At 70.7% G+C, this 57,671-nt stretch carries 41 protein-coding genes, 1 tRNA gene and 2 pseudogenes (1 of these 44 running past the window's edge); 17 read left to right on the top strand and 27 right to left on the bottom strand.

The window, feature by feature from the left end; translation table 11 throughout:
- Positions 1-312, top strand: the 3' portion of a protein-coding gene (locus tag ACIQCZ_RS36205) for a hypothetical protein (protein WP_402289257.1). Its footprint begins 168 nt before the window's first position; the window shows 312 of its 480 coding nt (coding positions 169-480); the start codon falls outside the window, past its left edge; its stop codon occupies positions 310-312.
- A 19-nt stretch (positions 313-331) separates the two neighbouring features.
- On the opposite strand, the gene ACIQCZ_RS36200 is transcribed toward ACIQCZ_RS36205, so the two are convergent.
- Both ACIQCZ_RS36200 and ACIQCZ_RS36195 read right to left on the bottom strand, forming a co-directional pair.
- Positions 332-2,482: an FUSC family protein gene (locus tag ACIQCZ_RS36200; RefSeq protein WP_402289255.1), complete on the bottom strand. Its 2,151-nt coding sequence runs from the start codon at positions 2,480-2,482 to the stop codon at positions 332-334.
- Positions 2,483-2,606: 124 nt separating this feature from the next.
- Positions 2,607-3,812, bottom strand: coding sequence for a DUF2786 domain-containing protein (locus ACIQCZ_RS36195; protein WP_402289252.1), 1,206 nt, complete (start codon positions 3,810-3,812; stop codon positions 2,607-2,609).
- 423 nt (positions 3,813-4,235) lie between these two features.
- On the opposite strand from ACIQCZ_RS36195, the gene ACIQCZ_RS36190 reads away from it, so the two are divergent.
- The 4 genes from ACIQCZ_RS36190 (at position 4,236) to ACIQCZ_RS36175 (ending at position 10,174) form a co-directional block, all read left to right on the top strand.
- The gene (locus ACIQCZ_RS36190; protein WP_402289249.1) at positions 4,236-5,237 is read left to right on the top strand and encodes a DUF1259 domain-containing protein; all 1,002 of its coding nucleotides are present in this window, start codon (positions 4,236-4,238) and stop codon (positions 5,235-5,237) included.
- 268 nt (positions 5,238-5,505) lie between these two features.
- Positions 5,506-6,711: a cytochrome P450 gene (locus ACIQCZ_RS36185; RefSeq protein WP_402289246.1), complete on the top strand. Its 1,206-nt coding sequence runs from the start codon at positions 5,506-5,508 to the stop codon at positions 6,709-6,711.
- Positions 6,712-7,156: 445 nt separating this feature from the next.
- Entirely contained in the window at positions 7,157-8,212 is a 1,056-nt protein-coding gene (locus tag ACIQCZ_RS36180; RefSeq protein ID WP_376562009.1) for a type III polyketide synthase, read from the top strand.
- 267 nt (positions 8,213-8,479) lie between these two features.
- Positions 8,480-10,174 (top strand): bifunctional 3'-5' exonuclease/DNA polymerase, encoded by a 1,695-nt coding sequence (locus tag ACIQCZ_RS36175; RefSeq protein ID WP_402289242.1) that lies wholly within the window; start codon positions 8,480-8,482, stop codon positions 10,172-10,174.
- A gap of 12 nt (positions 10,175-10,186) precedes the next feature.
- On the opposite strand, the gene ACIQCZ_RS36170 is transcribed toward ACIQCZ_RS36175, so the two are convergent.
- The 3 genes from ACIQCZ_RS36170 to ACIQCZ_RS36160 form a co-directional block, all read right to left on the bottom strand.
- Entirely contained in the window at positions 10,187-10,432 is a 246-nt protein-coding gene (locus ACIQCZ_RS36170) for a hypothetical protein (RefSeq protein ID WP_402289240.1), read from the bottom strand.
- 346 nt (positions 10,433-10,778) lie between these two features.
- Positions 10,779-11,621, bottom strand: a complete 843-nt coding sequence (locus tag ACIQCZ_RS36165) for a carbohydrate-binding protein (protein ID WP_402289237.1) — start codon at positions 11,619-11,621, stop codon at positions 10,779-10,781.
- Between the two features lie 221 nt (positions 11,622-11,842).
- Complete coding sequence (locus ACIQCZ_RS36160; RefSeq protein ID WP_402289234.1) at positions 11,843-13,222, bottom strand: alpha-lytic protease prodomain-containing protein; 1,380 nt, start codon at positions 13,220-13,222, stop codon at positions 11,843-11,845.
- Positions 13,223-13,587: 365 nt separating this feature from the next.
- On the opposite strand from ACIQCZ_RS36160, the gene ACIQCZ_RS36155 reads away from it, so the two are divergent.
- Together ACIQCZ_RS36155 and ACIQCZ_RS36150 are read left to right on the top strand one after the other, a co-directional pair.
- Complete coding sequence (locus tag ACIQCZ_RS36155; protein ID WP_402289232.1) at positions 13,588-14,679, top strand: DUF2804 domain-containing protein; 1,092 nt, start codon at positions 13,588-13,590, stop codon at positions 14,677-14,679.
- 38 nt (positions 14,680-14,717) lie between these two features.
- Positions 14,718-15,398 carry a phosphotransferase gene (locus ACIQCZ_RS36150; RefSeq protein ID WP_402289229.1) on the top strand — a complete coding sequence of 227 codons (681 nt, stop codon included), beginning with the start codon at positions 14,718-14,720 and terminating at the stop codon, positions 15,396-15,398.
- A gap of 144 nt (positions 15,399-15,542) precedes the next feature.
- On the opposite strand, the gene ACIQCZ_RS36145 is transcribed toward ACIQCZ_RS36150, so the two are convergent.
- A complete protein-coding gene (locus tag ACIQCZ_RS36145) occupies positions 15,543-16,151 on the bottom strand; it encodes a TetR/AcrR family transcriptional regulator (protein ID WP_402289227.1) in 609 nt (202 codons plus the stop codon).
- Positions 16,152-16,232: 81 nt separating this feature from the next.
- Between ACIQCZ_RS36145 and ACIQCZ_RS36140 the strand changes: the two genes are divergently transcribed.
- Positions 16,233-16,646, top strand: coding sequence for a DUF4345 domain-containing protein (locus tag ACIQCZ_RS36140; protein WP_402289224.1), 414 nt, complete (start codon positions 16,233-16,235; stop codon positions 16,644-16,646).
- Positions 16,647-17,010: 364 nt separating this feature from the next.
- On the opposite strand, the gene ACIQCZ_RS36135 is transcribed toward ACIQCZ_RS36140, so the two are convergent.
- The 11 genes from ACIQCZ_RS36135 to ACIQCZ_RS36085 form a co-directional block, all read right to left on the bottom strand.
- Positions 17,011-17,084 (bottom strand) — tRNA-Thr (locus tag ACIQCZ_RS36135).
- Between the two features lie 151 nt (positions 17,085-17,235).
- Positions 17,236-18,768, bottom strand: a complete 1,533-nt coding sequence (locus ACIQCZ_RS36130) for an alpha/beta hydrolase (RefSeq protein ID WP_402289221.1) — start codon at positions 18,766-18,768, stop codon at positions 17,236-17,238.
- Positions 18,769-18,893: 125 nt separating this feature from the next.
- Positions 18,894-20,099 (bottom strand): DNA polymerase III subunit delta', encoded by a 1,206-nt coding sequence (locus ACIQCZ_RS36125; protein ID WP_402289218.1) that lies wholly within the window; start codon positions 20,097-20,099, stop codon positions 18,894-18,896.
- A 381-nt stretch (positions 20,100-20,480) separates the two neighbouring features.
- Positions 20,481-23,702 (bottom strand): dTMP kinase, encoded by a 3,222-nt coding sequence (gene tmk / locus ACIQCZ_RS36120; protein WP_402289215.1) that lies wholly within the window; start codon positions 23,700-23,702, stop codon positions 20,481-20,483.
- Positions 23,703-23,967: 265 nt separating this feature from the next.
- Positions 23,968-26,841 (bottom strand): type I DNA topoisomerase, encoded by a 2,874-nt coding sequence (topA, locus tag ACIQCZ_RS36115; RefSeq protein WP_402289212.1) that lies wholly within the window; start codon positions 26,839-26,841, stop codon positions 23,968-23,970.
- A gap of 330 nt (positions 26,842-27,171) precedes the next feature.
- A complete protein-coding gene (locus tag ACIQCZ_RS36110) occupies positions 27,172-27,369 on the bottom strand; it encodes a hypothetical protein (protein ID WP_351076972.1) in 198 nt (65 codons plus the stop codon).
- Positions 27,370-27,930: 561 nt separating this feature from the next.
- Complete coding sequence (locus ACIQCZ_RS36105) at positions 27,931-29,448, bottom strand: methyltransferase (RefSeq protein ID WP_402289208.1); 1,518 nt, start codon at positions 29,446-29,448, stop codon at positions 27,931-27,933.
- A 110-nt stretch (positions 29,449-29,558) separates the two neighbouring features.
- A complete protein-coding gene (locus ACIQCZ_RS36100) occupies positions 29,559-30,182 on the bottom strand; it encodes a small secreted protein (RefSeq protein WP_402289205.1) in 624 nt (207 codons plus the stop codon).
- 397 nt (positions 30,183-30,579) lie between these two features.
- Complete coding sequence (locus ACIQCZ_RS36095; protein ID WP_402289202.1) at positions 30,580-33,060, bottom strand: sodium-translocating pyrophosphatase; 2,481 nt, start codon at positions 33,058-33,060, stop codon at positions 30,580-30,582.
- A gap of 301 nt (positions 33,061-33,361) precedes the next feature.
- Positions 33,362-33,844, bottom strand: coding sequence for an ATP-binding protein (locus tag ACIQCZ_RS36090; RefSeq protein ID WP_402289199.1), 483 nt, complete (start codon positions 33,842-33,844; stop codon positions 33,362-33,364).
- A gap of 598 nt (positions 33,845-34,442) precedes the next feature.
- Positions 34,443-34,796 carry an STAS domain-containing protein gene (locus ACIQCZ_RS36085; protein WP_003967428.1) on the bottom strand — a complete coding sequence of 118 codons (354 nt, stop codon included), beginning with the start codon at positions 34,794-34,796 and terminating at the stop codon, positions 34,443-34,445.
- A 78-nt stretch (positions 34,797-34,874) separates the two neighbouring features.
- On the opposite strand from ACIQCZ_RS36085, the gene ACIQCZ_RS36080 reads away from it, so the two are divergent.
- Positions 34,875-37,466, top strand: a complete 2,592-nt coding sequence (locus tag ACIQCZ_RS36080) for a DEAD/DEAH box helicase (protein ID WP_402289195.1) — start codon at positions 34,875-34,877, stop codon at positions 37,464-37,466.
- Here the strand turns inward: ACIQCZ_RS36080 and ACIQCZ_RS36075 are convergent.
- The 7 genes from ACIQCZ_RS36075 to ssd all read right to left on the bottom strand — a co-directional run bounded on the left by ACIQCZ_RS36075 (position 37,357) and on the right by ssd (position 42,421).
- The gene (locus tag ACIQCZ_RS36075) at positions 37,357-37,728 is read right to left on the bottom strand and encodes an Rv3654c family TadE-like protein (protein WP_402289192.1); all 372 of its coding nucleotides are present in this window, start codon (positions 37,726-37,728) and stop codon (positions 37,357-37,359) included. The two genes, ACIQCZ_RS36080 and ACIQCZ_RS36075, sit on opposite strands and share 110 nt — an antisense overlap.
- Positions 37,729-37,886: 158 nt before the next feature.
- Positions 37,887-38,300, bottom strand: a complete 414-nt coding sequence (locus ACIQCZ_RS36070; protein ID WP_402289189.1) for a TadE family type IV pilus minor pilin — start codon at positions 38,298-38,300, stop codon at positions 37,887-37,889.
- Positions 38,287-38,487: a DUF4244 domain-containing protein gene (locus ACIQCZ_RS36065; protein ID WP_402289186.1), complete on the bottom strand. Its 201-nt coding sequence runs from the start codon at positions 38,485-38,487 to the stop codon at positions 38,287-38,289. The genes ACIQCZ_RS36070 and ACIQCZ_RS36065 overlap by 14 nt, the downstream gene beginning before the upstream one ends.
- 58 nt (positions 38,488-38,545) lie before the next feature.
- The gene (locus ACIQCZ_RS36060) at positions 38,546-39,340 is read right to left on the bottom strand and encodes a type II secretion system F family protein (RefSeq protein ID WP_402289183.1); all 795 of its coding nucleotides are present in this window, start codon (positions 39,338-39,340) and stop codon (positions 38,546-38,548) included.
- Entirely contained in the window at positions 39,337-40,218 is an 882-nt protein-coding gene (locus ACIQCZ_RS36055) for a type II secretion system F family protein (RefSeq protein ID WP_402289180.1), read from the bottom strand. The genes ACIQCZ_RS36060 and ACIQCZ_RS36055 overlap by 4 nt, the downstream gene beginning before the upstream one ends.
- Positions 40,215-41,363 (bottom strand): TadA family conjugal transfer-associated ATPase, encoded by a 1,149-nt coding sequence (locus ACIQCZ_RS36050; protein ID WP_402289177.1) that lies wholly within the window; start codon positions 41,361-41,363, stop codon positions 40,215-40,217. The genes ACIQCZ_RS36055 and ACIQCZ_RS36050 overlap by 4 nt, the downstream gene beginning before the upstream one ends.
- On the bottom strand, positions 41,360-42,421 hold the full coding sequence (gene ssd / locus ACIQCZ_RS36045) for a septum site-determining protein Ssd (RefSeq protein WP_402289326.1): 1,062 nt from the start codon (positions 42,419-42,421) through the stop codon (positions 41,360-41,362). Before ssd ends, ACIQCZ_RS36050 begins: the two co-directional genes overlap by 4 nt.
- A 566-nt stretch (positions 42,422-42,987) precedes the next feature.
- Here ssd and ACIQCZ_RS36040 point away from each other — a divergent pair.
- Complete coding sequence (locus tag ACIQCZ_RS36040) at positions 42,988-43,827, top strand: HAD family hydrolase (RefSeq protein ID WP_402289174.1); 840 nt, start codon at positions 42,988-42,990, stop codon at positions 43,825-43,827.
- A 579-nt stretch (positions 43,828-44,406) separates the two neighbouring features.
- Here the strand turns inward: ACIQCZ_RS36040 and ACIQCZ_RS36035 are convergent.
- Positions 44,407-45,231: an oxidoreductase gene (locus ACIQCZ_RS36035; RefSeq protein ID WP_402289171.1), complete on the bottom strand. Its 825-nt coding sequence runs from the start codon at positions 45,229-45,231 to the stop codon at positions 44,407-44,409.
- Positions 45,232-45,333: 102 nt separating this feature from the next.
- Here ACIQCZ_RS36035 and ACIQCZ_RS36030 point away from each other — a divergent pair, with 102 nt between their 5' ends.
- A complete protein-coding gene (locus ACIQCZ_RS36030) occupies positions 45,334-46,329 on the top strand; it encodes an ATP-binding protein (protein WP_402289168.1) in 996 nt (331 codons plus the stop codon).
- Between the two features lie 388 nt (positions 46,330-46,717).
- Here the strand turns inward: ACIQCZ_RS36030 and ACIQCZ_RS36025 are convergent.
- Positions 46,718-47,842 (bottom strand): annotated as a pseudogene (locus ACIQCZ_RS36025) (hypothetical protein); the annotation flags it as partial.
- A gap of 373 nt (positions 47,843-48,215) precedes the next feature.
- Here ACIQCZ_RS36025 and ACIQCZ_RS36020 point away from each other — a divergent pair.
- From ACIQCZ_RS36020 to ACIQCZ_RS35995, 6 genes and pseudogenes are all read left to right on the top strand, one after another.
- A pseudogene (locus tag ACIQCZ_RS36020) lies at positions 48,216-50,942 on the top strand (bifunctional SulP family inorganic anion transporter/carbonic anhydrase); the annotation flags it as partial.
- 416 nt (positions 50,943-51,358) lie between these two features.
- Positions 51,359-53,356 carry an acetate--CoA ligase gene (gene acs / locus ACIQCZ_RS36015; RefSeq protein WP_402289166.1) on the top strand — a complete coding sequence of 666 codons (1,998 nt, stop codon included), beginning with the start codon at positions 51,359-51,361 and terminating at the stop codon, positions 53,354-53,356.
- A 243-nt stretch (positions 53,357-53,599) separates the two neighbouring features.
- The gene (nhaA, locus tag ACIQCZ_RS36010; RefSeq protein ID WP_402289163.1) at positions 53,600-55,006 is read left to right on the top strand and encodes a Na+/H+ antiporter NhaA; all 1,407 of its coding nucleotides are present in this window, start codon (positions 53,600-53,602) and stop codon (positions 55,004-55,006) included.
- 47 nt (positions 55,007-55,053) lie between these two features.
- The gene (locus tag ACIQCZ_RS36005; protein WP_402289160.1) at positions 55,054-55,587 is read left to right on the top strand and encodes a phage holin family protein; all 534 of its coding nucleotides are present in this window, start codon (positions 55,054-55,056) and stop codon (positions 55,585-55,587) included.
- Positions 55,584-56,705 (top strand): alpha/beta fold hydrolase, encoded by a 1,122-nt coding sequence (locus ACIQCZ_RS36000; protein WP_402289158.1) that lies wholly within the window; start codon positions 55,584-55,586, stop codon positions 56,703-56,705. Before ACIQCZ_RS36005 ends, ACIQCZ_RS36000 begins: the two co-directional genes overlap by 4 nt.
- 106 nt (positions 56,706-56,811) lie before the next feature.
- Positions 56,812-57,015 (top strand): hypothetical protein, encoded by a 204-nt coding sequence (locus ACIQCZ_RS35995; protein WP_402289155.1) that lies wholly within the window; start codon positions 56,812-56,814, stop codon positions 57,013-57,015.
- 116 nt (positions 57,016-57,131) lie between these two features.
- Here the strand turns inward: ACIQCZ_RS35995 and ACIQCZ_RS35990 are convergent, their stop codons facing one another.
- Entirely contained in the window at positions 57,132-57,455 is a 324-nt protein-coding gene (locus ACIQCZ_RS35990; protein WP_402289152.1) for a M55 family metallopeptidase, read from the bottom strand.
- Positions 57,456-57,671: the final 216 nt, after the last annotated feature.

Genomic DNA, 57,671 nt, shown 5'->3' with positions numbered 1-57,671 from the left:
GCCGACGCGGCTTCGCTGGAAGGCGGTTGGGCCGGAAAGACCGACGGCAAGGCGGTGATCCTGTCCGTCGCGTCCGGGAAGGCCGTGCTCGTCACCGAGCAGCAGGCCTGCACGGGCACCGTGAAGGAGGCGGGCAAGGTGACGCTTGCCCTGAAGTGCGCCGACGGCGACACCGCCCGCACCACGGGATCGGTCGTGTCCAACGACGGCAGCACCATCAAGGTGTCCTGGGACGGCGGGACGGAGGACACCCTGGCCAGGACCGAACCGGGAGCGATCCCTTCGGGCCTGCCGGCCCTGCCGGCCCCCTGACGGCCGACCGCGCCGCGCGTCAGTCGGCCCGGTCCCCGGGCCGGGCCGGCTTCGACGTCCCGTCCAGCCCCCGGGAGAACTCCTCCAGGGCTTCGAGGAGGAGGCCGGCCCCGTTCCGTACGAACGGATCCGTCCCGCCTTCGCCCGTCCGCTGCCGCGCGTCCCACGCGTCCAGCGCCTCGCGCACCTCCGCCCAGTCCGGTACGCGCCGCTCCCGCACCTCCTTCGCCCCTCGTTCGGTGGCCCGGCGCAGCGCCTCGGCCAGACGTGCGGCGGCCGGTACGGGGGTGGCGCCGCCGCACGGGAGGTGGGCCTCCAGCAGCATCGCGACCCGGCCGAGCTGGGCGAGGGCGTGCTGGGCGTCGTCGGCGGCGGCACGGGACAGGCCGCGGTTGCGCACCGGTTCGTGCTGGGCGGTGGCCAGCGCCTCCTGCCAGGCCACACGTGCCTCGCGGGTGTCGAGGAGCGCGGAACGGACGTCGTCGTGACCGCGCTCGGCCGGCTCGGCGTACTGGTCGACGACCGCGGCGGCGTACCACCCGTCCGCCTTCAGCCAGTCGCCGAGCCTGCCCCGGAGCCTCGGGGTCTCCCAGGCGGGGTAGACGGCGTACGAGATCATCGCCAGCAGGCCGCCGACGAGGGTGAGGACGACCCGTTCGTGAACGGTCTGCGACCAGTCCTCGCCCGCCATGCCGAGCAGGAACACGACATACGCGGAGACGCACGCCTGGCCGACGACGTATCCGGTGCGCATCAGCAGATACATCAGCAGGGCGCAGAGCACGGCGAACGCCGCGGACAGCGTCACACCGGGGTGGGCGGTCCGGACGATCGCGGTGGCGAGCGAGACCCCGACGATCGTCCCGCCGAAGCGGGCCACGGCACGCCCGTACGTCTGGGTGAACTCCGGCCGCATCGCCATGACGGCCGCCATCGGCGCCCAGTAGCCGTGACCGAACGGCAGCAGGACGCCGATGAGGTAGCCCACGGCGACGACGACGGCGACCCGGACGGCGTGCCGCAGGATCGGTGAACCGGGGCGCAGTTCGGCCCGCATCGCCCGCACGACGACCGGGACCAGCCGCAGCAGGGTGGGGCGGCGGCGGTGCGGGGCGCCGGGCGCCTCCTCCTCCTCGGCGGCCCTGATGGCCTCGGCTGCCTCCTCCGCGTCCTCCTCCTTCGTCCCCGCCCCCTCGGCCGTCTCGATGACGTCGGAGAGCAGCGCGCCGAGCCGGTCGGCGGCGCGGCGGGGCGGGCCGGCGAGGAGGGAGCCGGTGTCGGGCGTCTTCAGTGCCGCGACGGCGGCCGGGGAGAGCTTCACCGGGTCGCCGTGGCGGATCGCGCGTGCCGCCGAGTCGAGCACGGATCCGGCGGCGGCGAGGAGTTCGCGGACCCGGTCCCGCTCCGGCCCCTCGGCCGGCACGCCCATCGCCGGGTCCGCGAGCGAGGCGAGCACCGGCCTGATCCGCTCGGCGGCACCCCGGGGACCACGCAGTTCGGGCGGTCGGCGGCGGGCCTGCCAGGGCGTGACGGCTGCCGCGCTGCGGGCCTTCATCAGCGGTACCGGGTCGAAGGTACAGAGCGGGTCGTGGCGCAGCCGCCGCGCGTAGTCGGCCTCGGCGGCCAGGGCGTCGGCCAGGGCGTCGCGCTGGGCACCCCATCTCCGCACCGGGAACAGGACGATCAGCGCGGCCTGCACCACACCGCCGAACAGGATCACCGCGGCGTGCACCGCCGAGTTCGCGACGGAGCTGGGCAGGGTGACCGTCACCAGCATGATCGCCACGTTCGACGACGCGATGATGCCGCCCGTCGGCCCCGCCGCCCAGGCCAGGCCCGCCAGGAACGTCCAGAGCACCAGCAGGGCCAGGAACAGCAGTGTGTGGGAGCCCGCGAGATAGCCGAGGAACGTCGATACGGCGAGGCTCGCCCCGGAGACCAGGGCGAGGACGGGCCGGGGACGCCAGCTGCGCTGGAAGGTGGCGATGGCCGCCTGGAACGCACCGAACGCGGAGCTCGCGGCGACGACCGGCCCGAAGAACGCGAGGCCGACCCCGATGACGAGGGCGAGACCGACCGCACCGCGGATCGCGATGAGCGGTTCGAGACGCCGCCGCTCGATCGTCAGCCCCGAGCGGGCCGTCTCCTTCAGCGCCCGGAGCCAGCTCATGCCCAGAGCCTAGCCGGAACATCCGATAAGCCCGAATTGCTACATAATCAACGAAAGATCCGCCAAAGGGCCTTCTGACGGCACTGCCGGAACGGCCCCGGGGCGAAGGCGGCGCCCGAGACGCCTACCGGCTCCCGCGCCCGCCTTCGATCCCCGGCCCGCTCCCGCCCGTCCTCGCCCGGTCCGCGGCGGCCGTGCCGTCGGTCCATCCGTCCAGGTCCGTGGCGCCCCGCACGCGCGTGGTCGTGGTCTCGGGGAACATCCGCTCGGCGGTGTCCGTGACCGCCATGTCACGGGCGGCGAGGACCGGGAGCAGGTGGGGGGTCGCGGACCCCGCAGCTCCGGATCGGGCCCCGGTCCCGGCCGCCTCGGCCTCGGCATCCGCGGTGACACGGGCGGCGTCGGCGGCGAGCCGGCTGCCCAGGCGCTGGGCGTACGCCATCAGGAAGGACTGCCGAAACGTCTTGGTCCGCTTGCGTCCGCCGGCCCGCCGGCCCGCCTCGGCCTTCGTCATCGCCACCGTGCCCTGGACCAGCAGAGAGGTGTACAGCAGTTCCACGGCGTCCAGATCCGGATCGAAGCCGACCACCGTGGAGAAACCGAGATCGCCGTTCCACACCGCGCGGCAGCGGTTCGCGGAGGCGACCGCGTCGAGCAGGATCGCCTTCGCCGTCTCGTACGGGGCATCGACCCCGATCCGGCACGCCCCGGGCGCCTCCTTGCTGTGGGTACGGGCGGCGAGCAGGGCCTCGTCGATGGAGTGCCGGGCCATCAGTTCCTGCGCCTTGGTGGTGAGGGCCTCCGCCTCCTCGGGGAAACCGGTCGCCTCCGCCTTGGCGAGCAGGGCACGGATCCGGGTCAGCATCCGGGGTTCGTCGTGCGCGGGCGGCAGACGGAGTCCGTGCGGAAGGGCACCGGGCGGCGGACCGACCGGTTCGATGGCGGGGAGCCGGAGCAGCACCCGGTACAGGCCCAGAAGGGCGGAGGCGTAGGAGAACCTGTCGGGCCGGTTCCGGGCCGGCGCGGCGGGCAGCCCGTCGAGCTGGGACCGCCAGCGGGGCGGCAGCCGCTCGTACCGTCCGGTCTCCGAGCCGATCAGCCCGGCGACGAGTCCGACGGCGGTCTCGTCGAGTTCGCGGCGGACGATGCGTACGACGTCGGCGGGGAGCCAGCCGCGCTCCCAGGCCCGGCGGACGAGCTCCTCACCGCGCCGGTGCAGTTCGGCGTCGGTCGCGGGGTGGGCGGCCAGGAGGGAGGCGCCGCTGTCGAGACCGGCATCGCCGTCCGAATAGAGGGCCGCCGCGAATGCCTGGTCGATCACCGGTTCCATGAGGTCAGGGTAGGCAGGGCGGTACGGCGCGGTAGGCCTGGCCCCGTCGCCGCGGACGGGCGTGGGCTGCCGTGATCGTGGAGCCCGTCGGGCGTCGGCCGCGACCACGGCGGCGCGGGCCGTCCACAGCGGAGGCCGGGCACGGACCCGTCCGTCCACACCCTGTGGATATCGAACTTCCGAACGACCACCGCGGTGCACCCGACCCGGCGGAGCGCCCCTCGACTCCCGCGAGCCGGGCCACCGGATTCGAGGTACGGGTGAGGGACCGGGCCGGGTGGGCGAAAGGCCCGGTCCGGTCGCGCCGGGTCGAACCGGGCGGCGTGATTGGTCCATCCAGCCCGACCCGCTGGCGATGTATCCGCTTTCATCCTTTTGTCCAGAATTCGCATGCTTTCATCTCGTCATGGAGGCGATCAAGTGATGACCGGAGACCGACAGCAGGACACGCACGCACGGGCGATCCCGTCGCGGCGGCGCGTACTGGCCGCCGCCGCGCTCGCACCGGTACTGACCGCGGCCGGGCCCGCCACCGCTCGCGCACTGCCCGCGGACATGTCCGGGACGGGGCACACCGGGCGGGTCGAGCCGGTGCGCACCGACCTGGCGGACTGGGCGGGCGTGGCACGGGCCCTGGGCCGCAGCGGCAACATGCTGCGCGGAACGACGTACCACACGGGCTTCCCCCGGCGGGACCTCCACGTGGTCTCCAAGGGCGTCCTCGTCACACCGGGGCTCGCACTGGGCACGCACGTGGCCTTCGTCCGTTACGCGGACGGCTCCACGATGCTGATGGGCGACGTGGTGGTCACCGAGAAGGAACTGCAGCGGGTGACCGACGCCTGGCAGGCGCACGGAATCGAGCAGACCGCGCTCCACAAGCACCTGCTCGCCCAGATCCCCGACCTCTGGTGGACCCATGTCCACGCCCATGGCCACGACGCGGTGGCCCTGGCCCGCGGTCTGCGCGCCGGATTCGACCGCACCGGCACCCCGCCCGCCGTGCCGCCCGGCCCCGTGACCACGGTCGACCTGGACGTCGCGGGGATGGAGGCGGCGCTCGGCAACAAGGGTTCCGTCGAGGACGGGCTCTACAAGATCCTCTTCGTCCGCCGCGAGACCATCGCGCACGGCCATCTGATCCTGCCGCCCGGTCTGGGGTCGAGCAGTGCGTTCAACTTCCAGCCGCTGGGTGGCGGGCGTGCCGCGCTCAGCGGCGACTGCGCCATGCTCGCCGACGAGGTTCCGCACGTCCTGAAGGCCCTGCGCCGCGGCGGGATCGAACTCGTCGAGCTGCACAACCACCACCTGGCGGAGGCCCCCCGCCTGTTCTTCACCCACTTCTGGGCCGTGGGTGACGGCGTCGAGCTGGCACGGGCGCTACGCCCCGCGGTGGACGCCACCGACGTCGTACCGTCCGGCTGAGAACGGCCCCGCACACCGGACGCGCCGGCCCTCCCCGGCCACCGGCCCCCACCCGCCGCTGCCGTGCCCGTCGGCCCCTGCCCGCCACCGGCCGGCCGGTGCCGCGGACCGATTCCGCCGGTCCAGCGACCCCGGCCGCCGAATCCGCTCGTCATATGGACCAATCGGCCCGGAGCGGCGCGTGCCCGTGCGGGCGACCGGGCACCCATGTCCCGTCCAGCCCGCCCATTTCCCGAACCACCCGTCAGATCCCCCTCTGGAGCTCCGTATGGAACCAGTCGCCGGCGCACGGTACTGCCCGTTCGACTACGCCGAGGCCCTCGAATTCGACCCGGTGCTCAGGCACTTGATGACCGAAGAACCCGTCTCCCGCATCCGGCTGCCGCACGGTGACGGCGAGGCGTGGCTCGTCACCGGCTACGACGACGTGCGCACCGTGACCACCGACCGGCGCTTCAGCCGGAGCGCCATCATCGGCCGGAACTTTCCGCGCATGACCCCTGAGCCGATCGTCCAGGACGAGGCCATCAACGTGATGGACCCGCCGGGCAGCAGCCGGCTGCGCAGCCTGATCTCCAAGGGGTTCGCGCCCCGTCACATGGAGCGCATGAAGGTGCGTACCCAGCATGTCGTGGACGAACTGCTGGACCGCATGGAGGAGCACGGTTCCCCCGCCGACCTCTTCGAGCACCTGGCGGCCCCGCTGCCCCTGACCACCATCTGCGAGGTCCTCGACATTCCCGAGAGCGACCGCGCACAACTGCGCGCCCACGCCCGGACCATGATGGACACCACCGTCGAGAACAAGGACGCCGCGGTACGCGCCAAGGCCGATCTCCGCGCCTACTTCCAGAAGTTGACGGCCGAGCGGCGCGCGAACCCGGGCGACGACCTGATCAGCGCGCTGGCCACGGCGCGCGACGGGGACGAGATCCTCAACGACCAGGAGCTGACCGTCATGGCCATGGTCCTGCTCATCACCGGCCAGGACACCACCACGTACGAGATCGGCAACATCGCCTACACGCTGCTCACCAGGCCGGACGAGCTCGCCATGCTGCGCGAGCGCCCCGACATGCTCCCGCAGGCCATGGAGGAGCTGCTGCGCTTCATCCCGTTCCGCAAGGGCGTCGGCATCCCCCGGGTCGCCCTGGAGGACGTGGAGCTGAGCGGGGTGCTGATCCGGGAGGGGGACATCGTGCACGTCTCCTATCTGACGGCCAACCGCGACCCCCGGAAGTTCGACCGGCCCGACGAGCTGGATCTGAAGCGCGAGAATCCGTCCCACATGACGTTCGGCTGGGGCGGCCACCACTGTCTCGGCGCCCCGCTCGCCGCCACGGAGCTCCAGGCCGCCATCGGAACGCTGCTGAAGCGCTTCCCCGCTCTGAAGCTGGCGACGCCGGCCGAGGAGGTGCGCTGGAACAGGACCTCCATCTGGCGCTACCCCCTCGAACTGCCCGTCACCTGGTGACAGGAGCGGCACGGCAGCGCACCGGACCTCCGCGCAGGGACGGCGACTGTCCTCGATGACGCGTCGCGGCAGGGCGCCCGGCCACCCGGTACGGTCCCGGGCCGCCGGGCGCCCTGCCGCGCTTCGGTGCCCTGCCCGCACCGGCTCGACATGCGGCCCCGATCGGCCTGCCGTAACGTGATTCCGACGGCCACCCAGCCGTGGCGGATCAACGTCTGATCAATGACCGATCAAACGTCCGTCCACGAACGGCTAGAACTCAGTCTTCGACGGTCGGCCCGTCCGCGCCCGTTCCAGGGGTACCGAACCCGGCGCAGGAATCCACCGAAGCCCTGTCCCGCGCCGCGTGTACGGGGCCGTGGTGGCCGTTCCCGCGTCGCGGGCGGACACCCCCGCGACCGTCCCGGGCCCGGCGGCGTGGACCAAGTCCGCTAGGAGGAGTTCCATGGCGGTTCTCTGCAAGCCGGCCATCGCGGTTCCCGAGTACGTCATCACCAACGAGGAAACCCTTGAGCTGGCACGACGGTTGCACGGCGACCATCCGCAGATCGACCTGGTGCTTCGGCTCATCGAACACACCGGGGTGCAGAAACGGCACCTGATCCAGCCCATCGAGAAGGTGCTGCAGCACCCGGGCTTCGACGCCCGCAGCATCACGTACGAGGAGCACACCAAGGCCCGCGTGCCGGAAGTGGTGCGCCGGGCGCTCGACCAGGCCGAACTGGAGCCGCAGCAGATCGACTTGATCGTGTACGTCTCCTGCACCGGCTTCATGATGCCGCCGCCGACATCGTGGCTCATCGGAGAGATGGGCTTCCGGCCCCAGACGCGCCAGCTGCCGATCGCCCAACTCGGCTGCGCCGCGGGCGGTGCGGCCGTCAACCGGGCCCACGACTTCTGCAGGGCCTACCCGGACGCCAATGTGCTGGTCGTCGCCTGCGAGTTCTGCTCCCTGTGCTACCAGCCCACCGACCTGGGTGTCGGATCCCTGCTGTCCAACGGCCTGTTCGGCGACGGCATAGCCGCCGTCGTCCTGCGAGGCCACGGAGGCACCGGGGTCCGTCTGGAACGCAACGGCTCGTTCATCATTCCGGACACCGAGGACTGGATCTCCTACGCGGTCCGTTCCACCGGGTTCCACTTCCAGCTCGACAAGCGCGTTCCCGGAACCATGGAGCCCCTCGCTCCGGCCCTGAACGCCGTGGCGGAGGAACACCAGTGGAACGCCGGCAAGCTGGACTTCTACATCATCCACGCGGGCGGCCCACGCATCCTGGATGACCTGAGCCGCTTCCTCGACGTACCGCCCGAAGCGTTCCGCTTCAGCCGGGCCACACTCACCGAGTACGGCAACATAGCCAGCGCGGTGGTGCTCGACGCCCTCGGCCGGATGTTCGACGAGGCTTCGGCCCTCGACGGCCACCGCGGACTGATGGCCGGCTTCGGCCCCGGCATCACCGCCGAGATCTCCCTGGGAACCTGGACGACGGGCTCCGACTAGTGCTGTGGCCGGAAAGGTTTGCCACGGCCCGCCCGGCATGAGAGGACCCGGGGATCCCGGGACGGGCTCCGGGGACGGACCCCGGTTCCGGGGAGCGGCGGGGCAGGACCGGCCGGGGCGGAACCGCGCACAACGGTCCGCACCGCGCCGCACGATGTCCCGCCCCGCGCGCACCCCCGCCCCGTTCCCGGCCTCCCGCCGCCCGCGCCACCCCGGCCCGCCCCGGGCCACCGCCCCCTGTCAGTGCCGGGTGCCAGACTCGACCGCATGACCGAACGATGGGCTCTGGCCGCCACGGAGACCGGCGGCGCCCTGCTCGCCCCGCTGGACTCCACCGGCCTGCCCACCGCGCCGGTCCTGGCCGAGGCGGACCTCGTGGAGGCCGTCCGCTCCCGCCCGGAGGTCACACGCTGGGTCTGGCGGTCCACTGCCGAGATCTACCCACGCCTGCTCGCGGCGGGCGTCCCCGTGGCCCGCTGTTACGACATCGAGGTCGCCGAATCCCTGCTCCTCGCCCATGAGGGCCGTCTCGGCGAACCCCGCTCCGCAGCCGCCGCCCACGCCCGTCTGCACGGCGCCCCCGTGCCCCCCGATCCGCCGCCGCGCTCCGCCGAGCCCGGTTCGCAGTCCTCCCTCTTCGAGCCGCGGTCCGGCACCGGCCTGCCGTTCGACGACCTGCTCCAGGTCTATGCCGACCAGCTCCGCCGCCATGACGCCACGACGCACCCGGGCCGGATGCGCCTGCTGACGGCCGCCGAATCGGCCGGCATGCTGGTCGCCGCCGAGATGAACCGTTCCGGCCTCCCCTGGCGCGCCGATGTCCACCGGGACGTGCTCCAGGAACTGCTCGGCGAGCGCTACGCGGGCGGCGGCGAGCCCCGCAGGCTGGCCGAGCTGGCGGACGAGGTGTCGGACGCCTTCGGCAGACGGGTCCGCCCCGACCTCCCCGCCGACGTGGTGAAGGCCTTCGCACAGGCCGGCATCAAGGTGAAGTCCACCCGGCGCTGGGAGCTGGAAGAGCTGGACCATCCCGCGGTGGAGCCCCTCATCCGGTACAAGAAGCTGTACCGGATCTGGACGGCGCACGGCTGGAGCTGGCTCCAGGACTGGGTGCGCGACGGGCGTTTCCGCCCCGAGTACCAGCCGGGCGGCTCGGTCAGCGGGCGCTGGACGACCAACGGCGGAGGGGCGCTGCAGATCCCCAAGGTGATACGGCAGGCGGTCGTCGCCGACGAGGGCTGGCGCCTGGTCGTGGCGGACGCCGACCAGATGGAACCCAGGGTCCTGGCCGCGATCTCCCGCGACCGCGGTCTGATGGAGGTGGCGGGCCATGACGGCGATCTCTACACGGCGCTGTCGGACCGGGCCTTCCACGGCGACCGGGACCACGCCAAGCTCGCCCTGCTGGGCGCGATCTACGGCCAGACCTCGGGCGACGGCCTGAAGAATCTGGCCGCCCTGCGCCGAAGATTCCCGCTGGCCGTGGCCTATGTCGACGACGCCGCGAAAGCGGGCGAGGAGGGGCGCCTCGTACGGACGTATCTGGGCCGGACGAGTCCCCCCGCGGCCGGGAGCGGTGACGACGACGAGGCCGGCATTCCTCAGGAGAGCGTCGAACAGCCCTCCGGCGAAGGCGGGTTCACGCCGGGACACGCATCGTCCCATGCCCGCGCACGGGGCCGCTTCACCCGTAACTTCGTGGTGCAGGGCAGCGCGGCGGACTGGGCGCTGCTGCTCCTCGCCGCCCTGCGCCACTCGCTCCGCTCCGCCGGGCTCCGGGCCGAGCTGGTCTTCTTCCAGCACGACGAGGTGATCGTGCACTGTCCGCAGGAGGAGGCCGAGGCGGTCGTGGAGGCGATCCGGTCGGCCGGTGACACCGCCGGGCGCACCGTCTTCGGCGACACGCCGGTGCGCTTTCCGTTCACCACGGCGGTGGTGGAGCGCTATTCGGACGCGAAGTAGCCCGCCCCCCGCTCACGCGCCGGAATCGGGTGTGCCGGACTCCCCGTGCCCCCGCTGTTCACCCGTACCCGGCCGCACATCGGGTCCCGGCGCGGGCCGGGCGCCCGGAGCGGTCTGTTCGCCGAAACCGGCCAGCCCGTGGTCGTAGTGCGCGGGACGCAGATGCTGATGCCGATGCCGGGCATTGAGCCGATGGATGACGAACGCCGCGATCGCGATCATCGCGAGGACGACCACCACGGTGACCAGGGTGTTCATGCGATACCGGCCCCCTTCGATGCGCAGGCCGACGAAAGCGGCTCATCGGGAGCCGTACACATCCAGGCTACTCCGCGCCCGGACGGGCGCTCGTCGGCCGGACGGCGCAGCCACGCCCGCATCTGCACCCGTGTCCCGCTGTTCCGGGTCCGCGCCCATGTCCCGCTGGTCCGGGTCCGCGCCCAGGTCCTCCTGGTCCGGGTCCGCGCCCGTGTCCTCCCACGGAAGCGGAAGGGTCCGGGCCGGATGAGGAGTTCCGGCCCGGACCGGGCGCGGCGTGCGCCCCGCGAGGGAAGCCCCGGGTCACACCCGCGCAGCGGTGGTGCGCCTTCGCCGTGCTGCGTGTCTACCCGCGTTCCCACAGCGCGGGGACGTTCGGCGGTTCCCAGCCGGTCATGGCCGAGTGCGCCTGCAGACAGCGGTACGCGACCCCGCCGTACGTGACGCGGTCTCCCGCGTTGTAGAGCGTTCCGGCCGCCCAGGTGGAGCCGGGCGGGTCGGTCGGCGGATCGGTGGGCGGATCGGTCGGATCGGTCGGGCCCTGGGCGACGTCGAGGACGAAGTCGAAGGTCCCTTCCTTGGCGGAGCCGACGGCCCGGACGTTCATCAGGAGTGCCGGGTCGAAGATGGTGTCCGTGTTGTTGCGCGGCTCGTCGGGGAAGTACAGCTGGGTGGTCAGGATCCCCGAACCGGGAGCCTGGGCCTTCACATGGATGTGCCGCGTCCGGCCCGGGTACAGCCCCGGCACGATCGTGGTCAGCGTGAAAGCCCCCGACCGATCGGTGAACTGGTGGCCGCGGAAGGCGTATCCGCTCATGTCGTACGCGCCGTTGGTGTCGGCCTGCCAGAAGTCGAGGAGCACTCCGGGGATGGGCTTGCAGGCCCGCCCGAAGACGTATCCACTGACGGTCAGCCGGACACCGGGCGTGCTGCCGGTCACCAGGCTCGTACGGAGCGGGGAGTTGGGTTTGAAGTAGGGACCCTCGATCTGCTCGTGGGTCGGTCCGTCACCGTCGTCGCAGTTCGGGGTGGGGGCCAGGGGCCGGCCCCCGGTACCGGCATCGCGGGCCAGTGCGACGCCACCCCCGGCGAGCAGCGGGACGGTACCGACGACGAGGGCGGCCTTGAGGAGGGTCTTGCGGCTGATCCGGCGGTCGTCGCCGGAGCCTTCGGTCACTTCTGGGGTCATGGCTGATTCCTCGGTGTGGGGGAAGGGCACGTGCATGACACGGAGCGGAGCGGGGTGCGCGCCGCCCGGCCGGGAGGCCGGAGCGTGAACCGGGCGGGCGCGGTATTCGGCGGCGGCCTCGCCCGGGGCCGCCGGGGCCGGGCCTTCCGTTCGGATCGGGCCGGATCGGTGCCACCGCTTTGCCGGGGCGTGCGAGCGCGTCGCGATCCGGACGACAGGTCCTACAGCTGCTGCCAGAGCGCCGGCACGTTCGGCGGCGTCCAGCCGGGCTGCGCCAGGTGCGCCTGCAGGCAGCGGTAACTGCCGGAGCCGTAGGTCACGACGTCGCCCGCCGCGTACGTGGTCCCCGCCGCCCAGCTGCCGCCCGGGGTCGGCGGGTCCGTCGGATCGGTGGGCGGATCGGTCGGGGTGCCACTGGTGACCAGGGTGAGTCCGTACGCCTGGAGCGCCGGGTTCACCGGCTGGAAGTACGTCGTGCCGCCCTGGGAGCAGTTGCCGGAGCCACCGGACGTGACGCCCTGTGCCTGGCTGCCGGAGATGAACGAGCCGCCGGAGTCGCCGGGTTCGGCGCACACATTGGTGCGGGTGACTCCGGAGACGGTGCCCTCCTGGTAGGTGACGCTGGTGTTGCGCTGCTGCACCGTTCCGCAGTGCCAGCCGGTCGTCGAGCCCGAGCGGCAGACCGACGAACCCTCCAGCGCCTCAGTGGATCCGGTGACCGTCACATCGCCGTTGCCGTACCCGTTGACCAGGGCGCGCGGCGTCCAGTTGGTGTTGGTGGCGACCCAGGAGTAGTCGCGGCCGGGGAAGGTGGAGCCCTGGAAGGAGCCCTGGGCCTGCTGGTTGTAGCCGCTGGTGCTGACCCCGGGTGTGCCGCAGTGACCGGCGCTGACAAAACCGGACCGGCCGCTGCCACGCTTCACGGGAAAGCCGATGGAACAGCGCCCGGAGCCGTTCATGTAGTAGGCGTCACCACCCCGCAGATCCGTGAAGGTACGGGGCCGCTCGGCCGACCGGCTCACCGTCACCACCCCGTGCGGCACATCCGCCGCGGCGAGGAAGGCATCGGCGGCCGAGGCGCGGGCGGCCTCCACGACCACGCGGTTGGTGGCCACGTCGACGTACCAGGCGGGTATGCCCTCCGGGGCCCGGCGCAGCGCGACCCGGTCCAACGCGGCCTTCGTGGCGTCGAGTTCGGCCAGACTGTGCTCGACGACGACGGGCCGGGCACCGGCCCGGCGGATCCGGGCGGTGTCCGCGGCGTCGGTGGTGGCGACGGTCAGTGCGGCGTCGTCACCGCTCACCCGGGCCCCGGCGAAGTCCGCGCCGAGGGAGTGCCGCAGCCCGGCGGCGACGGCCGCGGCCCGGGACTCGTTGCCGATCCTGTCGCGCGCCTCGGAGGCGGTCAGCCCGAGATCGCGCCGCATGGCCTTCAGCAGACCGGGCGAGAGCTGTTCGGCGCCCGCGACGGTGGGGGTGGGGAGGTGGGAAGCGGGATCGGCGGACGCGCTGCCGGTCAGGCCGGCCAGCGCGAGTACACCGACGGCCACGGTGGCGGTACACGCGGCCAGGGCACGTCTGCGGAGGATGGTTCTCTCCACGGAACTCTCCTTGACTTCGGGGGAATTGCCGCCAACGTAGCCGCGTACACGTCATCCTCAGGAGATCCCGTTCTCCCCCTCACTTCGCGTTATGGGGCCCCTTGACCGGCGACACCGACGGCTGTTCCGCCGGGGTGACGGGGCAGCCCTCAGAGCCTGTCGGATGACCTCCGACCGGGCGGCCACGCCCTGGCACGTGCGCCTCCCGCGTCGTCGTCGGTCGCCGACGCTCCTTCCCCGAGCTCTCAGCCGTGTTCGAGCAGAGGAGACCCCATCCGACTCCCTCCCCCGCCTCAAAACCGCACGCACCGGACCGCGTCCGCCCTCCGATCCGAGGTCACCCGACAGGCCCTTAGGCTCCGCGCATGGCCACGCATGAACACGAGATCACCGAGCCCGTCGACCTGTGCCTGCCGGACGGCCGGCTGAACCCCGCGGCCCGCGGCTGGTCCAGACAGCCGCTGCACCGTGCGAATCTTCGGGGTTGGGGGCGGACCAAGCGCTGGGAGTACTGGTGCGTGACCACCCCGACCCATCTCGTCGCCCTGACGGTGAGCAACCTCGACTTCCTGGCCCTGAACACGGTGTACGTACTGGAATTCGGGCCGGAAGGGCGCGAGTTCGAGCGCACCTCGATCGTTCCCGGCGGCCGCGGCGTCCATCTCCCGGAGGTGATCGCGGGCACGGTCGGCTCACCCTCCGTGGTGGTCGGTCCGCAGCGCCCCACCGGCGGCAAGGTCAGGATCGAGATCCATGGGGAGGACGGGGGCACCCGGCTGCGGGCCCGGTGCCTGACGCCGCGCCCACCGCAGGGCGCCAGGGGCAGGCGGGGAGGCGAAGAGGCCGTGGAGACCGTGGAGATCGATCTCTTCGCCGCTCTGCCCGTCGGCCACGAGACGTTGTCCGTCGTCGTGCCGTGGAGCGGACGCCGCTTCCAGTACACGTCGAAGCACACAGCCCGCCCCGCCTCCGGTACGGTCCGGATCGGCGACAGGGTCCTGGAGTTCGGCGAGGACGCCTGGGCCGTTCTCGACCACGGACGGGGGCGCTGGCCGCGTTCGGTCGACTGGAACTGGGGAGCCGCCTCGGGGCGCACGGGCGGCCACACGGTGGGTCTGCAGTTCGGCGGCCGCTGGACCCGGGGCACCGGCGCGACCGAGAACGCGCTCTGCGTGGACGGCCGACTCACCAAGATCGGCGAGGAGTTGGAGTGGCGCTGGTCGTCCACCGACTTCATGGCCCCGTGGACCATCACATCCGCGAGCGAACGGCCTGCGGTGGACCTGACGTTCACCCCTTTCCACAACCGCTCCACCCGCACCGACGCCGGCCCGATCGCCAACCGCACCGACCAATGCTTCGGCCACTACACCGGCCTCGTCCGGGACGACGAGGGCCGCGAGATCGCCGTGGATCAGCTCCTCGGCTGGGCCGAGGACGTCCATATGCGCTGGTGACCTCCCCTCACCGCCGCCGGTGCCCATAGGTTCGCCCCATGCGAATAGGTGAGCTTCTGGGTACCGGACGGTCCGCGGACGTGTATGCGCTCGACGAGAAGTGGGTCCTGCGCCGTTACCGCGACGGAACGGACGCCACCCATGAGTGGACGGTCATGTCCTACCTCAGCGCCCACGGCTACCCGGTGCCCCGGCTCGGCCCCCGCGACGCCGAAACGGCTCCCTGCGACCTGATGCTGCAGCGGCTGGCCGGCCCGACGATGCTGCGGTCCCTGCTGTCCGGGGACCTCTCCGCGGCCGAGGCCGGCGCCATGCTGGCCGCTCTCCTCGCCGAACTGCACACCGTCCCGGCCCGGCTCTCCCCGCACCCCGGGGACCGGATCCTCCATCTCGACCTGCACCCGGACAACGTGATGCTGACGCCCCGGGGCCCGGTGGTGATCGACTGGAGCAACACCAAGGAGGGCGCACCGGCCGCCGACCGGGCCATGTCGTCCCTGATCCTCGCCCAGGTCGCGGTCGATCCCCGGTCCCCCGCGTCGGCGGGTGCCCGCGCACTGCTGGAAGCCCTGATCCCGCATCTTTCCGCCGCCGGCGGCATACCCGCCCACCACCTCGCCGAAGCCGCCACCCTGCGCGCCGCCAACCCGACGATGAGCGCGCACGAGGTAGCGCTCATCGACCGGGCCACGTCACTGATCACCGAGCTGACGCGGTGAACCGACACACCGCGCCCCGGCCCGTCCGAACCGCCTTCGACCGCTCGTACCGGTCGGGCGGATCCTCCCGAGGCATCGGCACGGATCCGGCCCGGAGTTCCGCGAGTTCGGGGCGGACGACACCGACACCGAGGCCGCCGCCTCTCAGCGCGGCCAGTCGGATGCGGGGTCGACCGCGAGCAGGGGACGGATCGCGCCCAGCACGGCGCCGATGCAGACATCGCGCAGTTCGGTGCGGCTGCAGGTTTCCCGGGTGAGCCAGTCGACGCAGAGCACCTGGACGAACACCAGCCAGCTCTTCAGGACTCCGGAGACGGCCTCGCGGGCATTCTCGTCGGCCAGGGGGAGCACATTGAGCAGGCCGGCGCGCAGGCCGTCGAGCTCGTTGGTCATGATCGTCTGGATGACAGGGTCGCCGGCGAGGACCCGGTTCGCGGCGAGGACGGCGTTCCTGTTCTCGATGAAGTAGTCGAGATGCGTGTCCAGGCCCTCGGTGAGCTGCTCGACAAGGGTCTGCGTCGGGTCGAACCGGGTGCTGACGAGCAGCTGGTCGGCCGCCTGCTGATAGACCGCGGCGAACAGGTCGCGCTTGCCGGGGAAGTGACGGTACAGCAGCGCACGGGAGACGCCCGCCTCTTCGGCGACATCCTCCATCAGCACCTCTTCGTACGGGCGGGCGGCGAAGAGGCGTGCGCCCACGGCGAGGAACCGGGCTCGGCGGTCGGCAGGGCTGAGTCGTTGACGGGGAGGCACAGCCGAAGACTACTTGACACGCGTCTACTAGTTGCGCATAGCGTAGTAGACGGATGTCAACTAATGCCGAGGCGGTGGATCATGGCCAGGACTCTCAAGGTGCTCGCACTGACGATGGGGGTCGCCTGCGTGGCGATCGGGCTCCTCCACATGCTGCTGGGGAACGCCGCGATTCCGGGCGCCCACGCGGCCGGTGCGACGGTGGACAGCCTGGGCCGCTTCTTCGGGGCGATCTTCGCCGGGTACGGCCTGGCCTGGCTGTGGGCCGCCCGCCGGACACCGATCCCGGCACGCGCGGTGCGGTGGCTGTCGGGCGTCTTCCTGCTGGGTGGACTCAGCCGTCTGCCGTCGCTCGCCGTGGCAGGGCGGCCGGACTCGTTCCAGCTGGTCCTGGCCGCGATCGAACTCACCCTGCCGCCTGTGTACTTCTGGCTGGCGGACGCGGATGAACGGGCGGCGTCGAAGACGCCGCCGCACGCGGTGTCCCGGGCATAGAACCGAAGACTCTGCCGCACGCAGCGTCCCGGACACAGGACCGAATACTCTGCCGCACGCAGCGTCCCGGACACAGGACCGGGCGACGCCCCCGTTCCACCCTCCGGGCCACGATGCACCGCTGCCGGAACGCCGCGACTGCCGACCTCCGCCCGACCCACCCCATCCGACAGCACCCACTCGCCACCGGCCACTCCACCAGCCCCGCCGGCCGGACCGGCCGGACCGGCCGGACCGGCCCGATTCCCTCACCGAGGCGCGCATCATGGCGCGTTCGCGGTTCACGGGTTCCCCGATCCGTTCCGTCATACCCCGAACACGACAGAACCCCAGGTCACGGGATATGTGACCTGGGGTTCTTCTGAGCCGCCTTCGGGATTCGAACCCGAGACCTACGCATTACGAGTGCGTTGCTCTGGCCAACTGAGCTAAGGCGGCACGCCCTGTCGCACCATGGTGCGATCAGCAGCGTCGCCAAGTCTACACAGTTTCCGGGGGTGCTCCGTACCAGCCCGGCTGCGGGCCGTTGTCGCAGGTCAGCAATGGGGCAGTGAGGGCCGGCGGTCGGTCGGCGGCACGTCGGGCGGGCTCAAGAGCACTGCTTGCCGTCGGCCGGCGGGGTGCCGTCCAGGAGGTAGGTGTTGATCGCCGTGTCGATGCAGTCGCTGCCTCGGCCGTACGCCGTGTGGCCGTCACCGCGGTAGGTGAGGAGCGTGCCGGAGGAGAGCTGACCGGCCAGGGACTGGGCCCACTTGTACGGCGTGGCCGGGTCGCGGGTGGTGCCGACCACGACGATCGGGGCCGCGCCCTTCGCCTCGATGCGGTGGGGGGTGCCGGTGGGCCGGACCGGCCAGTGGGCACAGTTCAGTGCTGCCCAGGTGAAGGTCCTGCCGAAGACCGGGGACGCCTTCTCGAAGCTCGGAAGTGCCTGCGCGGCGGCATCGGCGTCGGCGAAGGCGGGCGGCAGGTCCAGGCAGTTCACGGCCGTGTTGGCGGACATCAGATTCGCGTACGTGCCGTTCGGTTCGCGTTCGTAGTAGCCGTCCGCCAGGGAGAGCAGGCCGGAGCCGTCACCCTTCTCGGCGCCGGCGAGGGCCTCGCGGAGCTGGGGCCAGGCCGTCTCGTCGTACATGGCGGCGATGACCCCCGTGGTGGCGAGGGATTCGGTGAGCTCGCGGGAGTCACCGGTGGGGACGGGCCTGGCGTCGAGGCCGGCGAAGAGCCGCTCGAGGCGGACAGCCGCGTCGGCGGGGGAGGTGGTACCGAGCGGGCAGCCCGCCTTCTTCACACAGTCGGCGGCGAAGGACTGGAACGCGGTCTCGAAGCCCGCGGTCTGATCACGGTTGACGTCGAGAGACGAGAGAGACGGGTCCATCGCGCCGTCCAGGACCAGGCGGCCGACCCGGGCGGGGAACAGCTCGGCGTACGTGGCGCCGAGATACGTACCGTACGACGCCCCGACGTAGTGCAGCTTCTCGTCGCCGAGCAGGGACCTCAGCACGTCCATGTCGCGGGCCGTCTCGACCGTGGAGACATGCGGAAGGATCTTGCCGGAGTGCCGCTCGCAGCCGCTCGCGAACTGTTGGTAGGCGGCGCTCAGCCGCTCGACCTCGGCGGCGTCGTCCGGGGTCTGGTCGACCCGGGTGTAGGCGTCCATCTGCGGACCGGTGAGGCACTCGACGGGCTCGCTGCGGGCCACTCCGCGTGGGTCGATGGCGACCATGTCGTAGCGGGCCCGGACCTGGGCGGGGTAGCCGATGCCCGCGTAATCCTGCAGATAGCCGATGGCCGAGCCGCCGGGGCCACCCGGATTCACCAGGAGGGAGCCGATCCGCTCGCCGGGCCCGGTGGCCTTCACCCGGGAGACGGCCAGTTCGACGTCGCCGCCGTCCGGCTTGGCGTAGTCCAGCGGCGCCCTCATCGTCGTGCACTGGAATCCCCCGACGCCGCAGTCCCGCCAGCTCAGTTGTTGCGCGTAGTACGCCTTGAGCGCGGCAGGGACGGACAGCGAGGACGAGGAAGGTGAGGCGTTCGTCGAACTTTCGCTGCTGCAGCCGGAGATGAGGAGGCCGGCAGTGCCGAGCGCGATGGCGAAGATGCGGAACGGGCGCCTGGTGTCCATCCCCGGAGCGTAGTCGCCGTTCGGCGGCTCGCCCGATTCTCCGCCCGTACGGGTGAAAGCGGCGACCAGCGGTGATGACGACGAGCAGCGCCGCGCCGTGGTGATGAGCGTCGGTCCGAGTGGTGTCAGCCCGCGCGCAAGGCCATCGTCATCGCCTCCACCGCGAGCAGTGGCGCCACATTGCGGTCCAGCGCCCGACGGCAGGCGATCACCGCCTCTATCCGGCGCAGGGTGCGCTCGGGCGTGGACGAGCGGGCGATGCGGTCGAGGGCGTCCTGTGCGTCCGCATTGGCGATGGCGATCCGCGAGCCCAGCTGGATGGCCAGCACATCGCGGTAGAAGCCGGTCAGGTCGGTGAGCGCGAGATCGAGGCTGTCACGCTGGGTACGGGTCTTGCGGCGCTTCTGCCTGTCCTCCAGCTCCTTCATCACCCCCGCCGTGCCGCGCGGCATCCGCCCCCCGGCGACCGCGCCGAGCGCGGCCTTCATCTCCTCCGTCTCCTTGGCGTCGACCTCCTCCGAGACCTGCTTGGCGTCATCGGTGGCGGTGTCGATCAGCTCCTGGGCGGCCTTGAGACAGCCCCCGATGTCCTCGACCCGCAGCGGGAGCTTGAGTACGGCGGCCCGGCGGGAACGGGCTCTCTCGTCGGTGGCGAGCCGGCGGGCCCTGCCGATGTGGCCCTGGGTGGCACGGGCGGCGGACGCGGCCCGCTCCGGATCGATGCCGTCACGCCGGATCAGCACGTCGGCGACTGCGTCGACCGGGGGCGTGCGCAGCGTGAGATGACGGCAGCGGGAACGAATCGTGGGCAGCACGTCCTCGAGAGAGGGTGCGCAGAGCAGCCACACCGTGCGCGGCGCGGGCTCCTCGACCGCCTTCAGCAGGACGTTCCCCGCGCCTTCGGTGAGCCGGTCGGCGTCCTCCAGGACGATGACCTGCCAGCGGCCGACGGCCGGGGAGAGCTGGGCGCGGCGGACCAGCTCGCGGGTCTCCTTCACTCCGATGGAGAGCAGGTCCGTACGGACCACCTCGACATCGGCGTGCGTACCGATGAGGCTGGTGTGACAGCCGTCGCAGAAGCCGCAGCCCGGTGCGCCCCCCAGAGCGCGGTCGGGGCTGGTGCACTGGAGTGCGGCGGCGAAGGCTCGGGCGGCCGTGGCACGGCCGGAACCAGGTGGCCCGGTGAACAACCAGGCATGGGTCATCTTCGACCCCGGCGGCACCGGCTCCCCCGCAGCGTCGGCGGTGACCAGCGCATCGGCGTCCCGAGCGGCGGCACCGAGCTGCTCCTGCACCCGGTCCTGGCCGACCAGGTCGTGCCATACGGTCATGGGTCATCGCCCTTCCGGTGGTGTGCGGCCGCACGGCTGTCGTACGACGCGGCCGCGCGGCTGTGATGTCACTGCTTGCCGATCCGGCGTTCCCTGCCCGGATCCGGCGTACCCGACCGGGTCCCGCTTGCCCGGACCCGATCCCGCGTCCCCGGCCCAGGCCCCGCTTGCCCGGCCCGCAACCCGCTTTCCTCGCATCCGGATCCGGCCTCCGGTCCGGGTCCCGGATCCGGCACCCTCATCCGAACTCCCGATCCGTCTTCCCATTGTGGGGGACGGGTCTGACAATCCCGACAGCACGGTTGCCCGGCTGCCCGGCTGCCCGGCTGCCCGGCTGCCCGGCTGCCGGGATCGTCGGACCCGCCCGGCAGCCGTCGCGGATCAGCGGCGCGGTCGGCGTCCCCGGCCCGAGGGGCCCGAGCCCTCGTCGTCGCGATGGTCGCCGAGCAGTTCGTCCGCCAGCGTGGGCAGATCGTCCAGCGGAGTCTCCTCGGCCCAGTCGGGACGGGGACGCCGGCCCCGACGCTCCTGGCCCTCCTGACCGTCCCAGTGGTTCTGCACCGGCCGCGGCATGCCCGCGCCCGGATCGCCCATCTGCGGAAGCTCGCGCGTGCGCTCGTTCTCGCGCTCCGGCGCGGCGTCCGCCGGGCGCTCGTCACGGAAGATGCCCCGCGGAACCCGGTCCGACGGATTCACGTCCCGAGCGTTCCAGGCGCCACCACTGTCCCGGGTGTCCCGTACCGGAGGAAGCACCGTCGTCTCGTCCGCGGCACCAGCGGCTCCGGGCCGGTCGGACCGCTGGTCGGAGGGATCGTCCCGATCCGGCCGGTCGGACCGCTCCGACCGGTCGTGGATCTTCGGGATCATCGCCGTTTCGGCCTCGTCGGGCGGCGCGGTCGGGGTGACCGGCGAAGGCACCGGCTGTGTCACGTCGTTCGGGCTGACGATCGGTGTCGGCACCGTGATCTCGTTGTCCGGGACGGACGCCGCCGCGGCAGCCTCGGCGCGCGCCGCCTCCGCGGCGGCAGCCGCGTCGGCCTCGGCCTGCCGACGGGCCGCCTCGGACCGCAGCAGTGCCTCCTCGGCCTTGCGCTGCTTCTCCAGCCGCCGTGCCTCGGCCTCCTTGCGCAGCCGGGCCTCCTCCTCGGCCTGCCTGCGCAGCCGGGCCTGCTCGGCCTCGCGGGCCGCCTCCTCGGCCTCCAGCCTGACCCGCTCCTCCTCGGCCTTGCGCCGGGCCTCCTCGGCGCGCTGCCTGGCTTCCTCGGCCTGGCGTTCCTCCTCGCGCCGACGCGCCTCCTCCAGCTCGCGGCGCTTGCGCTCCTCCTCCTCGGCACGGAGCTTGGCGAGCTGTTCCTGCCGCTCGCGCTCCAGCCGCTCCTCCTCGGCCTTGCGGGCCGCTTCCTCCTCGGCCTTGCGCCGGGCCTCCTCCTCGGCCGCCCTGCGCGCCTCCTCCTGGGCCTTGATCTCGGCCTCGGAGAGCGGAAGGAGCTGGTCGAGCCGGTGGCGTACGACCGTGGTGATCGCTTCCGGATCCTGACCCGCGTCCACCACCAGGTAGCGGGTCGGGTCGGCGGCGGCCAGCGTCAGGAAACCGGACCGCACCCGGGCGTGGAACTCGGGCGGCTCGGACTCCAGCCGGTCGGGCGCCTCGGTGAACCGTTCCCGCGCGGTCTCCGGGTCGACGTCCAGCAGCACCGTCAGATGCGGTACGAGTCCGCTCGTCGCCCAGCGCGAGATCCGGGCGATCTCGGTCGGGGAGAGATCACGGCCCGCGCCCTGGTAGGCGACGGACGAGTCGATGTAGCGGTCGGAGATGACGATCGCGCCACGCTCCAACGCCGGACGGACGACCGAATCGACGTGCTCGGCGCGGTCGGCGGCGTACAGCAGTGCCTCGGCCCGGTTGGAGAGCCCGGCCGACGACACGTCGAGCAGGATCGAGCGCAGCCGCTTGCCGACCGGGGTCGCGCCCGGCTCGCGGGTGACGACGACCTCGTGGCCCTTGGCACGGATCCAATCGGCGAGCGCCTCGACCTGGGTGGACTTGCCGGCGCCGTCGCCACCCTCCAGGGCGAGGAAGAATCCGGTCGCGGCGGGGGCGACGGCCGGGTCGCCGCCGCGCAGCGCCTCACGCAGGTCGCGCCGCAGCGGCACGCCGGAACGGTCGTCCGTCCTGGCGAGGACGATCACGGCGACGGGCAGCAGCAGGGCACCGATCAGCATCAGGGCGAAGGCCGCTCCGCCGTGGGCGAAGACGAAGCCTCCGGCGGTCAGCCGGTGGGCGCCGATCGCCGCAGCCAGCAGCGGCCCCGCGAGCGCGCCGATCGCGATGAGGACCCGCACGACGGCCTGGAGGTGCTCCGTGGTCCTGGCCCGGCGGAACTCCTCGGTCTCCTGGTCGACCAGGACATGACCGGTGTGGGCGGCGACGCCCGCCGCGTAACCGGCGAGCACCGCGATCATGAGCACGGTCGCCGTGTCCGGCACGAGGCCCATGGCGAGGAGCGCGACACCGGTGACGGCGATGGCCAGGGCGAGCAGCCTGCGCCGCGACAGCGCGGGCAGCACCTTCCCGGCAGTACGGATGCCGACCCCGGTGGCCCCGGTCAGTCCGAGGACCAGCAGGGCGAAGGCGGCGGGTCCGCCGCCCAGCTCGGCGGCGTGCAGTACGGCGACGGCAGCGGCGGCGGCGATCGCTCCGGCGACCGCTGCCGAGGCGCCGACGATCAGCGGTACGGCTCCGGTGCGGCCCTTGTCGGGACCGCTGCCGGTCGACGGCCGACGCAGGCCCTCCAGCGGCGAACGCGGGCGGGGCGTCTGCGAGCCGGGCAGCTCCAGGAAGTACAGGGTCGAGATGGAGGCCGAGAAGAGCCCGGCCGCGACGTACGAGCCGAGGGCCGCCTGGTGGAGCGAGAACCATTCCAGGCCCGAGCCCAGCAGGTTGCCGATGAGCGTGGCGATCAGCAGGACGACCGCGGCGGCCGGAACGGCGGCGAAGTCGGTACGGAGGGAGAGCCGGCGCAGCGCGTCGAGGTGGTCGGGCAGGGGGCGTACCGCGGCGCCCTCGGGGGGCGGCGCGGGCAGCAGCGCCGGGGCCGCGCCGTCCTTGGCGACCGTCCACAGGCGTTCGCTCGCACCGACGACGAAGACGGTGATCAGGATCATCATGAGTGCCTTGTCGGGCATCCAGTCGATCCACAGCGGCGCGACGACCAGCAGCGCGAGCCGCAGCCCGTCCGTGCCGATCATCAGCCACCGCCGGTCCAGCGGTCCCCCTGGCGCGGTGAGCGTCGTCAGCGGCCCCAGGAGTACGGCTCCGAAGAGCAGGGTGGCAAGGATCCGGGCACCGAACACCGCGGCGACGGCGAACGCCGCCCCTCGGTACCCAGCTCCGAATGAGCCCTCAAGGACCGCCGCTTGCAGCGACATCAGCACCAGCACGAGAAGGGCGAGTGCATCGCCGATACCACCGACGAGCTGGGCGCTCCACAACCGCTTCAGCGGGGGAACGCGCAACAGGGCTCGTACGGCGCGCTCGCGTGAGTCTGCGGCAAGAGTGTCGGAGGTGGGGCTCACGACCGTTGGCTGCTCGGCTCGCGTCATCCGCCCAGCCTATCCGGAGCGGTGGGGTCCCCGGAGGCCACGCCCGAACATATGGGCGCCCGAGGGCGCTCCGGCCCCCGACGACCGAGGGGCGTGCCCTGTCCCTTCGGCTCCCGAGGGACGGGGGCCGGGCCCGGCGCCCACCCCCTGCCGGACCGTAACGGGCCCCGCCGCACGGGCCCCGCCCCTCGCGCACACCTCCGGTGCACAAACGCCGGAGGGGCCGGAAGACCCAGCCCCTCCGGCGATCGGAGCGCTCGTACGGTCAGTCCTCCACGGACGCCGCGGCCGCCTTCTTCGTCGCGGTCGCCTTCTTGGCGGTCGTCGTCTTCTTCGCCGCGGTCGTCTTCTTCGCCGCGGTCTTCTTCGCCGCCGTCTTCTTGGCCGCCGCCGTGGTCTTCTTGGCCACCGTCTTCTTCGCGGTCGCCTTCTTGGCAGGAGCCTTCTTCGCCGTCTTCTTCTTGGCGGGCCCCTTGGCGCGCTTCTCGGCGAGCAGCTCGTAGCCGCGCTCCGGCGTGATGGTCTCGACGCTGTCACCGGTCCGGAGCGTCGCGTTGGTCTCCCCGTCGGTGACGTAAGCACCGAAGCGCCCGTCCTTGACCACGACCGGAGCCCCGCTCACCGGGTCGGTTCCCAGCTCCTTCAGCGGCGGCTTGGCCGCGGCGCGGCCCCGCTGCTTGGGCTGGGCGTAGATCGCGAGGGCCTCGTCGAGGGTGATGTCGAACAGTTGTTCCTCGGAGGTCAGCGAACGCGAGTCCGTGCCCTTCTTCAGATACGGGCCGTAGCGGCCGTTCTGCGCGGTGATCTCCACGCCGTCGGCGTCCTCGCCGACGACACGCGGCAGCGACATCAGCTTGAGCGCGTCGGCCAGCGTCACCGTGTCCAGCGACATGGACTTGAAGAGCGAGGCGGTCCGCGGCTTCACCGCGTTCTTGCCGGTCTTCGGGGTGCCCTCGGGCAGCACCTCGGTGACGTACGGGCCGTAACGCCCGTCCTTCGCGATGATCTGGTGCCCGGTGATCGGGTCCGCACCGAGCTCGAAGTCGCCGCTCGGCTTGGCCAGCAGTTCCTCCGCGTACTCGACGGACAGCTCGTCGGGTGCCAGGTCCTCCGGCACGTCCGCGCGCTGGTGTCCCTCGGAGTCCTTCTCGCCGCGCTCGATGTACGGACCGTAACGACCGACCCGGAGCTTGATCTCGTTGCCGACGGGGAAGGAGGAGATCTCGCGCGCGTCGATCGCGCCGAGGTCGGTGACGAGCTCCTTCAGTCCGCCGAGGTGGTCGCCGTCGCCGTTGCCCGCGTCGGAGGCCGCGCCCGCTCCCGCCGTGTCGTCGCCGCCCGCACCGAAGTAGAAGCGCTTCAGCCACGGCACGGACTGGGCCTCGCCCCGCGCGATGCGGTCGAGGTCGTCCTCCATCTTCGCGGTGAAGTCGTAGTCGACGAGCCGGCCGAAGTGCTTCTCCAGCAGGTTGACCACGGCGAAGGAGAGGAAGGACGGGACGAGCGCCGTGCCCTTCTTGAAGACGTAGCCGCGGTCCAGGATCGTGCCGATGATCGAGGCGTACGTCGACGGGCGGCCGATCTCGCGCTCTTCGAGCTCCTTGACCAGCGAGGCCTCGGTGTATCGGGCCGGCGGCTTGGTGGCGTGCCCGTCGACCGAGATCTCCTCGGCGGAGAGCGCGTCACCCTCCGCGACCTGCGGGAGGCGCCGCTCACGGTCGTCGAGCTCGGCGTTCGGGTCGTCCGCGCCTTCCACGTAGGCCTTCATGAAGCCGTGGAAGGTGATCGTCTTGCCGGACGCGGAGAACTCGGCGTCGCGGCCGTCACTCGCCCGGCCGCCGATCTTGACGGTGACGGAGTTACCGACCGCGTCCTTCATCTGGGAGGCGACGGTCCGCTTCCAGATCAGCTCGTAGAGCCGGAACTGGTCGCCGCTGAGACCGGTCTCGGCCGGGGTGCGGAAGCGGTCGCCGGAGGGGCGGATCGCCTCGTGCGCCTCCTGCGCATTCTTGACCTTCCCGGCGTACGTGCGCGGCTTGTCCGGCAGGTAGTCGGCGCCGTACAGCTGCGTGACCTGTGCCCGCGCCGCGGAGACCGCGGTGTCCGAGAGGGTCGTGGAGTCCGTACGCATGTAGGTGATGAAGCCGTTCTCGTACAGCTTCTGCGCGACCTGCATGGTGGCCTTGGCACCGAAGCCCAGCTTCCGGCTCGCCTCCTGCTGGAGGGTCGTCGTACGGAACGGGGCGTAGGGGGAACGGCGGTACGGCTTCGACTCGACGGACCGCACGGCGAACGTGGCGTCGGCGAGCGCTGCGGCCAGGGCACGGGCGTTCGTCTCGTCCAGGTGCAGCACCTGGCCGGCACCGGACTTCAGCTGCCCGTCCGGACCGAAGTCACGGCCCTGGGCGACACGGCGGCCGTCGACCGCGCTGAGACGGGCGGCGAGCGTCGACGGATCGGAGGCGTCACCGGCGCGGCCGGTGCCGAATGTGCCGGTCAGGTCCCAGTACTCGGCGGAACGGAAGGCGATGCGCTCGCGCTCCCGCTCGACGACGAGACGGGTCGCCACGGACTGGACGCGGCCGGCCGACAGCCGCGGCATGACCTTCTTCCACAGGACCGGCGAGACCTCGTAGCCGTAGAGCCGGTCGAGGATACGGCGGGTCTCCTGGGCGTCGACCATGCGCTGGTTGAGCTCGCGCGGATTGGCGACGGCCTCCCGGATCGCGTCCTTGGTGATCTCGTGGAAGACCATCCGGTGGACCGGAACCTTGGGCTTCAGAACTTCCTGCAGGTGCCACGCGATGGCTTCGCCCTCGCGGTCCTCATCGGTGGCGAGGAAGAGTTCATCGGACTCGGCGAGCAGCTGCTTGAGCTTCCTGACCTGCGCCTTCTTGTCCGCGTTGACGACGTAGACGGGCTGGAAGTCATGCTCGACGTCGACGCCGAGCCGACGGACCTCGCCGGTGTACTCGTCGGGGACCTCGGCGGCGCCGTTCGGCAGGTCGCGGATGTGCCCGACGCTCGCCTCGACGACGTATCCGGGGCCGAGGTAGCCCTTGATCGTCTTCGCCTTGGCAGGCGACTCGACGATGACGAGTCGGCGGCCGCCCTGTGCGGTCTCGCTGGTCGGGGACAACTTCGCTCTTCTCTCCGGTCGACACTCAGTGGGCATCCGGGCAGCGCGCTGACGCTGCCGACGGTGCTGTCGCTGCGGAGTGTGACGGTACAACCCGCCCCCGTGTCAAACGGCAAAAGCCCGCAACGGCCACTCGAACGGTAACCCGACTTCCGCCATTCCTGCCGCCCGGACTGCCCGGCCCACCACACGCACGGCCGCTGCCTGCGGGTTTCCGGTCGCTGTGACAGCGGCGCGGGCGCAGGTGGCGAAGAGCGGTCGGTCCGGGCGTGTTCCCCGGCGCGGCCCACCGGGCCCCTCGGCTCCCGGCCGGGCCCGGTGGAGGGTGGATCAGATGCGGGTGAAACACCACACACCGAGGACGAGAAAGAGTACGCCGAACACAGTGGCGAGAGTGGCGGAAGCGATGGGGCTCACACCCTGCGCCACCGGCGCGCGGTGCAGCACGCGCGACCCCGTCCACAGCAGCAGCGCGGCGCCGAACAGCGCGAACGCCGTTCCGGCGAAGACCGCAGGTCCGCTCTCCATGCCCGTACGCCTTCCTGTCCCTGTCCGGCCGGGGCCTGTGCCGTCCGGTCAGGGGGAGGCTGCCACCCCGGGGCGTCGTGGACGCGAACCCCGGGTGAATGGCCGGATGCACGCGTCCCGGATCCACCGGCCCCGGCCGCGGGGAAGCGCGCAACCGCCACCCCGGGACACCTCCGGCCGAGGACCAACCGGAATCAGCGGCCTCTCACGGCGGGCCTCGGCGGTGAGGGAAAAGACACTGATGGCAAGGTCGCTCCTTACCTCGGGCGGTACGCACCCGAACCGGAACGGAGCCAAATGGCGGAGCCTGGTGCCGGGGACGGCCGACGGGCCCGGAGACCGTTGCCCAGAGCCGGGGAGGGAGCTCGGTGATCGGCCCCCGCACTGGTCCCCGGGGCCCGACCGGGGAACCGTGCCCGGCGTCCGCGCCCCGGAACGAAGGCGCACGCAGCAGCCACTGCCCCTCCCGGGCCCCGGAAGCACGGCCGCGCCATCAGCTCACCGGCCGCTCCGGCCCACCGGCAACATCAGCTCACCGGCCGCTCGGGCCCACCGGCAACGTCAGCTCACCGGTGCCACCGGCTCCAGGAAGCCTTCCTCGACCAGCAGCCGGATCGCCTGCGGGGTGCGGTCGCGCAGCAGCACCGGGTCCTCGTTCATCAACTGGGCGATCGCGTCCAGGATCCGGCCCGCGGGCAGCGTCCCGTCGCACACTCCCGCGAAGCCGGCGCCTACGGCATCGACCTTCGTCGCACGCCGCATGCCGCGGTTCTGACGGAGCACCACGTGCTCCGGGTCCTCCGCGCCCGGCAGTCCGACCTGTTCCTGCACGACCTCGGCGGCAAGAGTGAAATGCCCGGACAGGAGCGCCGCGTCGTCCTGTTCGCGGAGGTAGTCCTGACGGGCGAAGTGGGCCTGGACCGCCGGTCCCAGCGGCTGCTCCACGGCGTGCGGCCATTCCTCGATCACGACCGAGGGGTTCCCGGCCGCTGCCGCGGCGGACTTGCGCAAGGTGATCCAGCCGAAGCCGACGCCCTTGGTCTTGCGGGCCTCGAACTCGTCCAGCCAGGCGTCGTACCGCTCGGCGTACTCGGCGGGATCCGTGCGGTGGTCGCCACTGTCGCGCAGCCACAACTCCGCGTACTGCGTGACGTCCTGGACCTCACGCTGGACGATCCAGGCGTCGCAGCCGTGCGGCACCCAGGAACTCAGCCGGCTCTGCCACTCCTCGCCCTCGACGTGCTGCCAGTTGGCGAGAAAGTGGGCGTATCCGCCTTCGTTCAACCGGTCGCCCGACTGCTGTACCAGGGTCCGGCACAGGTCGTCGCCGCCCATGCCGCCGTCGCGGTAGGTGAGACGGGCTCCGGGCGAGATGACGAACGGCGGGTTGGAGACGATCAGGTCGTACGTCTCCGTGCCGACCGGCTCGTACAGGGATCCCAGACGCAACTCGGCCGCCGGGGCGCCGGACAGGGCGAGCGTCAGTCGGGTGAAATCCAGCGCGCGCGGGTTGAGGTCGGTGGCCGTGACCCGGGTGGCGTGCTGCGAGGCGTGCAGCGCCTGGATACCGGAGCCCGTACCGACATCGAGCGCGGAGGCGACAGACGTACGGACGGTGATCCCGGCGAGTGTGGTGGACGCCCCCCCGACGCCGAGCACCACGCCCTCCTCCCGCGAACCGATGCCGCCCGCGCCACCGACCGCGCAGCCCAGGTCGGAGACGATGTACCAGTCCTGTCCCTCGGGCCCGCCGTACGGCCGGACGTCGACCGTGGCCCGCACCTCTCCGTCGGCGGTACGGGTCACCCAGCCGTCCTCGATGCACTCGGCCAGGGGGAGCGCGGCACGGGCCCGCTCGTACGGGACGGGGTGTTGGAGCAGGAAGAGCCGCACCAGGGTGTCGAGCGGGGAGTCGCCCCGGGTGGCGCGCAGCGCCGGAACCGTCTCGCTGCGGGCGAGCGCGGCGTAGGCGGGCGCACCGAGCAGGTCGAGGAGCCCGTCGGCGGTGAAGGCGGCGGCGAGCAGGGCTTCGCGGAGCCGGGGCGAACGGTCGGGCGCGGGAAGACTGGTCGTACTCACCCACCCATTGTGGCCGTTCCCACTGACAACGGCAGCGGCCCGGCGCTCGCCGGGGGCGCCGGGCCGTGCGTGCAACGGCTGCCTCGACTACGACCGCCGCGACCGGACGGTCACGACTTCTTGTCGGGCGAGGCGGACGACGACGGGGACCCCGACTCCTGGGAGCCGGCGTTCGGCGGCACCGATGCCGTCGGCTTCTGGCAGCCCGTCTGCTTCGCCATCGCGGCGCCGACCTCACCGGACTGAAGCCTCTTCAGCGCCTCGTCACCGCTGGTGCTGATCTTGTTCAGCTCGTCCGCGATGCCCTTGAGGCCGTCGGCGAACTTCGCCTGGTCCTTCGTGTCGAGGGCATCGACCTTCTTCTGCAGGTTCGCGTACGCCACGGAGGAGGCGTTGAGCTCCTTCACGGCCTCCTTCTGCGTGGTCTCGCCGCCGTCGACCGGCGGCGCTCCCGCCGAGTCGACAGCCGCGCCGAGTGCCTTGTACGCCTGCGAGATCTGCTGGAAGGCGGCCGAGTCGGTCCTCTGGACATCGGCGGGCTTGCTGTTGTCGGCGGTCTGCTGCTGGATGGCGGCGTTGGCGTTCGCGATCTTCTGCAGTTGGGGCTTGACCTGGTCGCAGACCGTCTTCGCCCAGTCGTTCACCTTGTTGCTCTTGTCGTCGCTGCTGCAGCCCGACAGCGTAAGTACCAGTACCGCACCGCCGGACAGCGCGGCCGCAAGCTTCTTGTTCACCGGATCGGTCCCTTCCAAGGCTCTCGGCCCCGGAACTTACACGTCGGGCGCACTCCATCCGGGTGCCGAGCGTCCGATCAGTGAGCATTTGAAGCCATTTGCACCAAGGCAAATGAGGGAGATACAACTCACCCGCCCAGCCCTCGGGACATGGGAACAGGTGCGCGAGCAAGTGCGCGGTCGGGCATATCGGCCGGGCGGACAACCGAGTGATCGCCAGGCGGGCCGTCGGACGGACAACCGAGCGCACCACCGGACAGGCGGGGCTGAGCGCCGGAGAGAACACCGGGTGGACCGTCGGACAGACCACCGGGCGGACGCCGCATCATGATGCCTCGTCCGCCCGGAAGTCGCGTCACGGCAGATTACGTGCCGCAGCCTTCCTTACGTCGCCGCTTCACGAGACGGCTGCCTGGTCGGGCGACTCGGCGGGCCTGCCTCCTCCCCCGTCCCCACCGCTCGGGCCCTCTTCGTCCCCCACGGCGATCCCGCGCCGTTTGGAGACGTAGACCGCTCCGACGATGACGGCGACGGCGAGTACCGCCACCAGCGCCCGCACCCCGGCGCTCGCGTCGTGCCCGTAGCTGAACTGCACCACCGCCGGAGCGATGAGCAGCGCGACCAGGTTCATCACCTTGAGCAAGGGGTTGATCGCCGGCCCCGCCGTGTCCTTGAACGGGTCGCCGACCGTGTCACCGATGACGGTCGCGGCATGGGCCTCGCTGCCCTTGCCGCCATGATGACCGTCCTCGACGAGTTTCTTGGCGTTGTCCCACGCGCCGCCGGAGTTGGCGAGGAAGACCGCCATCAGCGTGCCGGTACCGATGGCGCCCGCGAGATACGAACCGAGCGCCCCGACACCGAGCGTGAACCCGACGGCGATCGGCGCCATGACCGCGAGCAGGCCCGGCGTGGCGAGCTCGCGCAGGGCGTCCTTGGTACAGATGTCGACGACCCGCCCGTACTCCGGCTTCTCGCTGTGGTCCATGATCCCGGGATGCTCGCGGAACTGCCGCCGCACCTCGTAGACCACGGCCCCGGCGGACCGGGACACCGCGTTGATCGCCAGCCCGGAGAAGAGGAAGACGACCGCGGCGCCGAGGATCAGCCCCACCAGATTGTTGGGCTGCGAGATGTCCAGGCTGAGTGTCATCTCCCCGGCCTTGGCCCCCACGTCTCCGACCGCGGTGGCGATCGCGTCGCGGTACGAGCCGAACAGCGCCGAGGCCGCCAGGACGGCGGTGGCGATGGCGATGCCCTTGGTGATGGCCTTGGTGGTGTTGCCGACGGCGTCCAGGTCGGTCAGGACCTGAGCACCGGCTCCGGTGACGTCACCGGACATCTCCGCGATGCCCTGCGCGTTGTCGGAAACCGGGCCGAAGGTGTCCATGGCCACGATGACACCGACGGTGGTGAGCAGCCCGGTCCCCGCGAGGGCCACCGCGAAGAGCGCCAGCATGATCGACGTGCCGCCGAGCAGGAACGCCCCGTAGACGCCCAGACCGATCAGCAGCGCCGTGTAGACGGCGGACTCCAGGCCGATCGAGATGCCGGCGAGTACGACGGTGGCCGGGCCGGTCAGCGAGGACTTGCCGATGTCCTTGACGGGACGGCGGCTGGTCTCGGTGAAGTAGCCGGTCAACTGCTGGATCAGAGCGGCCAGCACGATGCCGATGGCGACGGCCACCAGGGCGAAGACCCGCGGGTCGCCGCCGTGCGAGGTGATGGCGCTGTCGGTGACACCGGCCAGATCCGCGTACGAGGACGGCAGATGGACGAAGACCGCCACGGCCACCAGAACCAGCGAGATCACGGCGGAAATGAAGAATCCGCGGTTGATGGCGGTCATTCCGCTGCGGTCGGCACGCCGCGGGGCGACCGCGAAGATCCCGATCATCGCGGTGACCACACCGATCGCCGGGACGATCAGCGGGAAGGCCAGTCCGGAGTCGCCGAAGGCGGCCTTGCCGAGGATGAGCGCGGCGACGAGGGTCACGGCGTACGACTCGAAGAGGTCGGCCGCCATGCCCGCGCAGTCACCGACGTTGTCGCCCACGTTGTCTGCGATGGTGGCGGCGTTGCGCGGGTCGTCCTCCGGGATACCCTGCTCCACCTTGCCGACCAGGTCGGCGCCGACGTCCGCGGCCTTGGTGAAGATGCCGCCGCCGACCCTCATGAACATGGCGATCAGCGCGGCGCCGAGACCGAAGCCCTCCAGCACCTTGGGCGCGTCGGCGGCATAGACGAGGACGACGCAGGAAGCGCCGAGCAGGCCGAGACCCACGGTGATCATGCCGACCACGCCGCCGGTACGAAAAGCGATCTTCATCGCTCGGTGCGAAACAGCGGTGAGATCCTTTTCGGGTTCACCTTCCGCGGGAGTCGCCTCGCGCGCAGCAGCAGCCACGCGGACATTACTCCGTACGGCGAGTCGCATGCCGATGTATCCGGTGGTCGCCGAGAAAAGCGCACCCACCAGGAAGAACAACGAACGGCCGGCACGCTGCGACCAGTTGTCGGCCGGAAGCAGCAGAAGCAGGCAGAAGACCACGACCGCGAAGATGCCCACGGTGCGCAACTGCCGGGCCAGATAGGCATTCGCGCCTTCCTGGACAGCGGCCGCGATCTCCTTCATGCGGTCGGTTCCCTCACCGGCCGCCAGCACCTGCCGCACCAACAGCCGGGCTACGACCAGCGCGGCCACGGCGACGGCCGCGACGACGATCACGATGACGCGGTTGTCATGGGTGAGCACCGCGTCCGCGAGCGACACGGGGCGATCGAAGGGTGTGACACCGGAAGGTGCGGAACCGGAAGGTGCGGAAAATGCGGAATCTTGCGTCAGTCCTGCCAGTGGGGTGTTGAAGAACTCCGCCATACGTCCTCCTTGACGCTCAGCGCTCAAGACGTGGACGGATTGTAAGGAGCGGAAGCTGATCAAAACAGTGCGCGGTAAATGTAATTGACCTTCGCGGGTGGATCAACAAATGATCGCGACAGTGGATCTACCCGAATACAGTAATGGGGCAGGCACATTTTCCGTAGATCATTGATCGGACGGAAATGAAAAGAGGCCCTGCTCAGCAGGGCCTCGAAAGGCGGATCAAGGAATTGATCCGAGAAGTCATTCGGCGGGATCGCCACGGACGTACCCGCCTGTGGCGCCTGCCTGCGGAGCCTCAGGGAAGCACGGTCACGGGCGTCTTCGGCCAGCTCATACGGATCACTCCGCCCTTGACTCCCGATCTGACTTCCACATCGTCGACGAGGCCGCTGATGACCGCGAGACCCATCTCGTCCTCGCCATCGGCGTCGGTCTCGGGTTCCGGCTCATCGAGCCCCACGCCGGGCGTGGCGCCGCGTGCCGCGGAGGCTCCGGCGGGCCCATCGGAAGCGGACTCGGCGCCCGGTCCGGGCACCTCGTCGCCGACCTCGACGGAGAAGGACTTCTCCTCTTCGGTCAGAACGACGGAGACGGGAGCGGTGATGCCATGACTGCGATGCAGCCCGACTGCGCGGCTGCAGGCTTCACCGACGGCGAGTCTGACCTCGTCGAGCGCGGCTTCGTCGACACCCGCCCGGCGCGCCACGGCGGCCGCCACGAGGCGGGCCGTCCTGACGTGTTCGGGCTGGGCACTGAAGCGGAGTTCAACGGTGGCCATGCGATCCCCTTCAGACGTACGGGCGTGCACCCCAGGGACCCGGGCACACTGCCCGGCCCCCGGCTCTTCTTCCGGTCTTTTCCCGGTCTTCGGTTCGGTCTTCAGTTCGATCTTCCGGCCTTCTGGCGGTCTCGCTCCGGCCCCGCTCCGGAACCGACGAGCCCGTCGGCCGACCGAGCCGGTCGTCGACCGGCGCGCAAACCTACAGCTGCCGACCGGCCGGGAGAATCCCACCCGGCGGTCAGCCCGTTCTCAGCGGCCCCGCACAACCGGCGACCGACCGACCGGCGGTCCTGCCCGACGGGCCCTCGGCCGCCGGATGGCGGACAGACCGCCGAGCGACCGAACGCCGACCAGCTACCGGACGATCGTTCGACCGGTCCGGAGTGTCGATCTTCCAGCTCCCCGGCCACTGACCGCCTCGCTGGCCCACCATCCGGCCGACTGGCTGCCTGCGATCCAATCGGCCGCCAGACCCACCAGACCCACCAGACCCGCCGACGTTGCACCGGTCGCCTGTGACAGCTGCCGGTACCGCGGTCGGCCACCGGACCGGTCTGCAGCCGATCCGACGAGCGGACCGGCCACGGCCCGGGTGTCAGTCGGTGGCCGCTACGGCCTCGTCGACCGTGGTGTGAATCGGGAACACCTTGGTCAGACCGGTGATCCGGAAGATCTTGAGAATGCGCTCCTGGTTGCAGACCAGGCGCAACGAGCCCTCATGGGCCCGGACACGCTTCAGGCCGCCCACGAGCACGCCGAGGCCGGTGGAGTCGAGGAAGTCGACGCCTTCCATGTCGACAACCAGGTGGTAGCTGCCGTCATTCACCAACTCGACCAACTGCTCGCGCAGCTTGGGCGCGGTATACACATCAATCTCGCCACCGACCTCGACGACCGTACGGTCGCCACCAGGGCCGGACACATTGCGAGTCGACAAGGACAGGTCCACGGATCCTCCAGCACCTTGCTATCGAGCGGTCGCCCCTCGGTCTCCCCGGCGGAGCCGGGGGACGGATCGCCAGCCGCGATGGCATTCAATCACTTACCAGCAGCCATGCACGACGCCTTGGGACCATTGTCCGTCACGCCAGTGACACACTCGGTGCCGATGGCCAAGAATCACCGCCCCAGTCGACCGGCCGAGAACAGGGACTCCCGCCCCTCTCCCGCCATGGTCCTCGACCGACTCGCCGCAGCGGCGGGCCGGTCCGCGCGCATCACTCATACGGAGCACTTGCCCCCGCGTACGGGAACCCATGCCATCTGGCCCGATCGCATCCGGCCAGAAGTGATCGCCGCGATCCAGGAGGCGGGGATCGATCACCCCTGGGCGCATCAGGCCGCCGCCGCCGAGCACGCACTGGACGGCGAATCCGTGATCATCGCCACTGGCACGGCGTCCGGCAAGTCGCTCGCCTACCTCACCCCGGTCCTCACTGCCCTGCTCGACGGCTCCGAGGCCCCGAACGGCCGGGGCGCGACCGCCCTGTATCTCGCCCCCACCAAGGCCCTGGCCGCCGACCAGAGGCGGGCGGTGAAGGAACTCGCCTCCCCCCTCGGCAACGCCGTCAGGCCTGCGGTCTACGACGGCGACACCCCCGTCGAGGAACGCGAGTGGGTGCGTCAGTACGCCAATTACGTGCTGACCAACCCCGACATTCTGCACCGCGGAATACTCCCGTCCCACCCACGCTGGTCCTCCTTCCTGCGCGCCCTGCGTTTCGTGGTCATCGACGAGTGCCACACCTACCGCGGTGTCTTCGGCTCCCACGTGGCCCAGGTGGTGCGCCGCCTTCGCCGCCTGTGCGCCCGCTACGGATCGAATCCGGTCTTCCTCCTCGCCTCGGCCACCGCGGCGGAGCCCTCCGTCGCGGCCGGACGCCTCACCGGTCTCCCGGTCCAGGAGGTCGCCGACGACGCCTCGCCCCGCGGCGAACTGGTCTTCGCCCTGTGGGAGCCGCCCCTGACCGAACTGCACGGCGAGAAGGGTGCGCCCGTCCGCCGTACCGCCACCGCCGAGACCGCCGACCTCCTCACCGATCTGACCGTCCAAGGCGTCCGCTCGGTCGCCTTCGTGCGCTCCCGGCGTGGCGCCGAGCTGATCTCCGTCATCGCCAAGGAGCGCCTCGCCGAGGTGGACCGCTCCCTCCCCTCCCGGGTCGCGGCCTACCGAGGGGGCTATCTCCCCGAGGAACGCCGCGCCCTGGAGCGCGCCCTGCACTCCGGCCGGCTGCTCGGTCTGGCCGCCACCACCGCCCTCGAACTCGGCGTCGACGTCTCCGGCCTGGACGCCGTCGTCATCGCGGGCTATCCCGGCACCAGGGCGTCGCTGTGGCAGCAGGCCGGCCGCGCCGGTCGCTCCGGCCAGGGCGCCCTGGCGGTCCTGGTGGCTCGCGACGACCCGCTGGACACCTTCCTCGTCCATCACCCCGAGGCGCTGTTCCAGCAGCCCGTGGAGTCGACGGTGCTCGACCCGGACAACCCGTACGTCCTCGCCCCGCACCTGTGCGCCGCCGCTGCGGAGCTCCCGCTCACCGAGCCCGATCTGGAGATCTTCGGCCCGGCCGCGGCCGAACTGCTGCCGCAGCTGGAGACCGCGAAGCTGCTGCGCAAACGGACATCGGGCTGGCACTGGACCCGCCGCGAGCGCGCCGCCGATCTCACCGACATCCGGGGCGAGGGCGGCCGCCCCGTCCAGATCGTCGAGGAAGGCACTGGGCGGCTGCTGGGCACCGTGGACGAATCGGCCGCACACACCGCCGTTCACGAAGGCGCCGTCCATCTCCACCAGGGCCGCACCTATCTGGTCCGGAAGCTGGATCTGGAGGACTCCGTGGCCCTGGTGGAGCAAGCCGACCCGCCGTACTCGACGACCGCCCGCGACACCACCGCCATCGCCGTGCTGGAGACCGACACCGAGGTCCCGTGGGGCGACGGGCGGCTCTGTTACGGCTCCGTGGAGGTCACCAACCAGGTCGTCTCCTTCCTGCGTCGCAAACTGATCACCGGCGAGGTTCTCGGCGAGACCAAACTGGATCTGCCGCCTCGCACTCTGCGCACGCGCGCCGTGTGGTGGACGGTCACCCAGGACCAACTCGACGCCGCGCGTGTCAACCCGGAGATCCTGGGCGGCGCCCTGCATGCCGCGGAACACGCGTCGATCGGGATGCTGCCGCTCTTCGCCACCTGCGACCGATGGGACATCGGTGGTGTCTCCGTACCGCTGCACCCGGACACCCTGCTGCCCACGGTCTTCGTGTACGACGGCCATCCGGGCGGCGCCGGCTTCGCCGAGCGGGCCTTTCACACCGCCCGTGCGTGGCTGACCGCCACCCGTCAGGCCATCGCGTCCTGCGAATGCGAGGCCGGCTGCCCGTCCTGCATCCAGTCCCCCAAGTGCGGCAACGGCAATGATCCGCTGCACAAACGCGGCGCCGTACGCCTGCTCGGCGAACTCCTCCGATCCGCTCCGCCGGACTCCGGGGGGTCGCCGAACCCTCCGGAACCGTCTAGGGCGGCGGGGCCGCCCCCCTCTGCGGAGCTGCTCCCTCCGGAGCCACCGGAAACAGCGGCTCCGGAGAGTCGTGAACGGCCACCGGAGGGCCCGCCCGGGATCTGACCGTCGGCTCGTACGGCCCGAAGCGCACGCCGGCCGTCACATCGGCGATCTCACCGCGCACCGTGCACAGAACCACCACCGCCCCCTGTGCCTCGGCGACCTCCTCTGCCGCCTCGCATGCCTCCTCAGGCCCTCGCAGGGCCCGGTCGGCCGCTGCCAGGGCTGCCAGGTCCGCCGCTCCACCGGCCCTGTGCCGGGCGACCACCACCTGCCCGAGCGCCAGCACGACGGCGAACACCGCGCACAACGTCGCCGCGGTCATCGCCACCCACACCGTCGCGAGGCCTCTGTCTCGGACCGGGCCTCTGTCCCGGACCGGGGCTCTGTCCCGGACCGGGGCCCGCTCCCGGTCGCGGCCGCGCCTCCCTTGCCCGTGCAACCACCCGCTGACGGTCTTCCGAGTGCCCTCTCCCTTCCGCGTCACGGCGTCGTCGCCCCCACCGTGTCCTCGGCGAGCGCCGCCGCGTCCGCATGCAGCGTCAGGGCCAGTGGGCCGAGTCCGGGCATCGGCGCCGACACCCGTACCCGCCACAGCTCCCCGGCTCGCTCCATCGCTACTTCAGCCCCGTCGGGTGCCGCCGAACGAGTGACTTCCAGCGCCTGCGCCTCCGGTTCCGAGCGGGCCGCCGCCCTCGCCCCGGCTCTGGCCGCGTCCACGCACCGGATCTGGGCGGAGGCGGCCATCAGAGCCCAGACCAGCGCAAGAGCGAACACCGCCAGCACCGGAACCGCGACGGCTGCCTCCGCCGTCACCGCACCCCGGTCCCCGGCCTCGCCCGCGGCACGGCCGCAACCCTCGTCGCACGCCCCGGAACCTTTCCTAGAACTTCGCATCGAGCGCGTCCTTGAGCAGCGACTGCAGCGCGGACATGACCGGCTGGCTGGTGACCACCTTGTAGAGCACCGCCGCGAACGCACAGGCCGCGATCGTCCCCACCGCATATTCGGATGTCGTCATTCCGTTGTCCGACCGGACTCGGCCGAGCAGGCTCCGCACCCAGCCCCTGATTCGTTGCACCATTTCGACCCCCGTGAAATCAATAATTCATATGGAATGGATATTTACTGGTGGTTTTCTTTCAGCCGGTGCGAAGCAGACCGGTCGCCAGCCCGATCACCACCGGAGCCACCCCGACCGCCAGGAACGCGGGCAGAAAGCAGAGCCCGACCGGTGCGGTGATCAGCACGCCGGCCCGCTGGGCACGCGCCACGGCCGCACTCGCCCGTTCGGCCCGCATCGCCTCGGCCAGCCGCGCCACCGGTTCCGCCGCCGGAGCCCCGGTCGATCCCGCCCGGTCCAGGCAACGGGACAGCGCACCGGCGCCCGGTATGTCCCCGAACCTCCTCCAGGCCACCGCAGGTTCACCACCGAGCCTGATCTCCGCCGCCGTGCGCGCCAGGCGCACGCCAACCGGTCCCCCCAGCGACTCCCCCACCGCCTCCGCCGCCTCCCGGGGTCCGGCTCCGGAAGAGACACAGGCCGCCAAGAGGTCGGCTGCCAGTGGGAGTTGGCGCGTGAACTCCGCCACCTCCGCCGCCCCGGCCTCCGGTTCACGCCTACGCAGGGTCCGCTGCCACCACCAGGCACCGAACGCCCCTGCCAACCCGATCACGTACCCCGGCAGGCCACCGACCAGGATCACGCCCGCCGCCACGGCGCCCAGGACCGTGATCCATTCCTTCGCCCGCGCCCCGGGCACCGTCCACCCGCGTCGGCGCCGCTCCGGGCCGGTCGACAGCAGCACCGCCCCCCGACGCAGCACCGTCCGCCTCCGTCGCCGTGCAGTGAGGGCAAGGGCCAGATACGCGACCGCGCCCAGGACCGCCCACAGAGCCGCCGTGTGGTGGGCGGAGTCTCCGGTGGCCGCGTTCACGCCGTCTCCCCCGCCCGTACGATCCGGCCGGCCCAACAGAGCCCTGCCGCCTCCAGCACTCCGCCTACCACCAGACAGACGAGCCCGGCCGGTGTGTGCAGCAGCACCGCCAACGGATCGGCCCCGAGTGCCGCTCCCAGCCCCAGGCCCAGCACCGGCAGCAGCGCCAGCACGGCCACCGTCGACCAGGCACCCGCCAGTTGAGCCCGCAACTCCTCCCGTCTGCGCCGCTCGGACCGCAGTGCGCCCTCCAGGCGGTCCAGGCCCGCGGCGAGCCCGGCCCCGCCGTCCACCGCCACCCGCCAGCAGGCCGCCACCCCGGCAAGCCCGTCCAGACCCGGCTCCCGCGCCGCCTGCCCGAGCGCCGCCGGCACATCGCCACCGAACCGCGCCGCAGCCGACACACCGGCCTCCGCCGTCCCCATCACCCCGGTCCCACGGACAGCTACGAGCAACGCCTGCCCCGGCTCATGCCCGGCCCGCAGCTCACCCACGACGGCCCCGCACAGCGACACCACCCCGGCTGCCCTGCGTTCCCGCTCCTGCATCAGAGCCCGTCTCCGCAGCCACCGCCCCGTCAACGGCACCGCCACCATCCCTGCCATTAACGGCAGCACGGACTTCCCCAGTACAGCGATGGCCAGCGCCACCGGCAGGCAGAGCCACTCCCGTCGTCGGCTCAACCGTTGCCGGACCTCTGCCCGAATCCGCTCCCAGCGCGCATGCAACGGAGACTCGACCGCCCCGTCGACGAACAGCACCCGGGCCCTCCGTAGCCGCTGGTCCTGCGCCACCACCAGCCAGACCGTCACCGCGACGGACAGGACCACCGCGCAACTCGCGCTCTCCGACAGCACCGTCGTCGTACCGCCGCTCACAGCGCACCCCCGATCAGCGACCGCAGCCGGTCCCAACCCGGCTCCCGCACGAATCCGTCGGCACCCCAGCTCAACGCCGGTACGGTCACCACCAGCCCGGCCGCATCACGCTCCAGGACCTGCACCTCGGCGATCCGCCGCTGTCCGGTCCGGTCCCGCACGAGATGGACCACCACCGACAGCGCAGCCGCCAACTGGCTGTGAAGCGCCGTCCGGTCCAGCCCCGCCGCAGTGCCCAATGCCTCAAGGCGGGCCGGGACGTGCTCGGCGGCATTCGCGTGAACCGTCCCGCAGCCGCCCTCGTGGCCCGTGTTCAGGGCGGCCAGCAGCTCGGTGACCTCAGCGCCCCTGACCTCTCCGACCACCAGCCGGTCGGGCCGCATGCGCAACGCCTGCCGCACCAGATCGCGAAGGGTCACCCGCCCCGCCCCCTCCTGATTGGCGGGGCGCGACTCCAGGCGCACCACGTGCGGGTGATCCGGCCGCAGCTCCGCGGAGTCCTCGGCGAGCACGATTCGCTCACGCTCCCCGACGGCACCCAGCAGGCTCGACAGGAGGGTCGTCTTCCCGGCCCCTGTCCCCCCACTGATCAGATACGAGACCCGGGCCTCCACCAGCGCCTCGAGCACCCGGTCACCGCCCGGCGGCACGGTCCCCGCCGCGACCAGCTCCGTCAGCGAGAAGGCCCGGGGCCGCACCACCCGCAGCGAGAGGCACGTCGAGCCGACGGACACCGGCGGCAGCACGGCATGCATACGGGTGCCGTCCGGCAGCCGAGCGTCCACCCAGGGCCGGGCGTCGTCCAGCCGCCGACCCGCCACGGCCGCCAGCCGTTGCGCCAGCCTGCGCACCGCCGCGGCATCCCGGAAGCTCACCCCGGTGAGTTCGAGCCCGCCGCCCCGGTCCACCCATACCCGGTCCGGTGCGGAAACCAGCACATCCGTCACCGCCGGGTCGGCGAGCAACGGCTCCAGCACCCCGGTGCCGACCAGTTCGCCGCGCAACTCATCGGCCGCACCCAGCACTTCGGCATCGCCGAGCAGCCGCCCCTGGGCTCGCAGCGCGGCCGCGACCCCGGCCGGGGTCGGGGCGGCGCCGCTCTGCGCCAGCCGTTGCCGTACGGCGTCGAGGAGCGTCTCCGTCATGACGCACCTCCTCCGGCACGTCCGCCCGCACCCTCCGGGACGAGGGCTTGCTCCCAGAACGCCGTACAGAATCTGGCCAGCGGGTCGCGCGCACGGCCGCCGGGCGGCGCGCCGTCGTCCTGGTCCGCCAGGAGCCCGCCGTCGACCGGGAGTTCACCGGCTAGCGGCAAGCCGAGCGCCTGCGCCACCCACCGCTCGTCGAGACCCGCCGCGTACGGGCCGCGGACGACCACCCGAAGATCGTTCAGGACCATCCCGGCCATCGACGCCACCCGTTTCGCCGCCGCGACCGCACGAAGCTCCCCGGGGACCACCAACAGCCCGAGGTCCAGCTGCGAGAGAGCCTCGGCCACCGACTCGTCCACCCGGCGCGGCAGGTCGACGACCACCACCCCGCCGAGCCTGCGCCCGGCGGCCAGCACGGCCTGCATGGCCCGGGGCGGGATGACCACCCAGTCGTCGCGGCCCCAGCTGAGCACCCGCAACCCGTGCAGTGAGGGCAGCGACTCCTCCAGCGCGCGTCCGCCGACTCGCCCCTTGGAATGGGCGAAATCCGGCCATCTCATTCCCTCGGCCCGTTCTGCACCCAGCAGCACATCGATGCCCCCACCGAGCGGGTCACCGTCGATCAGCATGGTCCGCCGCCCGGCCCTGGCTGCGGTCACCGCGAGGGCACAGGCCAGCGTGGACGCGCCGGAACCGCCCCGTCCGCCGATCACCCCGACGGTGAGCGCCGGCCGGCCCACGCCTTCCGCCGCATTGGCGATCTGGTCGACGAGCCAGCCTTCCGAATCGGGCAGCCTCAGCACATACTCGGCCCCGATCTCCACGGCGCGACGCCAGACATCCGGGACGTCCTGGTCCCGGCCGACCAGCATCACGCCGCGCCTGCGCACGGCTCCGCGGCACCGCTGGGCGGCATCGTCCCCCACGAGAACGATCGGCGCCTGCTCCCAACCGCCCCTGCGTTCGGGCAGCGAATGATGAACTTCCGGTTCAGCTCCGGCGGCCGCGCACAGCCTCAGCAGATCATCGAGGAGTTCCACATCCTCGGTCACGATCAGCGGTCCACCCTGCCGCGCTTCGGCGATCGGCAGACGATCCCGTGCGATGGAATCAGCCACGATCTCCGCCCCCTTCCCACTGCACCTTCCTCATGGTTCGCGATGATCTCGGAGCGTTCCGAGATCGGCGATTCCACGACCCGCGCACTTCGCGGCTGGAATCACCGTGCAGCGCTTCGGGAAATCGTGTGGATCTTGCTCGAAAACTGTGGACAACTCCGTCGTTGTGAATATCTCCGTCGCCCATACCGGCGACTTCCGGAGAGCACCCCTTCCGCTACACACCGTGACGGTTCATGATGGCGGGAGCGGGCCGAGAAGTGGGCCGTCACGGCAGAAATGGAGGCAGAATGCTTGATTCCGAACAGCAGAAACGCGTCCGGACATGCGACGACCCCCGCCGGGGGGGAGAGCGGGGGTCGTCCCCACGGCCGACTCGGGGGGGGGAGGAGCCGGACCGGGTTAGCACGGTCGCGAACGATCCGTGACTTCCATGGTGTACCCGAGAGCCTTCTCAGGCAAACCCACGCGCCAGAGTTTACGCCGAATGGTGGCCCCCTATGCTCTGCCTTGTGGAAAACCGCTTCTTGCCGCGCACAGCAGCCTTCTTCGACCTGGACAAGACGGTCATTGCGAAGTCTTCGACGCTGACCTTCAGCAAGTCCTTCTACCAAGGCGGACTGATCAACCGCCGCGCTGTACTGCGCACCGCGTACGCACAGTTCGTGTTCCTTGCCGGGGGTGCAGATCACGACCAGATGGAGCGGATGCGGGAATACCTCTCCGCACTCTGCAAGGGCTGGAACGTCCGACAAGTGAAGGAAATCGTCGCCGAGACCCTGCACGATCTGATCGACCCGATCATCTACGACGAAGCAGCGACGCTCATCGAGGAACACCACACCGCCGGACGCGACGTGGTGATCGTCTCGACCTCGGGCGCCGAGGTCGTCGAACCGATCGGTGAGCTGCTCGGCGCCGACCGAGTCGTCGCCACTCGAATGGTCGTCGGGGAGGACGGCTGTTTCACCGGTGAAGTGGAGTACTACGCGTACGGGCCGACGAAGGCCGAGGCGATCAAGGCGCTCGCGGTGTCGGAGGGATACGACCTGTCGCGCTGCTACGCCTACAGCGATTCCGCCACCGATGTACCGATGCTGGAGTCGGTCGGGCACCCGCACGCGGTCAATCCGGACCGCGCGCTGCGGCGCGAAGCGACCCTCCGCGAGTGGCCGATTCTCGTCTTCGACCGACCGGTCCGACTCAAGCAACGACTGCCCTCGTTCTCCCTGCCACCGCGCCCCGCGCTGGTCGCAGCGGCAGCGGTGGGCGCGGCGGCCGTCACAGCGGGACTCGTCTGGTACACCTCCCGCCGCCGCTCCACCGCCTCCTCCCTCTGAAGCACGGGGCCGAACGACGCTCCGAACGCATCTTCGACCCACCCTTCCCTCCACGGCCCCCCGACCAACGAACACCCCAGCCGATCGGCCCCGTTCACCCATCCAGCCCATTTGTCCAACTCGCCCGTAATTGAACCTAAAAGTAAAGAAGTGTGGCCAGCACTACCGCTCACCACGGGGCTGGAGTACAAAGGACTCAACGGCCCGCGAGACCAAGGACATCCGAGAGGATTACCTGTAACGCAGAGAAGGCCCCACGGACCGAGCATGAAAACCGAGCACCCACGCGACGTCGACCCGTCGATTACGGGCCAGCCGCACCAGGGAACGGGCGAAGTCCCCGACCTGATGGGCACATATCGAGGACGCATGGTAACTGGGTAGACATGCCAGCGGCGGTACCGAGGACGGTACCGCCGCAACCCTTTTACGGGGCCGAGAAGTTACTCGGGTGAAGTTATCGCGGTGGAGTTACGGACCCGAGCCAGGGCTCCGGAGTCACAGAGACAAAGCCACGCCGATGGAACCCATGCGCCACGGGCCCGCCTCGTTGCGGCACGTCGACGTCCCGCCGCCCCATTAGGCGGCGCCGCGCTGAAGGGCCTCGCACACTGCCGTCGATTCCCTGACGCCCAGCTCCACGGCGCGCCCGCAGTGCGCGATCCAGGCCGCCATCCCGGCCGGCGTCCCCGAAAGGTAGCCGTCGAACGCCGCCAGGTACGCCGCGCGGCCCTGTTCGGCATGGCCCACCTCGGCCGGGCAGATCGATTTGGGGTCGAGCCCGCTCCCGATCAGCACGATCCGCTCGGCGGTCCGAGCGACGAGGCCGTTGTACGAGCCGAAGGGGCGCAGGGCCAGTAGTTCACCGTGCACGACCGCCGCCGTCACCAGTGCGGGCGCCGCAGTACCGGAGAGGATCAATCCGGAGAGCCCCTCCAGCCTCCCGGCCACTTCGTCGGCATCCGGCAGCGGCGCTTCGATCAGCGGCTCGTCCACGGGTTCGCCCGCCAGCCGTGGCCGGCCGACAGCTTCCTCGGGCTCCGCGCCACCGGCCGCAACCAGATGCAGCCGCGCCAGGACCCGCAGCGGCGACTGCCGCCAGATGGAAAGGAGTTGACCTGCTTCGGCGGTCAGCCTCAGGGCGGCCCCGATCACATGCGCCTCGCCGTCGCCGCTGAAATCGGTGCGCCGCCGCACCTCCTCCAGGTTCCAGTCGGCACCGGACAGCGCCGCCGAGCCGCGGGCGCCGCGCAGGGCCGCTTCCGCGGTGACCTCGTTGCTGCGGCGGCGCATGACGCGGTGACCGTAGACCCGGTCGACGGCCTTGCGTACGGAGTCCACCGCATCGGCGACTCCCGGCAGAGCGCCCAGGGCGGCAAGCGGATCAGAGGCAGTCGTACTCATAAGTAGGGAGGCTACGCGCCCCTCACTCGGATACCGCCCGGGAGTGGTCATCTTCACGAAACGTGACAGCAGTCCGCAATTGCGCCGCTACCCTAGGTGAACATGAAGATCGCTTTCGTAGGGAAGGGCGGCAGCGGCAAGACCACGCTGTCCTCGCTCTTCATCCGCCACCTTGCCGCCAATGAAGCCCATGTCGTCGCGGTGGACGCCGACATCAACCAGCACCTCGGAGCCGCACTCGGTCTCGATGACCAGGAGGCCACGGCACTGCCCGCCATGGGGGCCCAGCTACCGCTGATCAAGGAGTATCTGCGCGGCAGCAACCCCCGTATCGCCTCCGTCGAGACGATGATCAAAACGACTCCGCCCGGCGAGGGCTCGCGGCTGCTGAAGGTCCGCGAGGACAACCCGATCTACGACGCGTGCGCCCGCACGGTCCGGCTCGACGACGGGGAGATCCGGCTGATGGCCACCGGCCCGTTCACGGAGTCGGACCTGGGCGTGGCCTGCTATCACTCCAAGGTCGGCGCGGTCGAGCTCTGCCTCAACCATCTCGTCGACGGCCCCGACGACTATGTCGTCGTCGACATGACAGCGGGCTCGGACTCCTTCGCCTCCGGGATGTTCACCCGCTTCGACATGACGTTCCTGGTCGCAGAGCCCACCCGTAAGGGTGTCTCGGTCTACCGCCAGTACAAGGAGTACGCGCGGGACTTCGGGGTCGCACTGAAGGTCATCGGCAACAAGGTGCAGGGTGAGGACGATCTGGACTTCCTGCGCGCCGAGGTGGGAAACGACCTGCTGGTCAGCGTCGGGCACTCCGACTGGGTACGCGCGATGGAGAAGGGCAGGCCCGGCCGTTTCGAACTGCTTGAGGCGGACAACAGGATGGCCCTGCAGGCGCTGCAGAACGCGGCGGAGGATTCGTACGAGCAACGTGACTGGGAGCGCTACACGCGACAGATGGTGCACTTCCATCTGAAGAACGCGGAGAGCTGGGGCAACGAGAAGACGGGCGCCGATCTGGCTGCCCAGGTCGACCCCGCCTTCGTGCTCGACGAACGGTTCGCGCAGACCGGCGCCGCTCAGCCTGCCTGATCGGCCGGCGCCCCGGCCTGGAGCACGCGCTCTTCCCGCCGGGGTGCCGTTGCGCCTTCGCCTGCCGGCCACGGCCGAAAGGCGCGCAACCCAGCCGCCTTGCGCAACCGTCGGACGGTCCCGACCGGGCCCACCGAGCGCGGTCGGCGAGCCCGGGCGACAGGCACGACAGGAGAGCGCGCCCGGAGAATGATGTCAATCAGCTGGTGCTGTGACCGGCCTGATCCGCGCCGGACTCCGCGTGAGCCTTGCCGACGCCCGATGCCCTGCCCACATCCGACGCGGTGCCGGCATCCGACCCCCTGCCGGATTCCGCCCCCGCGTTCCCGGCTTCGCCGAGGAGCTCCGCCCAGCCCTTCGCCGGGGCCTGCCCGACATCAAGGGTTCAGAGCTTCGCCAGCGTTGCCGGGTTCTGTGCGTCCAGCCAGTCGGCCAGCTGCCGGAAGGACACGCAGCGGACGCCCTCCTTGGTGCAGACCGTCGCGATGGTCTCCTCGACGGCGCGCATGTATGTGCCACCGTTCCAGGATTCGAAGTGATTGCCGATGATCAGCGGAGCACGGTTTCCTTCGTATGCGCGGTCGAAGGCCTGGATCAAGCCGTCGCGCATCTGCTTGCCCCAGTACGCGTGCCGGCTCGGGTCGCCCTGCGTCGTACCGGACTGGTTGAACATGAAGTTGTAGTCCATCGAAAGGGTCTCGAACTCGCGCCCGGGGACTGGAACGAGCTGCATCGACAGGTCCCACATGCCCCCTTTCCTCTTCGGCCAGACCTGGTTGTCGACGCCGCTGGAGTCGTATCGGAACCCCATCGTCCGCGCTGCGGCCACCATGTTCTTCCGCCCCTCCAGACAAGGGGTGCGGCCACCGACGAGTTCCTTGTCGTAGTCGAAGGGAAGTGGCTTCTCACCTCTGAGGCCGGGGTCGTTGGTCTTCCAGCTCTTCACAAAGGACTTGGCCTGGTCGATCTCGCTCTTCCACTGATCGACGGACCAGGCGCCGACGCCTCCCTCGGGGCCGCAGAAGTGGCCGTTGAAGTGGGTGCCGATCTCGTCGCCGTCCTCCCAGACACCCCGTACCTGGGTGATGGTGTTCCGGGTCCCCTCGGTGTCGTTGAAGCCGGTGTCGGAGCTGCCGACGTTGTGCTTCGGCGGGTCGTAGAGCTCGCGCTTGTCTTCGGGCAGCAGGTAGACGCCACTGAGGAAGTACGTCATGTTCGCGTGGTATTTCCTGCCCACCTCGCGGGAGTACGAGAACTGCTTCTGGCTGTCCTCTCCGGCGCCGTCCCACGAGAACACCACGAACTGCGGCGGCTTCCGGCCGGGCGCCAGGCGCTGTGCCACCGGCTGCTTCGGCTGGGTTCCCGTGAAGGCCGTGGAGCCGTCGCCAATGAGCCGGAACGGGCTCTTGGGCGCGACTTGAGGGTTCTTCTTCCGCGCCCCGGCGTCCCGCTTCGCGGCGCCGGGTCCGGCGGCTCCGACGACGGGATCCGGACCGGAGGAGCAGCCTGCCATTCCCGCGATCAGCGCAACGACCGTGACGCCCAGGGCAACCCGTCCGGCGGTGATTCCCTTCGTGACACCCCTCGTGACAGCCAGCACCTGCCCGCCCTCTTCGTCGCAGGTGACTTGCGCAGAAATATCCCGACCCTCGCGGCCAAGGTCGCACACGGTTTTGCGGAAATCAGTACGACATACCTTATGAAAAACTACCTATTCACTTGAATGGGCGATTGACTAGTCCATTTGTCCTCAATGATGGACACAGGCCTTTACTCTCCATTACGATCTGTTTACTGAGAGTTGAGAAATCCCGCCGCTGCACGCCGTGACCCACGGCCGCGTCCCCAACGTTCCGCGACCGCGCTGCCCCGGAGGAGACGGGAACATGTCTGCCTGCGTCCCCACTCGTCATGACCACACATCCCGCAGTTCGCGCCCACACCGCGCCTCGGGAGTCAAGCGACCACACAGCCCGCCACCGCCACCACGCGGCGGACGATTCCGCATCGCGGGTGCCGACCTGTCCGCATCGATCACGGTCTTCCTGCTCGCCGTCCCCATGTCGCTCGGCCTCGCCGTCGCCATGGACGCCCCGCTGGAGGCCGGTCTCATCTCCGCCGCGATCGGCGGCATCGTCGCCGGACTGCTCGGCGGCACACCCCTCCAGGTCAGCGGACCGTCCGCCGGACTGACCGTGGTAACAGCCGAGTTGATCCAGATCTACGGCTGGCGCACCACCTGCGCGATCACCATCGGCGCCGGGCTGTTGCAGATCCTGCTGGGCTCGCTACGGGCAGCGCGCAGCGCCCTCGCCGTCAGCCCCGCCATCGTGCACGGCACCCTCGCCGGAATCGGCGTGGCGATCGCCCTCGCCCAGGTGCACATCGTTCTCGGCGGTTCGCCACAGAGTTCGGCGGTCGCCAACTCTCTCGCGCTCCCGCGCCAGTTGGGGCGGGTGAGCCCGGCCGCCCCGCTGATCGGCCTGCTGACCATCGCGATTCTGGTCCTGTGGCCACGGCTTCCGGGACGCATCGGTCGAGTGGTACGGCGCATTCCGGCTGCCCTCGCCGCAGTGGTGACCGCGACGGCGGTGGCTGCGGTCGCGGCGCCCGGGATCGCCCGGGTCGATCTGCCGTCCTGGCGCTCGCATGCCCTGCCGGAGATGCCGCACGGTCCGGTACTCGCCCTGGCCACCGCGGTATTCACGGTGATGCTGGTGGCAAGCCTGGAGTCACTGCTCGCCGCAGTCGCCGTGGACAAACTCTCGGCCGATCGCGCCGGGGAGCGGACTTCCGCCCGGCCCAAGGCCGGCTTGGCGTCCGGACCGGCTTCGGCCTCGGGGGCGCGGACGAGATCGGCCTTGGTCTCGACACCGACCCCGGGTACGAATCCGTCCCCGAACTCGCCCCCCGCCTCGGGTTCCGGCCCAGGCTCGACCTCGCCTCCACCCCTCTCTTCACCTCCGCCCCCGTCCCTGACCGCACCGGCGCCCTCGGCTCCGCCCACGGCACCCGCCCCACCACCCGTCAGACGCGCCGATCTCGATCGTGAGCTGCGGGCCCAGGGCATCGCCAACACTCTGTCCGGGCTGGTGGGCGGGCTGGCGGTGTCCGGTGGTGCGGTGCGCAGTTCGGCGAACGTGCGTGCCGGGGCGACGAGCCGTGCCTCCACCGTGCTGCACGGTGTCTGGGTGGTGCTCGCGACCGGGCTGCTTGTCACCGTGCTGGAGTGGATTCCGCTCGCCGCTCTCGCCGCGCTGGTCATGATGGTCGGCATCCAGATGGTGAGTTTCGCCCACATCCGCAATGTCCATAAGCACCGGGAATTCCTGGTGTACGGGGCGACGATCACCGGAGTGGTCCTCTTCGGCGTGCTCAAGGGCGTGGCGATCGGCATTGCGGTGGCCGTGGCTGTCGCCCTGCACAGGCTGGCACGGACGAGGATCACCGTGATCGATCAGGGCGGAGAGCATCTGGTCGTCGTACGGGGCCAGTTGACGTTCCTCGCGGTGCCTCGCCTCAGCCGGACTCTCGCCCAGCTGCCGCAGGGCGGGGATGCCGTCATCGAGTTGGACGGCTTCTTCATGGACCATGCGGCGTACGAGACGATCCAGGACTGGAGCCTTGCCCAGACGGCCCACGGCGGCCGGGTCGTCTTCACCGGGAAGTCCGGCGGCCGGATCGCCGAGCCCGCGTCGGCGGCGCACTCCTGCTGCCGCCCCTGGACACCGTGGCGCAACCATCACTGCCACGACCTGCCCGAGCAGCCGCCCGAGACCCGTCACGGCCCGGACAGCCCCTTCAGTGACGGCCTCCTCGGTGCGGACCCGGCCTCAGGTGCCGCCCGGAATCCGGCACCCGGCACCGACGACACCTCCGTCCCCACGTCAGGAGCCCCCGGCGCTCCCGCCACGGCCGCCTCGCCCACCGCCATCCCGCGTCGGACCGGGGGCAACCACCTGGTCAACGGCCTGAGTTCGTTCCAGCGCAACACCGCCCCGCTGGTACGCGAGGAGCTGGCCCGGTTGGCCCGCGAGGGCCAGCGCCCCTCCCAGCTCTTCATCACCTGCGCCGACTCCCGCCTGGTCACCAGCATGATCACGGCCAGCGGCCCGGGTGATCTGTTCACCGTGCGGAACGTCGGCAATCTGGTACCGCCGCCGGACGCCGAGTCGGGTGACGACTCGGTGGGCGCCGCGATCGAGTACGCGGTGGATGTGCTGAGAGTGGATTCCATCACCGTCTGTGGCCACTCCGGCTGCGGCGCGATGCAGGCGCTGCTCGGAGCCAGGCCAGATCCGGACACTCCGCGGACCTCCCTGTGGCGCTGGCTGAGACACGGGCTGCCGAGCCTGGAGCGGATGGCGTCGCGGCATCACGCCTGGGCCCGGATCTCCGGTCGGCTGCCGGCCGATTCGCTGGAGCAGCTCTGCCTCACCAATGTGGTCCAGCAACTGGACCATCTGCGCGCCCATGAATCGGTGGCGAGGCGGCTCGCCGAGGGCACGCTCCAGTTGCACGGGATGTACTTCCACGTGGGCGAGGCACAGGCCTATCTGCTGGCGGAGGACGCGAGTGCCGGACTGGCCCTCGACGAGGTCTTCGACCGCGTGGGCTCCGGTAACACCCATACCGCATCCGATGCCCGAGCCCCGGGCTGCGGACACGCCCTGGGCGAATCCCACGCTTCCGGCGCCACCGACCTCCCGGCCGAATTCTCCGCCTCCGGCACCACTGACACCCCGGCCGAATTCTCCGCCTCCGGCCACACCCGTCCCCCAACCGAATCCCGCACCTCGGGCAGTGGGCACGCCTCCGGGGAGACCACCGTCCCGGGTGATCCCTCCGGTCCGGGCGAGCGGGAACGTACCGGCGTCTGAACCACACGCACATCCGGTCCGTGAGACCTTGTGGTCCCGCCTCCACATCGCACCGCACATGGAGGCGGGATCGTGTCTCCATACACGAGACACAGGTCTAAACCAATTCCGGGCAGACACTTGTCACCCGGCCTTTGGCCTGATGAGCTATGCCCCGGGACACAACGGACACCCTGGGAATGGGAGATGTCGTGAGCAACGAAAGCCTGGCCAATCTGCTCAAGGAGGAGCGGCGGTTCGCACCGCCTGCCGATCTGGCCGCCAATGCCAACGTCAAAGCGGAGGCGTACGAGCAGGCCGAGGCGGACCGGCTGGGCTTCTGGGCCGAGCAGGCTCGTCGCCTGACCTGGGCCACGGAGCCGACCGAGACGCTCGACTGGACCAACCCGCCCTTCGCGAAGTGGTTCGCGGACGGCAGGCTCAACGTCGCGTACAACTGCGTGGACCGCCACGTCGAGGCCGGCAACGGCGACCGGGTCGCCATCCACTTCGAGGGCGAGCCCGGCGACAGCCGCGCCATCACCTACGCCGACCTGAAGGACGAGGTCTCGCGCGCCGCGAACGCGCTCATCGAGCTCGGTGTCGGCAAGGGCGACCGGGTCGCCGTCTATCTGCCGATGATCCCCGAGGCCGCCATCGCGATGCTGGCCTGTGCCCGGATCGGCGCCGCGCACTCGGTGGTCTTCGGCGGCTTCTCCGCCGACGCCATCGCCGCCCGTATCCAGGACGCGGACGCCAAGGTCGTCATCACCGCCGACGGCGGCTACCGCCGCGGCAAGCCGTCCGCGCTCAAGCCCGCGGTGGACGACGCCGTCTCCCGTATCGACGGCGTCGAGCACGTCCTCGTAGTGCGGCGCACCGGCCAGGACACCGCGTGGACCGAGAGCCGCGACGTCTGGTGGCACGAGATCACCGGACGGCAGTCCGCCGAGCACACCCCCGAGGCCTTCGAGGCGGAGCAGCCGCTCTTCATCCTCTACACCTCCGGTACGACGGGGAAGCCGAAGGGCATCCTGCACACCTCCGGCGGCTACCTCACGCAGGCGGCGTACACCCACAACGCGGTCTTCGACCTCAAGCCGGAGACCGACGTCTTCTGGTGCACCGCCGACATCGGCTGGGTGACCGGCCACTCGTACATCGTCTACGGCCCGCTGGCCAACGGCGCGACGCAGGTCATGTACGAGGGCACGCCGGACTCCCCGCACCAGGGGCGTTTCTGGGAGATCGTGCAGAAGTACGGCGTCACGATCCTCTACACCGCGCCGACCGCGATCCGTACGTTCATGAAGTGGGGTGACGACATCCCCGCCAAGTTCGACCTGAGCAGTCTCCGGGTCCTCGGTTCCGTCGGTGAGCCGATCAACCCCGAGGCGTGGATGTGGTACCGCAAGCACATCGGCGCCGACAAGTGCCCCATCGTGGACACCTGGTGGCAGACCGAGACCGGCGCGATGATGATCTCGCCGCTGCCCGGCGTGACGGAGACCAAGCCGGGAAGCGCCCAGCGCGCACTGCCCGGAATCTCCGCCACGGTCGTCGACGACGAGGCCAACGAGGTTCCGAACGGCGGGGGCGGCTACCTGGTCCTCACCGAGCCGTGGCCGTCGATGCTCCGCACCATCTGGGGCGACGACCAGCGTTTCATCGACACCTACTGGTCGCGCTTCGAGGGCAAGTACTTCGCGGGCGACGGCGCCAAGAAGGACGAGGACGGTGACATCTGGCTGCTCGGCCGGGTCGACGACGTGATGCTCGTGTCCGGGCACAACATCTCGACCACCGAGGTCGAGTCGGCACTCGTGTCGCACCCGTCGGTCGCCGAGGCCGCGGTGGTCGGCGCCGCCGACGAGACGACCGGCCAGTCCATCGTCGCGTTCGTGATACTGCGCGGTACGGCCACCGCCTCCGACGAGCTCGTCGCGGAACTGCGCAACCACGTCGGCGCCACGCTCGGCCCGATCGCCAAACCGAAGCGGATCCTGCCGGTCGCCGAACTGCCGAAGACCCGCTCCGGCAAGATCATGCGGCGCCTGCTGCGTGACGTCGCCGAGAACCGCGAGCTGGGCGACGTCACGACGCTCACCGACTCCTCGGTGATGGACCTCATCCAGACCCAGTTGCCGTCCTCCTCCTCCGAGGACTGAGCCCGGCCTCCTCCTTTCATGGCGACCGCAGCACGTACGTCCCCGAGGGGCATCCGGCAACATGCCGGGTGCCCCTCGGGCATTTAAGGTGAAGATCACCGCATACAGATCCGCGCACCCCGGGTACAGTGGCAGGCGCGTCAACAAAGCAATAAGAAATCTCCACAGGGTGTGCCGGGAAGTCTGGTCGGCAAGTGCATCAGCCATGCCATCGCTGCCGTACCGACCCGGAGGTCCCCGCTCGTGGCCGCGCCCACCCCCACACCCACACCCTCGCGCCGTACCTTTCTGGGACGTCCGTCCCTGCCCGAGCGGAACTATCTCGCGGACGCACTGCGCACCGAGACCGTCGGCGGGGTCATCCTGCTGGTCGCCGCCATAGCCGCCCTGGTCTGGGCGAATACCTTCGGATCCGGTTACGCCGCCGTCAGCGACTTCCACTTCGGTCCCGGGTCGCTGGGCCTCAATCTCTCCGTGCAGCACTGGGCGGCGGACGGGCTGCTCGCGGTCTTCTTCTTCGTCGCAGGCGTGGAACTCAAGCGGGAACTGGTCGCGGGCGAACTGCGCGACCCCAAGGCGGCCGCTCTCCCGGTCGTCGCCGCGCTGTGCGGAATGGCCGTTCCGGCCGTCGTCTACACACTCGTGGCGGTGTTCGGCGGAGGCTCCACGGGCGGCTGGGCCGTCCCCACCGCCACCGACATCGCCTTCGCGCTCGCCGTCCTCGCGGTCATCGGCACCTCGCTGCCGAACGCGCTGCGCGCCTTTCTGTTGACTCTCGCCGTCGTCGACGACCTCTTCGCGATCCTGATCATCGCGATCTTCTTCACCGAGAAGATCAACTTCATGGCGCTGCTCGGCGCCTTCATCGGTCTGGCCGTCTTCTATCTGCTGCTGCGCAAGAACGTGCGCGGCTGGTACATCTACGTACCGCTCGCCCTGGTCATCTGGGGCCTCATGTACAACAGCGGCATCCACGCCACGATCGCCGGTGTCGCCATGGGCCTGATGCTGCGATGCGTCCGGCGCGAGGGCGAGACCCGCTCCCCCGGCGAGCACATCGAACACCTGATACGCCCGCTGTCGGCCGGTGTCGCCGTACCTCTGTTCGCCCTCTTCTCGGCCGGTGTCTCCCTCTCCGACGGCGCACTGGCGGATGTCTTCACCCGGCCCGAGACGCTCGGTGTCGTCCTGGGGCTCGTCGTGGGCAAGACGGTAGGCATCTTCGGCGGAACGTGGCTGGCCACCCGCTTCACCAAGGCCGAGCTGAACAAGGACCTGGCGTGGGCGGACGTCTTCGCGGTCGCCACGCTCGCCGGCATCGGCTTCACCGTCTCGCTGCTCATCGGCGAGCTGGCCTTCGCCGGCGACGAGGACACGATCAACGAGATCAAGGCCGCCGTGCTGCTCGGCTCCCTGACAGCCGCCGTACTCTCCGCTGTACTGCTCAAACTCCGGGTCCGAAAGTACCGGACGCTGCACGAGGCCGAGGAACTCGACGAGGACGAGGACGGTGTGCCCGACGTGTACGAACAGGGCGACCCGGAGTACCACCTGCGCATGGCCGTGATCTACGAGAAGAAGGCGGCGGAGCACCGCCGTCTTGCCCAACTGGCGGGGGCAGCGAGCAACAAGCCGGACAGTCCGGCATGATCTGACACCAGATGTGTTGAGCAGGAGCGCAGGAGAGGAAGTCAGGGATGAGCGACCCCGGCAACAACGCGGGCAGCGCCGACCGCAGTCTCGGACAGCTGGTCGCTGCGGCGACGGCCGAGATGTCCGCACTGGTGCACGACGAGATCGCCCTGGCCAAGGCCGAAGTGCGGCAGGACGTCAAGCGCGGCGTGACCGGGAGCGTGGCGTTCGTCATCGCGGGCGTACTGGTTCTGTTCGCGATCCCGGTGCTGAGCTTCGCGGCGGCGTACGGCATCCATTACCTGGGGCTCGGACTGGCCTGGTCGTTCCTGATCGTGGGCGGCGCCTTCATCATTCTGGGTGCGTTGCTCGCGCTGTTCGCCGTCGCCAAGTTCAAGAAGGTGAAGCCGCCGGAGAAGTCCATCGCTTCGGCCAAGCAGACGGCAGCCGTGCTGCAGGGCGTCAAGCCGCACCCCCGGCCCGCCGTGACGGCCGGGGCGAGCCGTCCGGCCGTCACGGGCAGCACACGGGCGGACAAGGCCTTGGAGAAGGCTCCGGTCCAGGACGAGGCGTCGGCTGTGGCACGCTCGTCCACATGACGGTCCCCGATTCCAGCGCATCCGACCCAGTAGGACCAGTAGGACCGGTAGACCCGGAAGGTCAGGTAAGTCCGGACGGCCGGGCTGCGGGCCCGGACGGCCGGGCGGACGTGGGCGGCCGGGCGGACGTGGTCAGCGCCTCCGGCTCCTGCGATCCCTCCGGCCCGCCGAGCTCCTCCGCGTCACCCGGCCCGGTCGGCGCCGGTGGACCCGTGCGGCTCGACGGGCCGTGGACCCACCGGGACGTGGCGGCCAACGGCGCCCGCTTCCACATCGCCGAACTCGGCGAGGGGCCCCTGGTGCTGCTGCTGCACGGCTTCCCGCAGTTCTGGTGGACCTGGCGGCATCAGCTCACCGCTTTGGCCGACGCCGGTTTCCGCGCCGTGGCGATGGATCTGCGCGGAGTCGGCGGCAGCGACCGTACGCCGCGGGGGTACGACCCCGCCAATCTGGCGCTCGACATCACCGGGGTGATTCGTTCCCTCGGCGAACCGGACGCGGCCCTGGTCGGCCATGACATGGGCGGCTATCTCGCATGGACGGCCGCGGTGATGCGGCCGAAGCTGGTCCGCCGCCTCGTGGTCTCCTCGATGCCGCATCCGCGCCGCTGGCGCTCCTCGATGCTCTCCGACTTCGCACAGACCCGGGCGGGCTCGTACATCTGGGGCTTCCAGCGTCCGTGGGTACCGGAGCGTCAGCTCGTCGCGGACGACGCCGCGTTGGTGGGCCGGCTGATCCACGACTGGGCGGGCCCCCGGACCCCGGAGTTCCCCGACGAGGCGACGGTGGACGTCTACCGTCGCGCGATGTGCATCCCGTCGACGGCGCACTGCTCGATCGAGCCGTACCGCTGGATGGTCCGCTCCCTGGCCCGTCCGGACGGAATCCAGTTCAACCGGCGGATGAAGCGCCCGGTGCGGGTACCCACACTGCATGTGCACGGTTCACTCGATCCGGCGATCCGTACACGGAGCGCGGCGGGCTCCGGCGAGTATGTCGAAGCACCGTACCGTTGGCGACTTTTCGACGGTCTGGGGCACTTCCCCCACGAAGAGGATCCGGCCGGGTTCTCGGCCGAACTCATCAACTGGCTCAAGGATCCCGAGCCCGATCGGTAGCCGTACGGGCACAGTTGTCCGACGAACAGCCAATTGCCCGGCGCATAGGCCAATTGGCTGACGGATGGGCGGTTACCGACCATGAGGCACGGGCAGACGTCGGGGTATGGGCTGGACGCACGACTTCGGTGACGCAGCACGCAACCGTCGCTCGACCGCCACGGCGGGTCCGAGCATTCATGAGGGGGGCGGCCCCCAGGGCCGGGTGCAAGATATGCATGTTCTGCATGATCCCCAGCTCGGCATTCCGCACATTCTGCGCCGACGGGCCCGCTGGGTCTCGGCGCGACTGCGCCATCCACGCGGATGAGACCTGCCCCGGCCGACCGGTGAGCGTTCACCGGCCGGGCGGGACCTGCGCCGCTGTCTCCCGGCTGCCAACGACCAGTACGCGGGCAGCGCACATGCACGTGCACACGGACGCGCTCACTCAGCACGCATGATGCGCCCGCGCGCGGCAAGTGTGCTGCAAGGACGGCTCCGCGAAGTCGTACCCGGTGCTGATGCGCCCGCGCGCGGCGAGTGTGCTGGGAGCGACCGCACGCACCCGGAGCTGCCGCGCACGTCTCGCGCTGCGAGCGGGAACGCCCGTCGGCCGCCCTCGGCGCCGAGCGGTTCTTCGACGGCGACGATGACCGCGGCGGAGACGAGATCGCTCAGTTCGGCGCAGGCGGCGTCGTCGCCGCCGAACAGCACGACCGGCACGCCCATGTGCCCGGCCATGACGGCGTCGAGACCGATGCCGCCCATGGGGCGCCCGGCCCTACGACTAGTGCCGTGACCGGCAATGTTTGCCCCGTGAGGAGTGTCGTCCAGTGCGTGCGAGCGTGCGTGCTGGACGGCGCGACGGGGCAGAGCTTGCCGGGAGGGGCACTAGGGTCTGTTTCTCGGATCTCCTGACAGGGGTGGGGTGTTGAGGTCAGGGTGGTGGGATGGGACGTGGGGATCTGACGAATGCGGAGTGGG

Origin of the sequence: Streptomyces sp. NPDC093149 (genome assembly GCF_044754145.1) — a bacterium.
In the GTDB taxonomy this organism is placed as follows: domain Bacteria; phylum Actinomycetota; class Actinomycetes; order Streptomycetales; family Streptomycetaceae; genus Streptomyces.
This window is presented reverse-complemented; position numbering and strand designations above follow the sequence as displayed.

What these genes read in the sequence shown, in the direction of transcription:
- ACIQCZ_RS36200 (WP_402289255.1), bottom strand. Translation starts at nt 2,482, where the DNA reads ATGAGCTGGCTCCGGGCGCTGAAGGAGACGGCCCGCTCGGGGCTGACG.
- ACIQCZ_RS36195 (WP_402289252.1), bottom strand. Translation starts at nt 3,812, where the DNA reads ATGGAACCGGTGATCGACCAGGCATTCGCGGCGGCCCTCTATTCGGAC.
- ACIQCZ_RS36190 (WP_402289249.1), top strand. Translation starts at nt 4,236, where the DNA reads ATGACCGGAGACCGACAGCAGGACACGCACGCACGGGCGATCCCGTCG.
- ACIQCZ_RS36185 (WP_402289246.1), top strand. Translation starts at nt 5,506, where the DNA reads ATGGAACCAGTCGCCGGCGCACGGTACTGCCCGTTCGACTACGCCGAG.
- ACIQCZ_RS36180 (WP_376562009.1), top strand. Translation starts at nt 7,157, where the DNA reads ATGGCGGTTCTCTGCAAGCCGGCCATCGCGGTTCCCGAGTACGTCATC.
- ACIQCZ_RS36175 (WP_402289242.1), top strand. Translation starts at nt 8,480, where the DNA reads ATGACCGAACGATGGGCTCTGGCCGCCACGGAGACCGGCGGCGCCCTG.
- ACIQCZ_RS36170 (WP_402289240.1), bottom strand. Translation starts at nt 10,432, where the DNA reads ATGAACACCCTGGTCACCGTGGTGGTCGTCCTCGCGATGATCGCGATC.
- ACIQCZ_RS36165 (WP_402289237.1), bottom strand. Translation starts at nt 11,621, where the DNA reads ATGACCCCAGAAGTGACCGAAGGCTCCGGCGACGACCGCCGGATCAGC.
- ACIQCZ_RS36155 (WP_402289232.1), top strand. Translation starts at nt 13,588, where the DNA reads ATGGCCACGCATGAACACGAGATCACCGAGCCCGTCGACCTGTGCCTG.
- ACIQCZ_RS36150 (WP_402289229.1), top strand. Translation starts at nt 14,718, where the DNA reads ATGCGAATAGGTGAGCTTCTGGGTACCGGACGGTCCGCGGACGTGTAT.
- ACIQCZ_RS36140 (WP_402289224.1), top strand. Translation starts at nt 16,233, where the DNA reads ATGGCCAGGACTCTCAAGGTGCTCGCACTGACGATGGGGGTCGCCTGC.
- ACIQCZ_RS36130 (WP_402289221.1), bottom strand. Translation starts at nt 18,768, where the DNA reads ATGGACACCAGGCGCCCGTTCCGCATCTTCGCCATCGCGCTCGGCACT.
- ACIQCZ_RS36125 (WP_402289218.1), bottom strand. Translation starts at nt 20,099, where the DNA reads ATGACCGTATGGCACGACCTGGTCGGCCAGGACCGGGTGCAGGAGCAG.
- tmk (WP_402289215.1), bottom strand. Translation starts at nt 23,702, where the DNA reads ATGACGCGAGCCGAGCAGCCAACGGTCGTGAGCCCCACCTCCGACACT.
- ACIQCZ_RS36110 (WP_351076972.1), bottom strand. Translation starts at nt 27,369, where the DNA reads ATGGAGAGCGGACCTGCGGTCTTCGCCGGAACGGCGTTCGCGCTGTTC.
- ACIQCZ_RS36095 (WP_402289202.1), bottom strand. Translation starts at nt 33,060, where the DNA reads ATGGCGGAGTTCTTCAACACCCCACTGGCAGGACTGACGCAAGATTCC.
- ACIQCZ_RS36090 (WP_402289199.1), bottom strand. Translation starts at nt 33,844, where the DNA reads ATGGCCACCGTTGAACTCCGCTTCAGTGCCCAGCCCGAACACGTCAGG.
- ACIQCZ_RS36080 (WP_402289195.1), top strand. Translation starts at nt 34,875, where the DNA reads ATGGCATTCAATCACTTACCAGCAGCCATGCACGACGCCTTGGGACCA.
- ACIQCZ_RS36075 (WP_402289192.1), bottom strand. Translation starts at nt 37,728, where the DNA reads ATGACCGCGGCGACGTTGTGCGCGGTGTTCGCCGTCGTGCTGGCGCTC.
- ACIQCZ_RS36070 (WP_402289189.1), bottom strand. Translation starts at nt 38,300, where the DNA reads ATGCGAAGTTCTAGGAAAGGTTCCGGGGCGTGCGACGAGGGTTGCGGC.
- ACIQCZ_RS36065 (WP_402289186.1), bottom strand. Translation starts at nt 38,487, where the DNA reads ATGGTGCAACGAATCAGGGGCTGGGTGCGGAGCCTGCTCGGCCGAGTC.
- ACIQCZ_RS36050 (WP_402289177.1), bottom strand. Translation starts at nt 41,363, where the DNA reads ATGACGGAGACGCTCCTCGACGCCGTACGGCAACGGCTGGCGCAGAGC.
- ACIQCZ_RS36040 (WP_402289174.1), top strand. Translation starts at nt 42,988, where the DNA reads ATGCTCTGCCTTGTGGAAAACCGCTTCTTGCCGCGCACAGCAGCCTTC.
- ACIQCZ_RS36035 (WP_402289171.1), bottom strand. Translation starts at nt 45,231, where the DNA reads ATGAGTACGACTGCCTCTGATCCGCTTGCCGCCCTGGGCGCTCTGCCG.
- ACIQCZ_RS36030 (WP_402289168.1), top strand. Translation starts at nt 45,334, where the DNA reads ATGAAGATCGCTTTCGTAGGGAAGGGCGGCAGCGGCAAGACCACGCTG.
- acs (WP_402289166.1), top strand. Translation starts at nt 51,359, where the DNA reads ATGCCCCGGGACACAACGGACACCCTGGGAATGGGAGATGTCGTGAGC.
- ACIQCZ_RS36005 (WP_402289160.1), top strand. Translation starts at nt 55,054, where the DNA reads ATGAGCGACCCCGGCAACAACGCGGGCAGCGCCGACCGCAGTCTCGGA.
- ACIQCZ_RS36000 (WP_402289158.1), top strand. Translation starts at nt 55,584, where the DNA reads ATGACGGTCCCCGATTCCAGCGCATCCGACCCAGTAGGACCAGTAGGA.
- ACIQCZ_RS35995 (WP_402289155.1), top strand. Translation starts at nt 56,812, where the DNA reads ATGGGCTGGACGCACGACTTCGGTGACGCAGCACGCAACCGTCGCTCG.
- ACIQCZ_RS35990 (WP_402289152.1), bottom strand. Translation starts at nt 57,455, where the DNA reads ATGGGCGGCATCGGTCTCGACGCCGTCATGGCCGGGCACATGGGCGTG.